54 protein-coding genes, 1 tRNA gene, 1 rRNA gene, 1 other RNA gene and 1 other annotated feature are annotated in these 56,377 nt (G+C 33.7%); of the genes, 2 read left to right on the top strand and 55 right to left on the bottom strand.

The features are described 5' to 3' along the window. The 23 genes from T335_RS0114070 to T335_RS0113965 form a co-directional block, all read right to left on the bottom strand. A partial coding sequence (locus T335_RS0114070; protein ID WP_026478112.1) for a hypothetical protein occupies positions 1 to 377 on the bottom strand: 377 nt, incomplete at its 3' end. Between the two features lie 17 nt (positions 378 to 394). Next, positions 395 to 1,642 carry a hypothetical protein gene (locus T335_RS0114065; protein WP_026478111.1) on the bottom strand — a complete coding sequence of 416 codons (1,248 nt, stop codon included), beginning with the start codon at positions 1,640 to 1,642 and terminating at the stop codon, positions 395 to 397. Positions 1,643 to 1,682: 40 nt separating this feature from the next. Beyond that, positions 1,683 to 3,041, bottom strand: a complete 1,359-nt coding sequence (locus T335_RS21725; protein ID WP_051569333.1) for a hypothetical protein — start codon at positions 3,039 to 3,041, stop codon at positions 1,683 to 1,685. A 2-nt stretch (positions 3,042 to 3,043) separates the two neighbouring features. Continuing rightward, positions 3,044 to 3,361, bottom strand: coding sequence for a WXG100 family type VII secretion target (locus T335_RS0114055; RefSeq protein ID WP_026478110.1), 318 nt, complete (start codon positions 3,359 to 3,361; stop codon positions 3,044 to 3,046). Positions 3,362 to 3,377: 16 nt separating this feature from the next. Beyond that, a complete protein-coding gene (locus T335_RS0114050; RefSeq protein ID WP_026478109.1) occupies positions 3,378 to 4,139 on the bottom strand; it encodes a hypothetical protein in 762 nt (253 codons plus the stop codon). Positions 4,140 to 4,151: 12 nt separating this feature from the next. After that, the gene (gene essC, locus T335_RS20840) at positions 4,152 to 8,084 is read right to left on the bottom strand and encodes a type VII secretion protein EssC (protein ID WP_051569332.1); all 3,933 of its coding nucleotides are present in this window, start codon (positions 8,082 to 8,084) and stop codon (positions 4,152 to 4,154) included. Between the two features lie 15 nt (positions 8,085 to 8,099). Continuing rightward, entirely contained in the window at positions 8,100 to 8,924 is an 825-nt protein-coding gene (locus T335_RS21720; protein ID WP_051569331.1) for a DUF5050 domain-containing protein, read from the bottom strand. A gap of 11 nt (positions 8,925 to 8,935) precedes the next feature. Continuing rightward, a complete protein-coding gene (locus T335_RS0114040; protein ID WP_026478108.1) occupies positions 8,936 to 9,166 on the bottom strand; it encodes an EsaB/YukD family protein in 231 nt (76 codons plus the stop codon). 14 nt (positions 9,167 to 9,180) lie between these two features. Continuing rightward, positions 9,181 to 9,681: a hypothetical protein gene (locus T335_RS0114035; RefSeq protein WP_026478107.1), complete on the bottom strand. Its 501-nt coding sequence runs from the start codon at positions 9,679 to 9,681 to the stop codon at positions 9,181 to 9,183. Between the two features lie 12 nt (positions 9,682 to 9,693). Beyond that, positions 9,694 to 10,170, bottom strand: a complete 477-nt coding sequence (locus T335_RS0114030; RefSeq protein WP_026478106.1) for a hypothetical protein — start codon at positions 10,168 to 10,170, stop codon at positions 9,694 to 9,696. A gap of 11 nt (positions 10,171 to 10,181) precedes the next feature. After that, complete coding sequence (locus T335_RS0114025) at positions 10,182 to 10,385, bottom strand: hypothetical protein (protein ID WP_026478105.1); 204 nt, start codon at positions 10,383 to 10,385, stop codon at positions 10,182 to 10,184. Between the two features lie 43 nt (positions 10,386 to 10,428). Beyond that, the gene (locus T335_RS0114020) at positions 10,429 to 11,310 is read right to left on the bottom strand and encodes a hypothetical protein (protein WP_026478104.1); all 882 of its coding nucleotides are present in this window, start codon (positions 11,308 to 11,310) and stop codon (positions 10,429 to 10,431) included. Then, entirely contained in the window at positions 11,307 to 12,290 is a 984-nt protein-coding gene (locus tag T335_RS0114015) for a hypothetical protein (protein WP_026478103.1), read from the bottom strand. The genes T335_RS0114020 and T335_RS0114015 overlap by 4 nt, the downstream gene beginning before the upstream one ends. Next, positions 12,268 to 13,737 carry an ATPase, T2SS/T4P/T4SS family gene (locus tag T335_RS0114010; protein WP_026478102.1) on the bottom strand — a complete coding sequence of 490 codons (1,470 nt, stop codon included), beginning with the start codon at positions 13,735 to 13,737 and terminating at the stop codon, positions 12,268 to 12,270. Before T335_RS0114010 ends, T335_RS0114015 begins: the two co-directional genes overlap by 23 nt. A gap of 13 nt (positions 13,738 to 13,750) precedes the next feature. Beyond that, positions 13,751 to 14,572 (bottom strand): P-loop NTPase family protein, encoded by an 822-nt coding sequence (locus T335_RS0114005; protein ID WP_026478101.1) that lies wholly within the window; start codon positions 14,570 to 14,572, stop codon positions 13,751 to 13,753. A gap of 12 nt (positions 14,573 to 14,584) precedes the next feature. Continuing rightward, positions 14,585 to 15,451, bottom strand: a complete 867-nt coding sequence (locus T335_RS20835) for a hypothetical protein (protein WP_051569330.1) — start codon at positions 15,449 to 15,451, stop codon at positions 14,585 to 14,587. A 2-nt stretch (positions 15,452 to 15,453) separates the two neighbouring features. Further along, complete coding sequence (locus tag T335_RS0113995; RefSeq protein ID WP_026478100.1) at positions 15,454 to 16,839, bottom strand: nucleotide-binding protein; 1,386 nt, start codon at positions 16,837 to 16,839, stop codon at positions 15,454 to 15,456. 33 nt (positions 16,840 to 16,872) lie between these two features. Further along, positions 16,873 to 17,277, bottom strand: a complete 405-nt coding sequence (locus tag T335_RS21715) for a prepilin peptidase (protein WP_051569329.1) — start codon at positions 17,275 to 17,277, stop codon at positions 16,873 to 16,875. A gap of 449 nt (positions 17,278 to 17,726) precedes the next feature. Further along, on the bottom strand, positions 17,727 to 18,371 hold the full coding sequence (locus T335_RS0113985; protein WP_026478099.1) for a TVP38/TMEM64 family protein: 645 nt from the start codon (positions 18,369 to 18,371) through the stop codon (positions 17,727 to 17,729). Positions 18,372 to 18,388: 17 nt separating this feature from the next. Further along, positions 18,389 to 19,810, bottom strand: a complete 1,422-nt coding sequence (locus T335_RS0113980; RefSeq protein WP_026478098.1) for a sensor histidine kinase — start codon at positions 19,808 to 19,810, stop codon at positions 18,389 to 18,391. Next, on the bottom strand, positions 19,810 to 20,487 hold the full coding sequence (locus T335_RS0113975; RefSeq protein ID WP_026478097.1) for a response regulator transcription factor: 678 nt from the start codon (positions 20,485 to 20,487) through the stop codon (positions 19,810 to 19,812). The genes T335_RS0113980 and T335_RS0113975 overlap by 1 nt, the downstream gene beginning before the upstream one ends. A 111-nt stretch (positions 20,488 to 20,598) precedes the next feature. Further along, positions 20,599 to 21,027 carry a DUF2680 domain-containing protein gene (locus T335_RS0113970; protein ID WP_026478096.1) on the bottom strand — a complete coding sequence of 143 codons (429 nt, stop codon included), beginning with the start codon at positions 21,025 to 21,027 and terminating at the stop codon, positions 20,599 to 20,601. 162 nt (positions 21,028 to 21,189) lie between these two features. Continuing rightward, entirely contained in the window at positions 21,190 to 22,209 is a 1,020-nt protein-coding gene (locus tag T335_RS0113965) for a ThiF family adenylyltransferase (RefSeq protein ID WP_026478095.1), read from the bottom strand. Between the two features lie 283 nt (positions 22,210 to 22,492). Here T335_RS0113965 and mltG point away from each other — a divergent pair, with 283 nt between their 5' ends. Further along, the gene (gene mltG, locus T335_RS0113960; protein WP_026478094.1) at positions 22,493 to 23,509 is read left to right on the top strand and encodes an endolytic transglycosylase MltG; all 1,017 of its coding nucleotides are present in this window, start codon (positions 22,493 to 22,495) and stop codon (positions 23,507 to 23,509) included. A 194-nt stretch (positions 23,510 to 23,703) separates the two neighbouring features. Here the strand turns inward: mltG and T335_RS0113955 are convergent, their stop codons facing one another. From T335_RS0113955 to serS, 25 genes are all read right to left on the bottom strand, one after another. Next, positions 23,704 to 23,919, bottom strand: coding sequence for a heavy-metal-associated domain-containing protein (locus T335_RS0113955; protein WP_026478093.1), 216 nt, complete (start codon positions 23,917 to 23,919; stop codon positions 23,704 to 23,706). A 115-nt stretch (positions 23,920 to 24,034) separates the two neighbouring features. Next, positions 24,035 to 24,346, bottom strand: coding sequence for a metal-sensitive transcriptional regulator (locus tag T335_RS0113950; RefSeq protein ID WP_026478092.1), 312 nt, complete (start codon positions 24,344 to 24,346; stop codon positions 24,035 to 24,037). Positions 24,347 to 24,660: 314 nt separating this feature from the next. After that, positions 24,661 to 25,233, bottom strand: coding sequence for a 50S ribosomal protein L25 (locus T335_RS20825; protein WP_051569328.1), 573 nt, complete (start codon positions 25,231 to 25,233; stop codon positions 24,661 to 24,663). Between the two features lie 105 nt (positions 25,234 to 25,338). Next, complete coding sequence (locus tag T335_RS0113940; protein WP_026478091.1) at positions 25,339 to 25,926, bottom strand: 50S ribosomal protein L25; 588 nt, start codon at positions 25,924 to 25,926, stop codon at positions 25,339 to 25,341. Between the two features lie 74 nt (positions 25,927 to 26,000). Next, on the bottom strand, positions 26,001 to 26,414 hold the full coding sequence (locus T335_RS0113935) for a hypothetical protein (RefSeq protein WP_026478090.1): 414 nt from the start codon (positions 26,412 to 26,414) through the stop codon (positions 26,001 to 26,003). A gap of 13 nt (positions 26,415 to 26,427) precedes the next feature. Next, positions 26,428 to 27,744, bottom strand: a complete 1,317-nt coding sequence (locus T335_RS0113930; protein ID WP_026478089.1) for a metallopeptidase TldD-related protein — start codon at positions 27,742 to 27,744, stop codon at positions 26,428 to 26,430. A gap of 4 nt (positions 27,745 to 27,748) precedes the next feature. After that, positions 27,749 to 29,224, bottom strand: a complete 1,476-nt coding sequence (locus T335_RS0113925) for a TldD/PmbA family protein (RefSeq protein WP_026478088.1) — start codon at positions 29,222 to 29,224, stop codon at positions 27,749 to 27,751. An 86-nt stretch (positions 29,225 to 29,310) separates the two neighbouring features. Then, entirely contained in the window at positions 29,311 to 30,378 is a 1,068-nt protein-coding gene (locus T335_RS0113920) for a YibE/F family protein (RefSeq protein ID WP_026478087.1), read from the bottom strand. A gap of 239 nt (positions 30,379 to 30,617) precedes the next feature. After that, complete coding sequence (rpsR, locus tag T335_RS0113915) at positions 30,618 to 30,848, bottom strand: 30S ribosomal protein S18 (protein WP_026478086.1); 231 nt, start codon at positions 30,846 to 30,848, stop codon at positions 30,618 to 30,620. Positions 30,849 to 30,865: 17 nt separating this feature from the next. Next, on the bottom strand, positions 30,866 to 31,288 hold the full coding sequence (locus T335_RS0113910) for a single-stranded DNA-binding protein (protein ID WP_026478085.1): 423 nt from the start codon (positions 31,286 to 31,288) through the stop codon (positions 30,866 to 30,868). A 17-nt stretch (positions 31,289 to 31,305) separates the two neighbouring features. After that, positions 31,306 to 31,590 carry a 30S ribosomal protein S6 gene (gene rpsF / locus T335_RS0113905; protein WP_026478084.1) on the bottom strand — a complete coding sequence of 95 codons (285 nt, stop codon included), beginning with the start codon at positions 31,588 to 31,590 and terminating at the stop codon, positions 31,306 to 31,308. A gap of 136 nt (positions 31,591 to 31,726) precedes the next feature. Then, on the bottom strand, positions 31,727 to 33,247 hold the full coding sequence (gene ppx, locus T335_RS0113900) for an exopolyphosphatase (protein WP_026478083.1): 1,521 nt from the start codon (positions 33,245 to 33,247) through the stop codon (positions 31,727 to 31,729). Between the two features lie 62 nt (positions 33,248 to 33,309). Next, positions 33,310 to 35,361 carry an RNA degradosome polyphosphate kinase gene (locus tag T335_RS20820; protein ID WP_084281362.1) on the bottom strand — a complete coding sequence of 684 codons (2,052 nt, stop codon included), beginning with the start codon at positions 35,359 to 35,361 and terminating at the stop codon, positions 33,310 to 33,312. 462 nt (positions 35,362 to 35,823) lie between these two features. After that, positions 35,824 to 36,015 (bottom strand): DUF951 domain-containing protein, encoded by a 192-nt coding sequence (locus T335_RS0113890; protein ID WP_026478082.1) that lies wholly within the window; start codon positions 36,013 to 36,015, stop codon positions 35,824 to 35,826. Between the two features lie 327 nt (positions 36,016 to 36,342). After that, positions 36,343 to 37,209: a mechanosensitive ion channel family protein gene (locus T335_RS0113885; protein WP_051569327.1), complete on the bottom strand. Its 867-nt coding sequence runs from the start codon at positions 37,207 to 37,209 to the stop codon at positions 36,343 to 36,345. A gap of 11 nt (positions 37,210 to 37,220) precedes the next feature. After that, complete coding sequence (locus tag T335_RS0113880; RefSeq protein ID WP_026478080.1) at positions 37,221 to 37,487, bottom strand: DUF3343 domain-containing protein; 267 nt, start codon at positions 37,485 to 37,487, stop codon at positions 37,221 to 37,223. 21 nt (positions 37,488 to 37,508) lie between these two features. Next, positions 37,509 to 38,111 (bottom strand): sulfurtransferase-like selenium metabolism protein YedF, encoded by a 603-nt coding sequence (gene yedF / locus T335_RS0113875; RefSeq protein ID WP_026478079.1) that lies wholly within the window; start codon positions 38,109 to 38,111, stop codon positions 37,509 to 37,511. 287 nt (positions 38,112 to 38,398) lie between these two features. Next, positions 38,399 to 38,663, bottom strand: an RNA gene (ffs, locus tag T335_RS22040) — signal recognition particle sRNA large type. A gap of 19 nt (positions 38,664 to 38,682) precedes the next feature. Next, positions 38,683 to 38,771 (bottom strand) — tRNA-Ser (locus tag T335_RS0113870). 6 nt (positions 38,772 to 38,777) lie between these two features. Further along, positions 38,778 to 39,230 (bottom strand): tRNA adenosine(34) deaminase TadA, encoded by a 453-nt coding sequence (gene tadA, locus T335_RS0113865; protein WP_026478078.1) that lies wholly within the window; start codon positions 39,228 to 39,230, stop codon positions 38,778 to 38,780. A 135-nt stretch (positions 39,231 to 39,365) separates the two neighbouring features. Beyond that, positions 39,366 to 40,886, bottom strand: coding sequence for a M1 family metallopeptidase (locus T335_RS20815; RefSeq protein ID WP_051569326.1), 1,521 nt, complete (start codon positions 40,884 to 40,886; stop codon positions 39,366 to 39,368). A 520-nt stretch (positions 40,887 to 41,406) separates the two neighbouring features. Then, positions 41,407 to 42,156: a phosphonate ABC transporter ATP-binding protein gene (gene phnC, locus T335_RS0113850; protein ID WP_026478077.1), complete on the bottom strand. Its 750-nt coding sequence runs from the start codon at positions 42,154 to 42,156 to the stop codon at positions 41,407 to 41,409. 1 nt (position 42,157) lies between these two features. Next, positions 42,158 to 42,961 carry a phosphonate ABC transporter, permease protein PhnE gene (gene phnE, locus T335_RS0113845; RefSeq protein ID WP_051569325.1) on the bottom strand — a complete coding sequence of 268 codons (804 nt, stop codon included), beginning with the start codon at positions 42,959 to 42,961 and terminating at the stop codon, positions 42,158 to 42,160. 6 nt (positions 42,962 to 42,967) lie between these two features. Next, entirely contained in the window at positions 42,968 to 43,876 is a 909-nt protein-coding gene (gene phnD / locus T335_RS0113840) for a phosphate/phosphite/phosphonate ABC transporter substrate-binding protein (RefSeq protein WP_026478075.1), read from the bottom strand. A 427-nt stretch (positions 43,877 to 44,303) separates the two neighbouring features. Continuing rightward, positions 44,304 to 45,575 carry a serine--tRNA ligase gene (serS, locus tag T335_RS0113835; RefSeq protein ID WP_026478074.1) on the bottom strand — a complete coding sequence of 424 codons (1,272 nt, stop codon included), beginning with the start codon at positions 45,573 to 45,575 and terminating at the stop codon, positions 44,304 to 44,306. 55 nt (positions 45,576 to 45,630) lie between these two features. Continuing rightward, positions 45,631 to 45,842: a binding site (T-box leader), on the bottom strand. A gap of 168 nt (positions 45,843 to 46,010) precedes the next feature. On the opposite strand from serS, the gene T335_RS0113830 reads away from it, so the two are divergent. Continuing rightward, positions 46,011 to 46,208, top strand: coding sequence for a hypothetical protein (locus tag T335_RS0113830; protein WP_026478073.1), 198 nt, complete (start codon positions 46,011 to 46,013; stop codon positions 46,206 to 46,208). A 298-nt stretch (positions 46,209 to 46,506) separates the two neighbouring features. Here the strand turns inward: T335_RS0113830 and T335_RS0113825 are convergent, their stop codons facing one another. The 7 genes from T335_RS0113825 to rrf form a co-directional block, all read right to left on the bottom strand. Then, positions 46,507 to 49,275 carry a UPF0182 family membrane protein gene (locus T335_RS0113825; RefSeq protein WP_026478072.1) on the bottom strand — a complete coding sequence of 923 codons (2,769 nt, stop codon included), beginning with the start codon at positions 49,273 to 49,275 and terminating at the stop codon, positions 46,507 to 46,509. A gap of 649 nt (positions 49,276 to 49,924) precedes the next feature. Continuing rightward, positions 49,925 to 50,965 carry a PTS transporter subunit IIC gene (locus tag T335_RS0113815; protein ID WP_026478071.1) on the bottom strand — a complete coding sequence of 347 codons (1,041 nt, stop codon included), beginning with the start codon at positions 50,963 to 50,965 and terminating at the stop codon, positions 49,925 to 49,927. A gap of 112 nt (positions 50,966 to 51,077) precedes the next feature. Further along, positions 51,078 to 51,596: a transcription repressor NadR gene (locus T335_RS0113810; RefSeq protein WP_026478070.1), complete on the bottom strand. Its 519-nt coding sequence runs from the start codon at positions 51,594 to 51,596 to the stop codon at positions 51,078 to 51,080. Positions 51,597 to 51,859: 263 nt separating this feature from the next. Beyond that, a complete protein-coding gene (gene nadC, locus T335_RS0113805; protein ID WP_026478069.1) occupies positions 51,860 to 52,693 on the bottom strand; it encodes a carboxylating nicotinate-nucleotide diphosphorylase in 834 nt (277 codons plus the stop codon). 1 nt (position 52,694) lies between these two features. Then, complete coding sequence (gene nadB / locus T335_RS20810) at positions 52,695 to 54,386, bottom strand: L-aspartate oxidase (protein ID WP_051569324.1); 1,692 nt, start codon at positions 54,384 to 54,386, stop codon at positions 52,695 to 52,697. A gap of 10 nt (positions 54,387 to 54,396) precedes the next feature. Next, positions 54,397 to 55,308 carry a quinolinate synthase NadA gene (gene nadA, locus T335_RS0113795; protein ID WP_026478068.1) on the bottom strand — a complete coding sequence of 304 codons (912 nt, stop codon included), beginning with the start codon at positions 55,306 to 55,308 and terminating at the stop codon, positions 54,397 to 54,399. A gap of 945 nt (positions 55,309 to 56,253) precedes the next feature. After that, a 5S ribosomal RNA gene (gene rrf / locus T335_RS0113790) occupies positions 56,254 to 56,370 on the bottom strand. Between the last annotated feature and the right edge of the window lie 7 nt (positions 56,371 to 56,377).

The following is a 56,377-nucleotide window of genomic DNA, read 5'->3' as shown; positions in this document are numbered from 1 at the left end:
AAATTAGTTTCGTAGGGATAAACCCGTTCAATCTCATCCCAAGAAATATGGCCCAATCTAACGTAGGAGATATTGTCATAGATACCTTTTTCATTAATAATGAGTGCTGGTTTTTTTAATATGTACTCTATAATTATGGTTCTCATTAAAATGTAAGCGTAATGTAACCATATAATTGATAATAATAATTGCAGTAATATTCTTATTAATGTAATTAAAGGGTTTGAGGTAAGGCCAAAGGTAAATTCTTCTGGCCATAGAATTGACAGTGTTAAAATTGCACTCATAAAACCCACAATAATAAAAGACATCACTACTGCATAAAGCTTACTATTTTCTCTCCTGTAATATACAATTTCATTTACACCCTCAGACAATGAAGTCCCTCCTTATTTTAGAACTGAGTATTTGTGTACTTCTTATGCATAGCTTTAATAACTTCTAACAGTTCTTCTAATGGGATATTTACCATCATCTGTAATATTTCTATTTCTTGATAGGTCTGCTCTTTTATCGTTTCTTCAATATCTTCTAGTTCTGCTTGGGTAAGGGTTTTATCTATTTCTTGTACCTCACTTATAATTACATCAGTATTATCCTTCCTAACAATATTATTGAGTTTAGAAAGTCTAATAATAATCTTTTTTGACATACCAGCAAAATCATTTCGCTCACTATCTAGGCTTTCATGTATATATATTTTTTGAATATCCTGCCACCTAACCTTCTTTTCTCTTGCAAACCACCTACCCACGGTTATTCCTGAAGGGTCCATAATGACATTGGGTTTTCTTTTTCTTGTTAATAACATAAAAATTAAAGTGACTGCTGCCATCATAGAAATTATCATAAAAAATATACCTACCCGTGGAGAATCACTATATAAAAACCGTCCACCGAACAGGAACAATAAAGTTCCCCCAAATGCAATCAACCATTTTTCAGTGTTATAATAGTATTGTAGTTCTTTATCATTAGCAACATAGCTTTTGCTTCCTTCATAATATCTTTTTACATAGGAAGTATTCATTTTGTTTTTGTTATATTTTGAGAATATTTCTATTAGACTTTCTTCCTTTAACTTTGTTCTTGAATAAATCCGTTCTACAGGAATTGCAGTAATTCTACCCTTTGTAAATTTAGATATTTTAAATTGAATTTGCTTTATAATGCTTAGTTTCTTTACGAAGGCTTCCTCTTCTTTTAAAATAATATTTACAAACCTTTCACTTCTATATAGCTTCCAACTGCCATAGGAGTATTTCGTATCATACTCAAATACACGATCAATTTCTTCCCATGGAATAAAACCTAATCTTACAAAGGATGCATTATCGTAGATGCCCAGTTCATTTATTATTAAAGCTGGTTTTCTTTTATTATTTATTAAATCAATCCATATGGTCCTTAAAAATATCAGTAGAACATATAGTCCCATAAGAAGAAGGGCTATTTGCATTGAAGTTCTCAAGAACATAATTAATAGTTTATGGGTGTATCCAAAGGTAAATTCTTCTGGTGTTAGCAAAGTAATCGTAAGAAAGCCAAAGCTAATACCACCAAAAATCAAACAATGTATTAAGTTATGGGCAATAATACCGTCCTTTCTGTAAAATATAGTTTCCGTTCTATCCTTAACCAAGACAATTCCTCCATCCTATAATTGCCTACATTTTTATTCTTCACCATCTCAAGTTTGGTATTGGAACACCCCTTATAGGTATAGAGTTTTTTATCAATTGGGATAATACTTTCCCCATATTGGCATCCTTTACGTTTTGTATTCCATCAGAGATATTATTATATAGATTTGTGGCCATATTGGCCCCCGCTTTTGAAGCATCACCTACTTGATTTGAAATAAAATCAACAGAAGATTTAACTCCAAGTTGTATCCACTCTTTTACTGATTTATCATTATAGTTATAGTTAAAAATCTTATCATAAACACTCCCAGTGATCAATCCCCCTCCTATAGCACCCACCGCAGCTCCAATTGCAGTACCAATGCCTGGACAAAAGAAAGTTCCAATTGCTGCCCCAAAACTACTGCCTGTAGCAATTCCTCCCTTTACGGTATAAATTCTAGCTGCCCCCACAGCCACATCCACTGATGCATCACCAAAATATTTTGACCATCTTGTTTCTCCATTTTGAATATTAGAAGAAATTCCCTGTAAAGTTTCAAATGCCACCCCTGCATAGGCTATGCCATCTGCTAATTTACCAATTTTTTGTGCGTGTTGATAAGTTTTATATCCCTTAAAAATTGTGTTCATATTATTATATTTGGGGACATTATCTATATTGTATCTTGTTGCAAGCTTTAAGGGACGTGTTATCCCCTGACTACCATGTATTCTGTATTGGTGACCCTGTTGCACAATACTAAATCCCATATTTTTGACGGCATGTTCCATTCCTTTATTTGTCTCAACTATAGTTTTTAATGATTTTGGTATACTTCTATAAGAGTAATTTTGTAATAATACCTTACTAACAGAATAGTTGGAATATGATTTTATTATTTCCTCCACGGCACTAAATCCTGTGGCAGTACCATTAACAAAACCACTAAACCGTCCTAAGCTTTGAGGATTAACAAATTTATTAGTTAGGGCATTTGATCTTCCAGTTGCTAATGTAGGGTTAATCATTGAAATAGTAAAAAGCTTATTAGGAATGCTTATAGGGGAAGCAAATAACATCGATAAGAATCTTTTATTATTAATATTTACTGATATTTTGTTCCCCTTGGTTTTCTCTTCGGAGGCTTTATAGATTCCGATGGCTTTATCTAACCCCTTAGCCTTGCCTTGTAAAAGCTGAGTAAGACTTTGACAGCTTCTTTTCACTTCATTACTTGTTTGAAGGACTCCACAACTGGCGCTTCTAACGTAGGATTCATGATATTTTGAGTTGGTGGTATTAGCGATTGAATTGACTTCACTAGTTGCACCAGCAATATAGTCTCCATAGGTTTTTTCTAAACGTGAAAGCTTATTCTTTAAATCAGTAAGCTTGTTTATATTCACCTTCATAGTTATAGGCTCCTTAATCTAAGTTGTTCTTCCTGCAATCTCTTTCTTAGTGCCTCCTGTCTTCGTTCCTCATCGGCTCGACTTACTGCACTAGCTAAAGACTTCAGTCTACTTTCTAAGCTTTCAACTTGTCTTGTTAGCTTATTGATCTCAGAACTAATCTGATTATATTCTGATATAAAGGTTTTGCTTGCTTCCCCCTGCCACCATCCCCCCACACCATTTACGTCCTGTGTTAACTTATTATGGGATGTTTTAATATTATAGGCTGTATCATTTACTCTCTTTGCAACTCTATTGATGCTACTTGGTGAAGACATGTTATCCCTCCTTTACCTAAAAGGCAAATAATGAATTAATCATTTCTTTAGGATTAGATTTATAGATACTGACTCTTTCATAGTCTTCTGTCCCTTTGGTCTTAACCATCCATGCTTTTCCATTTAATTTAGATATATTTAACATTGCCTGAATTGTTTGCTCCTCTTCATTTTTAAAGGCGGTAATTTTAATAGATTCCTCATCCTTAACAAGGGCATCAAACATTAAAGTCAGTTCCTCTTGGGGAATACCTTCAACAGCCACTACTTCGCCAGCCTTTGGGCTATCTCCCTTCATTGCAAACTCCAGGGCTTTATCAAAATCTTTAGAAGCTATAGAGACCATATATTTCATGTCAGACTCTTCTAACTCAGCAAGTCCATAAAAGTCTATAAGGTAAGTATTAAAATCTTCTACCTCTTCAAAGGTATCAATAATGCATTCTCCATTATTTTTCATTGATATTGCCAAATAACTTTTAATAAATAAATATTGGATTTCTTCATCATTATTGATTGATATCGTGTTGACAAGGGCCACATCGGGAAAGGCAATGACACTTAATATTTTTTCCATTTCTTCTACGATGTGTATTTGTCCCTCTTCATCATTTACTAGATATCCTCTTTCCAAAAGATTTTTAGATACAACTTCCCAGTGTTTTGCAATTTCATCTTCATTAGCATCCTCTAAGGGATTATCTACTCCTATTATTTCTTCTGCTCCTGCCAAAACACATAGAAATAGCAATTCGTTATTGTTTAATATATACTGCATCTTAACATCTCCTTAATCGTTCTCGATAAAGCTTGGTACATGGGCTACCCGTAAACTCTTATATTTATTCTTAGTGATTAGGTATCCGTCCCCCATCTCTAGTTCTCTTTCGGTAGTGCCATAGGGAAGCCTTACATTAAATAAACCTTGATCCTTTATACTTCCTAATAGAATACCTGTCTGGGTCTCTCTTACTGATTTACCGAAGTTATCCCAATTAGCCTCAAAATCTGATGTGGTTCCTACCGCTAAAACTGCCACCTTTAAGCCATGATCCTTCTTAACGACTCTTTCTAAAAGATCCTTTAATGAGAAGTTGTCTCCGTCAGTAAATTCTAATAGGTTATCAAAAACAAAGACTATTTGTTGCCACTTCTCATAAATTTCTTCCAAATTACCACCATTCATTTTACATTCTTTTAGTTGTTCTCTTCTATTATCTAACTCTAAAGTTAATGATTCAATTAACCCATACATATCTTCCACTTGACTTAAATCAACTACATTTGGCATACTCATCATTGGGTAAATTCCCATTGCATTTGAATCTTGGGCATAGATTTTGATGTTATCTACACCTACTTGATCAGTTAATAATTTTGTCCATGAAAGCAACAATGTACTTTTTCCTGTTTGAGAATCCCCAGCAATCATAATTGTAGGAGTTGTCCTTAAATCTACACAAACTGGTTGTAGATCTTCTGCGCTTAATCCTATGGCTAACTTTCCAGTAGAGCCTTGGTTTATTTCTGTAATATCTATATTGGTCGGCATTTCTGGTATTGGTCTTGCCTTTGGTATAACACCCTTAGCTGCAAATTCCTCGAAGATACTAATTAACTTTTCAGTATCTCTTTCTTTAAAAGCTGGTAGGGCAGTATGAAACTCTAATGGTGGTTGATTTCTCACTAGTCCTCGTCCAACAACTGATGCAGGTTCTAGTCCCTCAGTTCTACCTACAATACTGTCATACTCAGATTTATCAGTAAGTTGTAGAGTAACTGCCATTTTGAAATTAACCGCAAATTTATATTTTACTAAGGTAGCATTTGTTGCCGATGCAATTAGATATATCCCGTATTTAGTCCCTTCCCTTGCTAAAATAATCATTTCATCATCTACTTTTTCATATGTTTCAGATAAAGCAAAGTAGTTATCTATTAGTATGAAAATAGCAGGCAATGGCTCCTTATTTTTAGCCTTATAGTTAATAAAGCTATCGGAACGAGTTCTTTCAAAAATTCGTTTTCTTTCTTCTATGCACCTAAATATATATAACATAAATTGATTGATTCTACTTTCTTGTTCGATAGTCATCACGCCACCACAATGGGGTAATCCTTCAAATTGCTTAAAAGCAGTTCCTCCAAAGTCCATGATATACATATTTACTTCTTCTGGTGAATGTAAATGAGCCAACGATAAACATAGGGTTTCCATTAAGAAGGTTTTACCAGTACCAGGGGACCCATAAATAAACAGATGTCCTTCCTTAGCAAAATCTAATGCTAATGGAATCTGATGTTGGGCTCTCGGATCATCTAATATTCCTATATTAGGACTTAGATATGGTGCTTCTCCTGCCCAAGCCCCCAGTTCATAGTTAAAGCCGACTTCCTTGTCATTGTATAGATCATCCAAATATAGCTCTTCTGCTAATGGTGGCAGCCATGGACCTTTTAATGCTTCTATATTATTATTTTCAGCTGATTCACTAATATATTCCACCATCGCCTTAAGCTGAGAATCTAACTCTACATTTGCAATTTTTTCTTCTTCTATTGGATAAATTTGCTCCTGTTTTCCATTTAATGAAACGCTATAAATCCGCTTTTTAATATTTTGATCCTGCTTTAATATACCGCTTGGATCATAATCTGCCCCAGAATAGGTTGATTGGAACATTTCAAAGATTTCATCATTTCCAACCTGTATGTAGGCCCTTCCTGGTTCCTTAATCATAGCTGCATCTGGCCGTTTAATTACATCCTTACTATCAGCTTCATCCTGTACCTTAAGACAAATTTTAAATTTAGAGTTACTCCAAATCTGATCATCTACTACACCCGCCGGTTTTTGTGTTGCTAATATTAAGTGGACCCCTAAACTACGTCCTACTCTGGCAGTACTTACTAGCTCCTTCATAAAGTCTGGTTGTTCTTGTTTTAGTTCTGCAAACTCGTCGGCGATCATTACAAGATGAGGAATTGGTGGCATATTTTCATCTCTATTAATGTTGTGATATAGTTTTTGATACTTATCAATGTTATTAACGCCGTATTGAGAAAAAATTCTTTGTCTTCTTTGAAGCTCACTTTTGATTGATAATAATGCCCTTGTAGTTTGATTTCCACCTAAGTTTGTAATGGTCCCTACAAGGTGGGGCATTCCTTTAAATACGTCTGCCATTCCGCCGCCCTTATAGTCTATTAATACAAACACTACGTCATGGGGGTGATAATTAATTGCAAGGGATATAATAATGGATTGCAATAGCTCACTCTTACCAGAACCTGTTGTTCCTGCGACTAAACCATGGGGTCCAAAGCCTGTTTCGTGTAAATCTAAGTGAAACAGTTCGCCACCGGCCCTTGCTCCAATTGGTACCTTCATTCCCATATAGGTCCTATTTTTCTCCCATTTGTCTACTACATTTACTTCTTCAACTTTATTTGCCTTCATCATCTCTAATAGCGTAATTGACTTAGGAAGCGAAAAGCTTGCTTCTGAACTTTTTATTCTGACAGGAGATAGATGCATAACAGCCCTTTCTAGGGAAAAAAGTTCTAACTTGTCGGGGGTAAAGGTGTTCTTTTCACCAGTTTCTCTATTAATGTATTCTCCATTTTTACCCTGTAGGTCGATAATAGTGTTACAGTTCATTGGTAAAAAAGCTCTGTTTTCTGCAATGAAAATTGTAGAAATACCAATACTTCTATTTTTATTGAAGATGTATTTATTAATCCCTTCATTTTCTAACAGCGTAGTATCTTCAACTATAAAAACATAGTGGGGCAGATTACTATCCATCTGTCCTGTTCCCTTAGATTTTAGTTCTCTTGCCTTAAAGAGATCATTTAATTCGCCTAAGGTCTGATGGGCTATTGCTTTACCGCATAACATGTATCTAGTCTTATAGTCTTGATCCCATAGATGGGGTAAATGTCGTGCCCATTGCCATTTTTCAAAATTATCTCCCTTAAGTAGTAAAACTACCTTTACATCATCATATCCATGATGGGTAATGATTTGTAGCATTACGACTCTTAATAAGTCTAGGGTTCTATCATAGGCTCCAGCAATACCTGCAATTTCTGAAGAAAGTATTTCTAAAGAGATAGGTACCCCGCTGATACTTCCATACTCTAGTGCCACTTTTTCTGGTTCTAGGGCCAGTGGATCATTATCTAAAACCATTTGTTGCTTTGAATATTTTACCTTTACTGCAGCAGGAGCAGTACCTATACCTATTCTTACTGATAAAAAGTCACTATAGGCAGGTGTTCTTTCCCAAAGCTTGTTATCGGTATTTACAATTCGTTGCAAACAAATGGCAGGCTCTGGGTTAGCCTCGTTCATAGATTTATTTTGTTGCTCCTTTGATAGGGTAAGCTCACTTCTAATATCAGCAATCAGTTGCAGGTATTTCTTTTCTCTATTTTCTTTTTGAGCTTTATATTTTTTTATTTGTGTTGTCGCTCCTACTAGCGAAGCAATTACCGTCATAATTGTAGTGGCAATTCCAATCATCATATAGACTGACTGGGTACTTAAGGCTAGCATCACTGTAATAATTAACATAACCGCTGGTGGTACCAATAGGGCAAACCAAGATATCTCTGGTTTTTGATATTGACTAGGGGGGTTAGGTACTTCGACTTCCCCCACAGGCATTTCTGGTAAGAACCTTGGTTGGCGACTAAATTCATATTTTCTATTCTTCATTCTCAACACCCCTACCTATAACATAACCATCTTAGCATGGCCGCCTGATACAGAAATCTTGTACCAGCTATTATTTTTATCCTCATTTATAAAGAAGATTTCATCCTCTATCACATGAAGATTTGAAGCTTTATCACCACATATTCTAATGCTACTTCCGTCCTCAATACTTATCCTATAAATGGTCTTTCCATCATTACTATTTGAGCAGTAAATATATCTTTCATCTACATTGAAATCAGTGGTCATCATACCGTCAAATGTGTGTTTATTTTTGCTTGGTAAATCATACAAGGTGAGATAATAATTGTTGTTTTTATCAACTAAAATAATCTGTTCTTCCTTAACTAATAATCTTATAGCCTCAACATCTGTAACAACAGTCTCTTTATTACCATTTATCAAATAAACTTGCTTAATGGCATTTGAAGTAGCATAGAATAGACTATCGTTATTAATGGTAAAACAAACTACCTCTTCATTTACTTCCTTCATTAATTCACTACCATTTGATCTGCATTTATAAAGCCTTCTGTCGATCTCATCAATAAAGTAAATATAGTTATTAAATAAGATCAGGTTGCTACAAGACTTCTTTAATACCACTTCTTCTTGGTTGGTAATTACATTTAACCGATATAAATAATTATTATCTCTTTCTTCGCTATAATAGATATACTCTCCATGGAAATTCATAAACCAAGCTAACCCATCTGCTACTTTTTTAGGTATATTTCCTTCGTCTACAAGATATGTACCTGAGCAGTCTCCAATATTAGTAAAGTAATGACTAGACTGAATTTTTAAAGCCAGTCCACCATTTATTATGTTATTAATCAAGCCAAACCCTCCTATACAACAGTAAGTAACGCACCATTAGATACTCCCTCTTCTTCTAACGTTAGGTTATTATCTAGAATATGACCTAATGGCTCTGCCTGCAATTTTTTTTCTTTGATCGCCTCAACATTTAAGGTGTCTGCCAACATGGTTAACAATTCCCTAATTGGAACGAAGGTTGGTATCTTTAAATCTATAGAGGTAGAGTTATTTTGTTTAAAGGTAACGATAATGTAATCCATTTACACACCTCCCATTAATTACGTACTGAAATAATATACATCCGTTGCAATACCATTAAATAGTCTACATCGCTTCCAAAGAATTGATGGGCCCTTATAAGGTAGGCTGTTTTGTACTTGTAAAAAGACTCTAGCCTTGCTTCTACCCTTGTTTGTTTTTGATTAAAGTAATTATCACTTACAACAAAATCCAACGTAACTTGTATCGTGTTTCTTCTATCATCTAGTGGAACAAAGGTTAATGTTCGATTATTTTGGTTATTAGTTAGTCGGACATTTAAGGCGTCTTCAAAGGCCTCAGCAAAATAAGCAACAAATCGCCCCTGCTCTATCACAGCATCTATATCCCTAACACCATAATAGTCTAAGCTTCTGTCCTTTGCCGCACGACTGGAATTAATTAATGCTGAACTAAGGGTTACTTTTTCAGTAATTACATGGGCAATTTCCATAAGGGGTTCTGTTAAAACCCCTACTAAAACTACAAATAATATAACGATTGCAAAATTTCTCATGGATATCAGTCCTTAGTAATAATAATCTAGATCCTTATAATGCTTTAAGCCCGTAGTCTTTAGGGAAAAACTAAAGGGAACATCAAACCCTACCTCTTCCCCCCATATTGTTATTTTAAAAGGATAGACTGCTTGTACTCTAACCATTAGAGGCTCTCCCCTTTGGAGATAGGGTTTGTCCCAATCATTGCTAAGATAATACATAGTTTCATCGTCATTCCCTCTTGCTTCTCGTCCATAGGCATTTTCAACATCAATTAATACCATATGGGGGTTTTCCCTAAAAACAGGTTGCTCCTGCATGCGATAAAGGGTATCATAATAATAGGTGTCCTTTAGATAATTATCACTAGCAACAATTTGAGATATATTGAAGGTTTCTACCACTATAGTCATATACCAAGGAAAGAAAAAAACAATATTTGTAAACATTAGGATGGCAGTTACAACAAATAACGCCACCAATATTGATTTTGCAAAACTAGCCATCTACATCACCCTTACAATACTTTAAAAGTAGTTTGAATAAAGTTAATAAACATTGTCCACACTTGCCCAATCCAAGTCTCCATAAAACGCTCGTTTATGAATCCTATGGCTACCCCAATTACAACAATAACTGCCACTGTAAATGCAATTTGCTTTACTCCATATTCTCCTGATTCTTCTTCAATAAATAAGCTCATTTTGTTTTCCTTTTCCATGTTATTTTCCTCCTCTTTATTTATCATTTTTTATTGATCATTTTTATTGAAACATTGTAAATGAATGCATAAGTGTAAATAAATAGTAAAGGGTTATATAGACCCCTAATGCTAGGATTAACACCAGCTGCAATCGACTATTTTCTGCTTGTCTTTTTTCTAGCTCATCTTCTAAAGCTCTAATTCGAAATTCATCTAACTCATTTTTTAAGTAAGCCATTTGGCTAATATTATTAAAACCCCTTAACCTTGTTTCCATGATGTCGCAAAATTTTAGTATATAATGAATTGGCACCCTCTTTTTCAACTGTTTTAGGGCAAATTCCTCTCCATACTCGATATTATCTAGCATAACTCCTAATTCTTCTGCCATATCTGCATGGGCATTAGGGAGATAATCCTTTATTACATCTGCTAAATAGATATTAACCGATTTAGAGTATTGATAATACAGCATACTATAAAAGGCAGGAAAGGCTAAAGCTATGTTTTTATTTTTTCGATCAATGGTTTTTTCTAACTCATCTACTGGATAGAGCCAACCAAGTATAATGAATATCGCTGAAACATAACCTAAAAGGGGGTTTGCTTTATACATTACCCATGTAACAATTATTGCAATTAAGGCATAACCCATTTGCTCAATTCTAACTTCCTCTGGCTGTATATTTAAATCTAGTCTCTCTATTATTTTTTTCAGCCTTATTCTTTCTGCATTTGTAATTAAGCCTTTACCATATTCCCTAGCAAGGTACTTCTTTATCCTTTGGAACCTTTCCTTAAGCTTATCGTCCTTTTTCTGATTTAAATAGTGCCTAGATCTTTTTTTCAATTTATTGCTGACAGGTCTATAAAAGGGATATAAGAAGACTTTTACTAAATAAAAGACCGATGCCAGGGCAAACAATTTGGCTAAAACTGTCATTTCTTATCCCCTCCAATTCCAAGGTCACCCTGGAGCATTTGGCAACGGGCAAAACTAATACAAACAACACTGATAATAATTGTATTGATAAATTTCCCAAGATCGTTATAGAGCATAAATTCTCGAAATTCTTGAACAGTAGATGCGTATAAGAAGAATAAAAGTATAATAATTGTTTTGAGTAAAAAATCCCTATTCATCTTTCTAAAGATCCTATCTTTTCGAGTATTGATTTCTCTTAAAACTGCATTTTCATCAATGATATCTAAGAAAATATCTGCCATCCCTTTTCTTTCGTTATACTCAAAAATAATTGCTTTTTTAGTGAAGTTATCAAACTTTGGTCCCAATTGTTTGTTAAGTAAAGTTATCGCCTGCTTAAAGGTATAACCATTGTTTTCACAGTTATCTATAAACTGTTGGAAGTAGGGCCTTATGTTAGGGCTAATGTATTCTTCACTTTCCATTACCTTTTTTATCGCCACTAAAACGCCATGGCGGGCCAAGGGACATAAAACCTCTTCTGCCGTCATAATATTTTCTACCCGTTCCGCCTTAATCGCCTTCGACTGCATTACAAATAGCGTCAGAATTGCTATAAAGACTGATAGGGTTACGACAAAAGAAAGGGTTATATTTTTCATAAATAGAACAATTATCATCATACTGATGGAAAAAAGTATGCAAAGCAAGGAAGTAAAACTTTCTAAAGTTAGGGGCAGTTTAAAGTCAATGATTAACCCCTCTACTAGTCGATTATACTTAGCAAATACATTCTCTTTTTGTCGTACAATTTTCTCTTTTTTAACCCTTTCTAGGTATCGTTTTGTGTTATAATCACCAATAAAATCTGTAATGGTATCAAAAAGATCTAAAAAGAATTTTGATATTCCTTGAAAGAACCTAATCTCGAAAAATACATTTATAAAGATAAAGGCCACCACACCTAAAGATAAACTAATTTTCGTTATTGTATTCATTGAACATATACACCTCTTCTTCGTCCTCTGTAGGTGGTTTTGTCAAAAACTCGAATCGGCTTTTCTTTATTCCAGCCTTTAGCATCGATTGTTGTAGCTTTTCCGATAATGCACCTACTCTTTTATGCCTTCCTTGAATTTTCAGTACCTTATGGGTTTCAGGATCCTCTAAAACATCTTCACAAATAAACTTATAGATGGGATTTACGATTGGTTCTAACCCATTAGATCCTGTTATTTCAGAAATTGATGTAACCTTTCTAGTTCCATCTGCTAACTTTTCTTGATAAATTACAAATTTTACAGCACTACAGATATTTCTAAGGGCCAGCTCTGCTGGTTCATTGGATACCATTAAATAAGCTGTTAAGAATCTATATATTGCATCTCGATCTCCCTCGGCGTGAAGGGTCGTAAAGAAATAATGGCCTGTTTGGGCAGCCCTGAGGGCTGTTGCGAACTCCCCTGGGGTTCTAAGTTCTCCCGGTCCAAGCCAATGGGGAGATTGTCTCATGGCATTAATCAAAAGATTTTCCATGGTAGCAGGACTTGAATCATCATCATCGGATACAGACTCATATTGAAGAACATCGTTAATGATTCTTCCATACTGTTGGTCTCCTTCTCTTCTTAAGAGTCTCATTTCAGAAGGATTCTCTATTGTAATGATCCTTGATAAAGGATCTATTTCTTTTACTAGAATTTCATTTAGCGTGGTCTTCCCGCTCCCTGTTGGTCCTACTGTAATCCATGATGAATCTGATTTAGGTATAAGGGATAATAACTTATACATGTTTTTAGTAAAGGATTCATTCTGCATCATTGACTCAGCTGTAATTGATTTTTTACTAAACTTACGGATTACAAAGGCAGGTACATCATAGGGAGAAATTTCTGCATGGGTTGCATTTACACGATAACCTTCTATTGTTCTAGCATTTACCATTGGAATCTTTGGTGTTAACCTCGCTTTAGATACTCCTATTAGCTTGGATATAATCCTCTCCATATGCTCTTTATCAGTAAATCCTTGCTCCCACTTTAATGTTCGTCCTCCACTTTCTACAAAAATCTGTTGAGGTCCATTGGCTCTAATCTCATCAATTTGGGGGTCTTCCATTGCCTTAGTTATGGGCCCATAGTGGGTAATTTCGTTTATTAAAGCTTGTTTTAAGAGAAACAAATCGCTGTAGCCTTCTACAATTGGTCTTTGAGAGTCAACAAATTCATTAATATATGCCTTAGTCATCTCCCTTTTTCTTGCTGGGTCATTCTCCCTCCTAAACGAGTGGTTGGCACTTTTAGTAATATGTTTCTGACATAATTCTAAAGCTTCTTCAAAGGAAATAGTGGTGTATTTATTCTTTAAGTCTTCCATTTCTTCTTTGTTCTGACCTTGCCATAAGGTTTTTTGTTGCATATTACTAACTTTTCCACGAGTAAGCATGCATCCACCTCCTCTATTGATTTATCAGTCTATCTGCCAATTGGTCGATACCTGTTATAAAAAATTTATTAACCAAAGGATTGTCCTTTACATAGAGTTTCCCTACAAAAGAATCTACTAAAGCTGATTTAACCATCGGTAGTTTTGCTGCTACATTAAAATTTAGGTCTTCTAAAACTTTAAAATCGAACTGTAGTTCTTGAAGATTCATTAGGATAACACTGGTAAACTTAGCTGTGCTAACCCCTATAGAGGAAGCAAAATCCAACAGTTTCATCATATTATTAGCTGCTTCTATTCTTTCTGTTGATGTAAAAAACCCTATATGACAATACTTCATTGCCCCTATACACAGCTCCAATGGGGGAATATTAGGAATATCAATTAGTATTAAGTCAAACATATTTTTAAGGGTTGAAATGACTCTTTCTACATTTTCAAAGTCAATATCAAAGTATTCCTCCATTAGATCCTGAGGACTTGGATTTAGCATATATAAGCGTTCATATTTTGTAGCATTAATTTCATCCCTGAAATCAGCCTTATCACTTCTAAGGACTTTAAGTAGTCCGTCGCCCTTTTTATTAGGTTTTACATCTAAAAATTGATATAGATTTGGGTAAAATACTTTAAAGTCTACAACACATACATTTAACCCCTTTTGACTAAGGGTGTATGCAAGATTGCTGATTAATAAGGGATTATCTACACCATCACAGGCGGGCATAAAGCCCACTACGCTGTAAATTAGTTTATCTACGTGTTCTTCAATCCCAATACGCTCTTGGGGTGAGATTTTTTTCATAAGACTTTCTATTCTTTTTTCTATAGACATGGTCACCCTCCCCTAACGATTTCCTGGAAATTGATCTATTAACACACCACTAGTACGCCTACTTAAAATGGTAATTAAAAAAGTGTTGTTAGTATGGGTTATATATGATGCATAAGTGTCTATTTGTTCTCTACTTCCTTTTAGAACTAATGCTCTAGGCTGGGTATTCTTGATAAAATCTTCACTTTGCATAATTTCATGTCTTTCGTCTTCGCTAAGGTTAAGAATGTCTTTATACATCTCATATATTGAGTAGTTATTAGCATTAAGCATGTCTATAATCTCAATACTTTCAAAAAGCATATCCGTCTTGATGTTTCGCTTGTTATTACTTTGATTCCCCAAATTAGGGTTAAAGTCATCAAAGTCATTGGCAGTATCGGTATCTTCTTCATCGGATTCATAGGATACCCTGATCCTTACTTGGTCGCCTGGCTTTAATATACTTCCTCCCAGCTCAACGTTATTGAAGGGAAGAATTAAAATTTCGTATTCATCATCTAATTCATATAACCATTCATTTATTTTAGGTCTTACATCAGTAATTTGATCCTTATGTATAATACTTTTATCTCTTAAGAAATATTGGTTATATTTATTTAATGCATCTTCTATATCCTCGGCTAATATCATATCCTTGTTGTATTCTTTTCTAATGATGCTATACTTTTCAATATTGTCCTCAGTTATCATAGAATAAGCAGGTAACCCTTCACTTGCCTTTATTCTAATAACCGACACTGTGTCTTTAGCAGCTTTATCGGCATTAGTAAGTACAATAAAAGAAATAATGATTACTGTAATACTGATTAATAGTGTTGCAATTTTTTTAAATAGATTTTTATTTGGGGCTATATTTTTTACCGTATTTAGTTTCACTTTTACTTAACTCCTTCCATCAATCTTAAAAGTATATTGGCATAGGCACTTGTGTACTCACCAGTACTATTTACAATAGGAATATCACTCTCTATTTGCTCATCAAAGTTAGGGCTATAGGGTACAAAACCGGCTAAAGGTGTATCTATATTGAAGTTTTCAGATAGATCTGAAGTAAGGACTTCACAAACTTTTTCTGCTGTGAAAATCTCTCCTTGGAATTTAGCCCTGTCATTATACTTAGTTACAATAACCTTTGTTTTAGCATTTAAATAAGTAATTTGTTGATCATCTAATACATTCTCAATATTTTTTAGAGTATTAAATATTCCATGTAAGTTATTAGGCACACATAAGCCAAAAACATCTATATGGATTAAGGCCTCTTGAAATTCCTTCAGTAGGTCCATAGGTAAATCTACAATCACAAGATTAAATTTTTGCCTTAATACAGAAATTAGCCCAATCAATCTATTACAAGAATAAAGTTGTTGAATTAATCTTTTATCATCAAATTGGTAGGACAGCGAAGTTAACCACAAGTCATCCTTAACTTGATAAGCAGTGGTTTGGTAGTCTTGAGGTTTTGCTAATGTTCTTATTAGTGATGCACTAATATCTTCGTCCTCTTGGGAAAACTCGTAAAACCCATTAAAATACATATTAGTACTACGATAATCTATATCTAGATCAACTATAATTGTACTTAACCCTCTTTTATTTGCTTCATATGCCACATTCACTACAGTGCTGGTTAAACCCATTCCTCTATGTCCAGTAATCGCCACTACTCTACTTATTCCTTTACTTATCTTTTCTATTTCCTTTGATAGACTATCTCTGGCTTCAACTGAAGTGTCATCCTTAGCTTTCTTTCTAAAACGATCAAAAAATGATGATTTCTTTTCTTTATCTATTGATTCATTATTTGGTGCCTTTTTTAGATTTTTTTGTTGGCTACTTCCCTTTTGCCTATCGTTTATTACTTCTAAGGCTTTATGATAGGCAATACTAGGTAGCCTCGTCTCATCATAAATTAATAAATGAAACATTGAATATCTTTTGCTGATATTATTTATTTTTTTCCCTTGAATAGGATCATTACTAAGAAATACTATTGTTGGTAGTCCATTATACTTTGTTTCTAATAAAGTAAATAATTCTGTAAAAGTATCTATCATATTATAATCTTGGTTTGGTACTGCGTCCTTTAAAACCAATATGTTATCGAAGACTATACCAGTCTCAAGTATAAAGTCTGCCGCAGAATTAAGGGAGAGCTCCTTTGTATTGACTACATCAACCTTTTTATTTAAATAATTTTTAACAATTTCATGTTTTACACCTGCAATTAGAAGGGTTCTCATATCATCACCTACCGTTTTCATTTTTTACCTATCTTTTAAAGTACATCTTGTATCTTATATCATAGCCACTGTAATAGCCACAGCAACTGTTATAAATGGAGCAAAGGGTACGGTTTTTATTTGTTTTTTTAGTGTTATATGAAGAAGGGCCCAAACCAGAGCTAAAGTACAGGCCAAGATATATACTAAAATATTACTTTTATAACCTACCCATACACCAATAGCCATAAGTAATTTAATATCACCTGCTCCAATATATTTTGGATTAAAAAACTTTACAACTAAAAGAGGAAAGGCTGGTATAAAAAATCCCCATAATGAACCAATGTCCATAGCACTAACTATCAGTCTGAATAATCCTAACATTAAAATTCCAAGGATTATGTTATTTGGGATAATTCTTTTCCTAATATCGTATATGGAACATAAGAGTAGTAAACTAAAGAAGGCTAATTCCATAGTAATTCCTCCTAGTTTTGATTTATTGTAATTTAAATGTATATGCAATGCATAAACAAATTGTTATCTGTATATAGGCCTTTGTTTGCACTAGTCTATACATTTTTATCTATTTATCCACTTAAATACTCTTTTAACCATATTTTTGAACTTTGTGTTTTTTATGTTATAATTTCCTAACTTCGTCAAATTTTTTTATTATCCTTCCATAATTGGTATTTATTACCCTCAAAATTCGACATGTTCTGACATTTTGCTTTTTTCATATTGAAATTACTAGCTTTCAGGCCATCAGGACTAAAGTCCCATTTTGAAGGGTTATAAATTCCTAAGCAAAAATAGCATAATTAGTAATAAAACCCCTACTAGTTGTAGAGGTTATTTTTTACTTCATCATTATTTATTTTACTTCTATTGGCTCCACATGTTTATGAAAATACCTTTTTAGCCTATTCTAACTTACTCTTCTTAACAAAAATAGGTAACAGGGCAAACAAAAATAAAACAATAAAGACCCCTATTGTCCGAATAGATACTAGGTCTTCTATTCCGTCCCCTAAAAATGTATAAAGGAAAACCTTTGGTCCGATACCCAATAGGGTACCTAAGAAAAAGTCATAATAATTTATTCCAGTTAAACCCGCACCATAACTAACAGGATCGATGGGAAACCCAGGGGTTACCCTCATCATAAATAATGTCTTTATTGCATCTTTTTCTTTGATTTTCTCTAACTTTGCAATATATTTATCCCCAACAAACTTTGAAAAAACCCCTTGAAACTTACTTGCTAATAGATAACATAAACTAGAACCCGCTAAAAGTCCTATAAGACTAACTAGACTTCCAAGTAAAGTTCCAAAAATAACGCCCCCCAAAACAAATGTTATGGCACTAGGAATGAATAGGAAGGGTCTTAGAGCTGCAAATATTATAAATACCAATACCCCCCATATGCCAAAAGATTCAACAAAGGCCTGTATTTTATCAATATCTACTCGGTGTTGTATTGCCCCACCATATCGTAATAATAGGGTTATTACTATTAAAACAATTGCTATCTTGGTTATTCTTTTTATTAAATCGACCTTCATTGTTTTGCCTCCTAATACTAAGTATTACTTTTCTTTATATCAAAGAAAAATAGAACCCCTCCTTCAACATTTTCTACCCCATATTGACTTCCGTGCAGCTCGAGAACACTTCTTACAATAGCAAGACCTAACCCAGTACCTATTTTTTTATCCTTCTCTTTATAAAAGCTCTCCCAAATATAACTTAAGTCATCTTCTTTTATTGCAGGCCCTTCATTGAAGACTCCGATCCAAATTCTTTCTCCTAAATCCTTTAAGGATATTTCTATTTTTCCTTCATTTCCTGTATGACTAATTGCATTTTGAATTAGATTACTTAACACTTGCTCTATTCTGTACTCATCTCCTAGAACAGTGGTTTCTCCCAAATCACCTTTTATTTGCAAGTGAATTGATTTCTCCTTCACTAATACATCAAATTTAAATAAAAGTCGATCTATTAAAATGGCTATTTCAAATAGCTCTACATCCACCTTAAAGTTTCCCGATTCTAATTGACTTAAATCTAATAAATCCTTTACCATTGTACTCATTCTATCTATTTCTTCTTCTATAATATGATAGTACTCTTCTTTTTCTTCCTCATTTGTTGCTACACCATCCTGTAACGCTTCTGTATAACCTTGAATTAGTGCGATGGGAGTCTGTAATTCGTGGGATACACGGGCTACAAACTGCTTTCTCATCTTATCTAAATTCTTTTCTTTATTTAATTCTTCTTGGAGCTCATTAAAGGTTATTTTTAGCTCATTTGATAAAAAATTGAAGGTTTCACCTAGCTGTCCAATTTCATCCTGCCGTGGGTCGTCCCACTGGCTATCAAAATTAAGATCTCCCATCTCCCTTACTACCTTATTTAATTTAATTAAAGGACTTGTTATGGTTTTAGAAAAAACCAATGATAAAATCATTGCTAAAATTAATCCGCCCATTAGAATATAAAGATTAAACTGTTGTGCTATTGAGATAGCTTCCTCAATAGGCTGTATAGGTGTTTGTAGTATGATATAGTAGTTGTGGTTGTCAATAGGTCTAATTAAGGCTAATGTATCTAACCTTCTCATATCACCCGGTAGTTTATAAATTATACCTTCTCCTCGATATACCCGCTCCCATATTTCTCCTGGAACAGCTTGAACTCTTGTGATTCCCATAATTGTACCCGTTTGGTAAACTAAGCGTCCTCTAGCATCCATAATTCTTATACTACCATTTAAAATAGATGCAACGTCATTAATATTTTCTTGGGTTCCATAGGAAAAACCCTCTTTCTTTATTTGATCCTCGATTTCCTCGACATAAAGCTTCATTTGATTAATTTTTTGCCCTTCATAAAAGTCTGTAAAGAAATTAGCTTGTAAAAACCAAAGCAACCCCACTATTGCAAAGGAAAACGCAATAAATAATATAAATAGCTTTGAAAAAATTGTTTTTTTCATTATTCCTTCACCTCAAAACGGTATCCCACACCCCTAACGGTTACAATTCTCTTTCCACTTTCTTTAAGCTTCTGTCTTAATCTTTTTACGTGGGTATCTACCGTTCTTAAGTCTCCATAATAATCATATCCCCATACGCCATCTAAAAGCAATTCTCTTGTAAGGGCTTTGTTTTGATTGTGGATAAAATAAAGTAGTAGATCATATTCTTTAGGACTCAATTGAAGTAGCTCATTATTTAAAAAGGCTTGATGGGATTTTTTGTCTACTTTAATATCATCAATAAAGACCATCTCTGTAGATACCTGCTGCTGACTACGCTTTAAAAGGGCTTTAACTCTAGCTACTAACTCCTTTACACTAAAGGGCTTTGTCATATAGTCGTCGGCTCCCAATTCAAATCCAAAAAGCTTGTCGCTCTCTTCTCCACGGGCAGTTAGCATTAAAATTGGTACATTACTGGTTTCTCGAATCCGCTTACATATTGCCCACCCATCATAGTGGGGTAACATAACATCTAAAATAACCATATTAATTGATTTTTCATTCCATAACCGTAGGGCTTCTTCACCGTCTGCCGCTTCATAGACATTAACCATTTCCCTTTTTAAATAGGTTGAAACCAACTTTCTCAGTTTCTCTTCATCTTCCACTAGCAATATATTTGCACCTACCATATTTGTCACCTCTATTCAAAATAAATAAAAACACCAAAGATATGGTGTTTTTATTATATCCAATTAGTCTACCCTAAGGCAAATTGATTCTTTCTTTTCTAGGTCCTTTATCTAAATTTCTTTACCACTTTCGTCTAAATCCCTTATACAATTTTCATTTATCCTTCTATTTCCTTGTATTTTTCTAAACCCTCTACCCCTACCTTCAAAGTTTTCCATTCTTTCTTGTATCTTTTCTTTTAGAGCCGCTGCCTCTTCTTCTGTCATATCTCCAGCTTTTACTTTTTCATCAATTAATTGAAACTTATGTTCCAACATTTCTTCTCTTTTATTTTCAAAATCTATTTTCTTTTCCTCTAACCACTCTTCTTTTGTAAGGTCTGTGTTCTGTATCTTTCTTTCAAAAGATGCTATTCTTTCTCGAAAACCCAAAAATCTTTCTCTCACAGTAACTTCTTCTGAAGATGCAAAGCTTGCAGACCCCATAAGGGCAATTAATCCCAAAGCGATAACTGCAACTCTAGTATTTCTTCTTATCATAGTATCCCTCCAATTAGATTATTTTTTAAAGCTTACTCTTAAAGATTTGAAATACATAAGCTATCATCCTATGTATTTTAAAATCTTTACAAGCTTATCATATCCATTTATTGTGTCGGTACTGTGACAAGTTTAGTAATCTTCTATGTTGAATTTCAGCCATTAATAGCCTATATATTTTGCATAAAGACCTTTAGCTTCTTCAATGGTTTTTGCATTTTTTATTATGGCTCTACCATCATCAAAAAGTTTTATTTCGTATCCTTCAACTTTTGCAGTTAATAAAAAGGGAGAAAGTTTCACCTCAACACCTGCGTTCTCTAACCTATCATATATAATTTTAAGGGATATTGTCCCTTTACTATTATTTGGGTCAACCTGAACGCTATTATTTCCACATATGTGAACAGCTTCTGGCATTTTATTATTAAGATACTGATATTCTTTTTTTCCACAGCAGCTACAATTTTCTCTTTTCGTTAACTTCATCGTCTGAAACTCATTGTCCCACAAATCTAAGTAGATCATACGATTTTCTACTTCTTGATAGTTTTCCGTTAAATATTTAATTGCTTCATTAGATTGATACATTCCTACAATCCCCGTAGCTGTATTGATTACTCCTGCAACATCACAAGTTGTTATACTGCCGGCTGATGGTGGGGTATCCATCATGCATCTTAAACAACCAGTTTCATTTGGAATAAAAACCTTTATTGCTCCTGTACTACCCACCGCACCACCATAGATCCATGGAATACCATGGTTAAATGCCACATCATTAATGAGGTATCTTGTTTTAAAGTTGTCGGTACAATCTATGATCAAATCAATTCCATCAATCATTTTTTCTATCGTGATACTATTAACATCTTTAACGATGGCTTCAATTTTAATGTCAGAATTTATTTTTTCCAATTTGTCCTTTGCTGCTTCTGCCTTTGGTATACTATTTTCTGCATCAGCCTCATCAAACAAAATTTGTCTATGAAGGTTACTTAACTCTACAAAATCACGATCGACGATGCGTAAGGTACCTACGCCTGTCCTAGCAAGGCTGTTGGCTACAACCGTACCTAAAGCCCCGCATCCCACTATTAGAACCTTCGATTGATTTAATTTCTCTTGTCCTTCTATCCCTATCCCTTTAAAATTTACCTGTTTCATATATCTATCCTTCATAACCTTCACTCCTTTTTATCGCCTTCTTTTATCTTCTATATCTTTATTAAAATCCCTTGTTAATGATAATACTAATTTTATTCTAATTGTAGAAAATTACAATTACATTAATGAGCTAAACTAATCTGTGATATTATTTATTTCTCAATTTCAACAGCCAAGTTACTATTTATGAAGACTATTTTCCTAAGTAATTATTTCCTTAAATGAATATTAGCATTTTTTCTACTCTAATGGTAAAATAAATAGAAGATAAATATGTTCGACTAACGGGGGATTTATTATGAAGAAAACCATTTACATGCTTATATGTTTAATTATAGTAACTTCTATTGCCGCCTTTTTTTTACTTCCATCCTACCTTTCAGTAGCTTCAGTAGATGAACCATTAGAGATTGTTATTCCAAGAGGGGCTACTATGAATTATGTTACGGACTTGTTGTATGATAACGGCGTCATAAGAAGTAAACTATGGTTTAAACATCAAGCAAAAAATGCTCAAGTGGACCGCCACATCAAACCTGGCACATATGTTTTATCACCAAATATTACTATGGATGAAATTTTTGATTTACTTATTAAGGGTAACGCAGAGGCCCCAATCGTACTAACTATACCTGAGGGCTTTACCCTTTATCAAATAGCCGAAAGAGTTGAGTCTACTGGTATTTCAACAATTGAAGAGTTTTTAGAAGTAGCTGATGCTTACTTTGATGAACAAGATTTCTCTTTTGATACAGCTGATTTATATTTTAATCTTGAAGGTTATTTATATCCTGACACTTACCACTTTACTGAAAGCAGTACCCCTCAAGATGTTATAAGACGTTTAGCTAAGACAATGGAGGACTTATTTACACCAGAGTATCACGCAAGGGCTGAAGAACTAGGGCTTTCAGTTCACGAAATTTTGACGTTAGCCTCATTAATTGAAAGGGAAGCCTATCACAATGATGAAAAGGCCACCATCAGCGGAGTTATTTATAATCGAATGAAGATTAATATGTTATTACAAATTGATGCCACTGTTATCTACGGTATAGGTGAAGGAAAAGAGCACATAACCCGAGTACTTTATGCTCATCTTGAAGAGCAAAATCCTTTTAATACCTATTTAGTAGGAGGCCTTCCACCAGGCCCTATAGCAGCACCAAGCAAGTCATCGATTCATGCTGCTTTATACCCAGAAGAACATGACTATCTTTATTATGTGTTAGGTGAGAATGGACATGTATTTGGTAAAACCTATCAGGAGCATTTAAAGAATGTTGAGAATTATAGAAGAATGATGAATCGATAAGATTATTTTAAAGGATATTATATTTTACTAAGGTTAATATATTTTTACTCAGTCGTTGATATCATTAAACACTATATCTGTTGAATTATTATTCCTTTAATCAAAATGGAGACCCCAAAGGATCTCCATTTTGTTATATCTATTGTAAATATCTATCATAAATAAATTACAACTCTACAAAACCCAACTATTATCTATAAACCTGCTACCCCTTGAAAATCATAACCCGCTTCTTCAATAACTTCCTTTAAAACTTCATCGGTTACTTCTTGAGATAATTCTACTACTGCATTTTTCCCAGCTAGATCTACAGTAACTTCCTTTACTTCTTCAAGTTCCATTAGTGCATCTTTTACATGATTTGAACAATGTCCGCAAGACATCCCTTCTATCATTATTTTCTTTTTCATAAAATTCCCTCCTTAATTTTTATTTAAACCTATATTAACCGAGATCACTGTATGCCTTAGCATTTTACTTAGGTAAACTTAGATAAAGCAATAATCTCAATTGTTTTAAATTTAATTATTTCATCAACTTCTTTACAGTTTTCATTACTTCTTCAATTGCACTCTCATCACCTTTTTTAATCTGATCTGCTATACAATTTTTTAGATGCCCTTCCATTAAGATTAAAGCAATGGAACTAAGGGCTGAACGAGAGGCCTCAATCTGATTAATAACATCATTACAGTAGCTACCATTTTCTATCATGTTTTTGATGCCTCTAACCTGACCTTCTACCCTGCTTAAACGATCTATAATAGATTTTTGAATCTTTATTGATTCTTCCGATGCTACCTTATAATTATTTCGTCCTAGCTTACCGTCTTCCATCAATTATCGCCTCCTTTATTATAATATACTATACCCCCCTATCGTATGTAAAGAACCTTTTCATTTTAATTAGTTAGAAGGTCATTAATCCCAATAGTAACATTATCCTTTATACCACTTTAACATTATGGTTGTCTACATATTCTATATTTTATCTAAATAAATATTACTCATACATTCTAAAGAGGACTTTTAGTAATTTATTTGAATCTAGGAAAAGTTCTAGGGGTCTTAGTATAAGTCTTAGAAGCCATTAAAGGCATCACCCATAATTGTAGGTGATGCCCTTTGTGATGCCCTTTATTACAAATAGCCTATTCTTCTACCACTTCATCAACTGTCTTCTCCGCCGTTGCCACTGATGCTATAACAGATTGGGGGTCTGCAATTATTGAAAATTCTTCACTAAATTCCATATCTGCTACCTTTAAAGTGTCTCCGATTGTAAAATTAGATATATCAAATTCTAATTTTTTTGGAATACTGCCAGCAAAGCATTCTACTTCTACATCCTTGAGCTGCTGTTGTAAAATGATTCCACTTTTCTCTACATTCCGCTTACCCACTAATACGATTGGTACTTTCACATGGATTCTTTGGTCGTAACTTACTTTTTGCATATCTACATGAATAATTTCTTTTGTTACAGGGTCTCTTTGAACTTCCTTGATTAGTACGGTATGCTCTTCTCCACCAATATTAATTTGAATAATTCCGTTAGAGCCATAATTTCTTACTAATGTATCCATTTCTCTTTTATCAATTTTTACAGGTAATGTGTTCATACCTTTTCCATAGATTACTGATGGGATATAGCCATCAAATCTTAAACGATGACTATCATTCTTTCCAACGTTATTCCGTAATTCGCTTGTAATTGATTGCATCAAAAAACACCTCTCCTCTTCAATTTATTAATGGATTATTTCCAGTTCCAAGTTTTTTATACTTAACTTGGTATAAATTGGTTTTAGGAGAGGTGCTTTGATTTTTTATATTTCTTCTTCTAGTGGTTCTTCTTTCTTGCCTACATATACTAAATTGGCAATAGCGGTACTTAAGTCTAGACCCAGCTCAATATTATCATTTTTTGCTATATTTAAATCTCCTACTGTAATTGAGCTTTTACTTTTTAACAATTTAGCATCTGCTTCTATTCTGTCGGGAATATATTTGGGGTAAGTATTAATGTCGATTTCGTTATAATGACTCTGGATGATTTCGCTGTTGCTCTCAACAGACTCTTTATTGATTAGATGAATTGGAAGAGTAAGCTTTATCTTTTGATTTTCATTTAAGGTTTGTAGATCTACATGAAGTAGGTTATGCTTTAGGGTATCTCTTTGTATTTCTTTAATAACTGCGAAGGTTTTATTGCCTTCTAAATTTAATGCTAATCGGGTGCTACTTCCATACTTAGACAATATTTTTTCAAATTCCCTTTCTGGTAAAAAAACTAGCTTTGTTTCATTTCCCTTGCTATAAACAATAGCTGGAACCTTTCCTTGTCTTCTTTCCTTCGCAACACAGTTTTTACCTACAGTTTCTCTTTCATAGATTTCCAATAGTGGTGTTGCCATAAAAAAATTCCCCCTTTTAAATTTTAATTTTAGTAAACATCCCTGCGCTTTTAGGGATGTTTACCAAACTTTATTTAATCAATGGATCTTAAAATTCTATCTGCTATATCAGATAGTCTTAAGTCTCCAACTGATTGATCAACAGCAATAAATAGACTTTTTATTTCCTCTTGATCTGCATCATAATGATAAGAATATCCATAGCTTTTGAAAACCTCTGGTATCACTTCTTCTATTAATGAGATTTTCTCATCAGCAAGATTCATTAGTTCATCTACTAAGTCCTCTTGTTCTATTGGTTCAACGGAGTCTATTAATATTTCCTCCTTTAAGTTTCCTACATCTTGTATTACTTGATAAACAAGAGTATCATCCCTTTTTGATCCTCCTGAAATATCCTTTATCATTTTAAAGGTATATTTTTCTTTTATTTTATTTAAGATTTCTTGACTATCAAACATCTTATTGCCTGCCAATACATAACTCATGAATTGAGCCTCCTTATTTCTCTCCTGTTATTTTTGATCTCATTAAAATACATGGTTGGTCTTCATAGGGTAAAAGACCCAGCTCTGTAGTTGGTTGTTTTATATTTTCAAAAAAATTGCCAGAAATAACGGCTTTACATGCGCCTATTATTTCTCCTTTTCTAACTCGAATACAATTAGGTGCGGTTAAAGAATAGTTGCCGCTTGTAGGGTCTTGTGTATGCATTCCCAACAGGTCACATACGATAATCCCGTCCTCTATCTGCTCTATCAATTCTTCAAATGTTTTCATATTAACAGAATACAGTCTACTACTTCCCCTTCCTGCTGGTAGGGGCGTTGGTTTTAAATCCATTAAATTACTGTATTTTAGATCTAGAATAGGAGACTGTATCTTGCCCTTTTCCACTAAATTAACTACTCCTCCTGGTACTCCCTCGTAGGTAGATATATAGGAGCCTTGTCCAAAATCCTTAGTTGTATCAAGGGTAAGATAGAAATCTTCCTTCATGATGGATTTATTGTTTTGAAAGTCGTCCTTTGAGAATGCTGAACGATTGTTATAAATCTGACTTCCTTTAAAATTATTTAATAAATAATTTCCTATAAAAGCCTCTGCAACATGGGGAAGTAAAAGTACTTCCTTTTCTCCATCTTCAATAACCCCTCTATCCCTCAACTGATTAACGTTAGATGCAGTATAATTGATCAAATGTTCTAATTCTCTTTGATTAATTAACCTTCTACGGAGATATGAACTACCAAAGGTCTCATCTCCATAAACATATGTTGAAAAGGATGTCGCTTTATTAGAAATTTCTAACCCCAGGGAATTTCGAATATGGTGATGATAGGAACTAGCACTTACTGAAGCATTGACATGCTTAATCCCTTTGTCTACTAGTTCTTTAACATATTGTTCCAACGTATCAAAAATGAAAGACTTATCTTCATGTACGAGCTTATATATCTCTTCATCAAATAAATTAACCTCTGGGTAGTCATCTGCTTTATAGATCATTGCTGCCTGCTCATCCCTATAGGATGATCTTCTCCAAGTATCTATTAGCCCTTTAAACTGTTGTGGAGTCGTACTATCTAAAGAAACAATACTTCTACGATTATCCTGCCATATTATTGATAGTTTACCCCGCATAGCTTCTTCTGCCTTTGGACTACTATAGACTCCTCCCAAATGATTGTTCTTAACTCCTGCTTTAATGGAAACACTTTCGTTTATTCCAAAATACCATCCTTTTATCTGTAGGTTTTCCCGCTCCTTACACATGTATTCCTTCAACTGGTTTTCTAGCTGTCTTACATAATCCATACTGCTATTCGCCCCCTATTATTACGTCTTTATTGGATTCTAACAGGATAAAATAGTGGGACCCTCCACTAGAAGGTACATTTTGACCTGCTTTTCCACAAGAACCCTGAGCATCTAATAATAAAGGGCCTACTCCTGCTTTAATTGACTTAAGAGCTGAAAGAACTTTCCCACTAAAGATTGCTGGTTGATACAGGGTACATTCTTCACCTAATCGATAGATTCCACTACAATTAAAAACAAACTCTCCTTGGCTTGATTTGACCTGCCCACCTTTATAGCCAACTAAATAAAGAACTTCTTCTTCTGGTTTAATATAGTTATTTTTTAGAAGGATTTGATACAGTTCTTGAGGTGTTACATCCTCAAAGTCTTTATCTAAAGGGATTGCCCCCTCCACTTCTATCCTAATATTAGACATCCTTGGTAGCGGTAAATGTCTATAACTTTCAACTCTTCCTGCTCCTGTAACTTGTACGCCTGCTTCCTTTGCAGAAAAGATATCTGCAAGGGCTTCCTTTAAAATTCCACCCTTAATAATTTCTGTTCTTTCTCGCTTACTTCCATTAGCACTATAGGGCTGATAGGCATAGTCACCTTCTATAGATTCATCTATTATTGAAACACTAGGACTAGCAACTAATTCACCTTCTCGAAAATGTCCCTTCTCATCAGCTAAAATAGATAACTTCATTCCATCACTTTCTGCCGCATGTCCAAAGGCTTCATGGGCCAATCCCTTAGCTAATGCATAATCTAACACAATTTTATAATTTCCACTTTTTATCTTTGGAGCACTTAATAGTGCTACAGCTAAATTACATGATTGCTGGATACGCTTATAGAGCTTCTGTTTTTTCTCTTCATCTAGTAGGATAGAGATATCACTCCCACTTAATGCCCCTCTTGTTGAAGCTGTACGATTTCCCTTTGCGGTGATGGTATTGGCTACAATCGTACGGGGAATCTCATAATAAACATCTGTCCCATCACTTCTTACAATCCTCCAATGATCCATCACATTTCGATAGAGGCTCTCTATTGCTACATTACCATAACTATTTAAAATTTCCCTATTAAACTCCACCAAAAGGCGTTCTTCTTCTTCTAAGGTCAAATAATCGAAGGGATACTTAGTGTTGCTGTAACGGGACTCTACTACTGGTTCTTGTTGAAAAATTTCGGTATTAGGCTTTCCACCTCTCTTTTCCATTTCTTCGGCTATTTCAGTGGCAATCTTCACCATTTTTAAACTGCTATCTTCATCAATTTTTTCTGAAGTTGCAAAACCGCATCCACCAGCCTTAGTAAAAGCTTGAAAGCTAATTCCTCCACCTTCATTATAGTACATTTCTTCAGTTTTTCCATTATTAACTACAATGTGCTTTGATTTTGTATTTTGGATTCTGACTATTAGGTATACTCCTAGCTCTTTTGCAAGGGTTAATACCCTCTGAATTAAAAGGTCGTATTTCTTCATTTTGTCACCTCTTTCACCTAATATTACTATTCTAGTAATAGGTGGAAAATCCCTTCTTAAATTTAATACTTATCTTTAGAAGGAATTTAGCTATTGATGGATGCAATAAAGGATGTAATAGGGATTGTTAAAATTAGGCCTATACTCCCACTTAGGGAGCGAAGAATTTCTGTAGCTATATACTGAGAGTTAATAATTTCAATTAATGGCATATCCGATAGGGAAAATAAAAATAGCAATGGTAAAGATGTCCCTGCATAAGCTAATATTAGCGTATTTGTCATTGTAGCCATAATATCTCTACCTACCGATAGTCCAGAAAAAAATAAAGAGGAGATGGATACTTTTTTATTATTTTTCTTTATTTCACAGATAACTGAAGTGATGGTCATGCTAACATCCATTACAGCTCCAAGCACACCAATGGTGATTCCACTATATAGTAACCCTCTATAATCAATATTTAGATCTGTATAGGCTACAAGCATTTGTATTGTTTCATCTGATACCCCCGTAAGTTGAATTAAATTACCAAAAAATAAAGCCAGTACCCCCGATAATACAGTCCCTCCTATTGTACCTATAATTGCACTTAAGCTTTTACGGCTAAAGCCACTAATTAAGACAAAACTTGCAATAATAATTAGAGTACACACTAAAACTGTTGAGGTTATAAAGCTGTATCCTTTTATAATCATGGGCATATACACTTTAAAAATACCAAAGGCTGTAATTAAAAGAGCAATAAAAGACCTAAACCCAGTCTTTCCACCAAAAATGATGAGTAAAAAGAAAAATAATCCAAATAGAATATAGATATACCCTTCCCTAGAAATATCCATAAACCTTGCATTAACCAATTTACCTTCTAATAAGGTTAACTGTACATATACCTTCATATTCTCCTTTAAAGGTATGTTATATTGTGATCCTGCAATTAACTCGTGGGAAAACGCTAAAGTGTTTCCTTTATATTTCCCCTCAAGTAGTTTAACCTCGATCTGCTGTACAATTATTCCCTCTTGTAGGTCTTGTCTTTCTTCAACTACTACTGCTTTAACCTTCAAGTATTCTCTGTCTTCTAGTCCAAAAGCTATTGTTGTTGTAAGTAATAAAACTGCTATTAACAATAATACACACCTTTTTATCCCCATTTTCTATTCCTCCTAAGTAAATAATAAAACTGGTCTACTGAATATATATTAAACTTAGGAAGCGGATATTATATTTTTTTCAAGCTGAAATGATGCCTTTAGTTTCCTATGGATCAGAAAAAAGCCTATCTAATTGATTAAAGATAGACTACAAAATATGAAGTATTATACTGGAGTGTATCTTTTATCAAAAAATCAAAAAGAGAAGTAGTGATCACTACTTCTCTGAATATATTATACTATTCTACTGTATATGGTAGTAAAGCCATATGTCTAGCTCTCTTAATAGTTTGAGTTAATTCTCTTTGATGAATTGCACAGTTTCCTGAAATTCTTCTTGGTAAAATTTTACCACGCTCAGTAATGTACTTCTTTAACTTTTGAACTTCTTTATAGTCCATTGAAGTTACTTTATCGGCACAGAAAGTACAAATCTTCTTTTTGCTTCTACGCTTTCTCTTGTTGATCATTAGTTTCCCTCCTTTTCTTAGAATGGAATATCTTCGTCGTCATCAACCGCTTCAAAATCATTTAGATCTATATCAGCTGAATTAAAGTCATTAAAAGAACCACCGGATTGTTGTTGTGACTGATTTTCACGATTTCCCCATTCAAGGAATTCTACTTGGTCTGCAACCACTTCAGTTACATATCTTTTTTCACCGGTTTGAGTTTCGTAGGATCGGCTTTGTAGTCTACCTTGGATACCCACTAGGCGACCTTTGGATAAGTAGTTGGCACTATGTTCAGCACTTTTCCCCCACACTACGATATTGAAAAAATCTGCTTCTTTTGTCTTTGAAAAAGTTCTATTTACAGCAACACTAAAAGTGGCAACAGCTTTTCCGCTGGTAGTAAAACGTAACTCTGGATCTCTAGCTAAACGCCCGATTAATACAACACTGTTCATCGTTACACCACCTTTAATTACGCTTCAACTCTTGTAATCATATGTCTGATTACTTCATCAGCAATCTTTAAATTTCTGTCTAATTCTTTAGGAATATCTGCAGAAGCATTGAAGTTTACTAATACGTAGTAACCTTCATTTGTTTTGCTAATTTCGTAAGCTAACCTTCTGTTACCCCACTCATCAACATTCTCAACTTGACCATCTGTTTCAATGATTCCTTTAAACTTTTCTAAAAGTTGAGTTCTTTTTTCTTCTTCTGCACTAGTCTTAAGAATGTACATTAATTCGTACTTGTTCATCTTTTCCACCTCCCTTTGGACTTAACGGCCCTGCTTTACGCAGGACAGAGAGAATTGTTTTCTCACATTAAAAAATTATATCACTTTAGCCTCTAAATTGCAAACCTTTTATCATTATTTAAAATAATTTATTTTTTTATACACTTAAGATTAATTTTTTTCCAAATATTTTCTTAAAGTCCTTTTGAGTACTTTGGACTGCAGCAATTTCTAAGTCGGCTAGACTTCGAACCTTTACCTTCATATTTACATGATCTTCTTCTATTCCACACTGAATGTCATTAACAGCCCCATATTCACCTCGGTCTAACTTCTCAGCAATATTGACAAATAGACTTAGCTTTTTAATTACTTCAAAATCATTTTTATTAATTAGCATCTTATAAGGACTCCAATCCTTACTAAGATCAACTTCTCGATGCATTAAAACAATAAAGGCACAAATGACTAATTCTCTATTTCTAAGGCCGTTTAGTCTAGCATTCAAAACAATATAAAATCCATGTTTATGATGATTATAGTGATCAACATAGTTACCAATATCATGAAGTAATGCTGCTACAGATAGGAGCTTTCTTTCAGATTCCCCTAATCCGTGAAGTTCTGTAGTTTGGTCAAACATAGATAGGGCTAATTTTTTTATATGATAACAATGTTTTATATTTGCATCATAATTTCTTAAGGTATTATACACACTATGATTAAGTACGCTACTGAATAGCTTTTTGCCTGGATAACATTCTTTAATATATTTTTCAAAAAATACGCCTTCCCTTAAGCCATTTCCACTAATAATAATTTTGTCTGTCTTAAGGTAGTGACATAAGCTCTTGACTGGAACCAAGCCCCCCACAATGATGTCTGACCTTTCTTTATTAACCCCTTTAATGTTTTTTCTTTCATGGGACTTAGCTTCTACAACCTTTTTGTAGGCCCTCAACATCTCATGGTAGGTAATTTGATAATTATGGAGACTTACGAGGGGGAAGTTAATTTCATTTTTATTGATTTTTGCTAGGGTTCTAACCGTTCCACCTAACCCTACTACTGGTAACCCTATTGCTTTTTTTAACCATTCTACCTGACTAAGCTGCTTCTTAATATACTTCTCCAATTGCTGTATTTTTAAATGGGGGATCTCTGTTTTGCCTAGAAATCTCTCAGTTAAAATAACCGCTCCAAAGGGGAAACTAATCCCATGCTTTATTCTACGATTTTCCACTAAAGCTATTTCTGTACTGCCACCACCTACATCTATAATAACACAGTTATCTATATCTATTGTGTTAATCACCCCTAGATAAGCATAGTAGGCTTCTTTTTTTCCCGATATCACTTCAAATTCTAAGTTGGTTTCCATTCTAACCTTCTCTAGAAAACGATCTTGATTAACTGCATTTCTAACAGCAGCCGTAGCAACTAAGAATGTCTCATCTACTTGATGAACTTCTATTAACTTTTTAAATAGATTTAGTGCTTTAATTGTTCTTTTCATGGCAGCTGCCTTTAGGGTCATTTCTTCCCCCATACCTTCACTAAGTCTAACCATTTCCTTAACTTCATCTAGCATTTTATAAGAATAATCATCAAAAATTTTCATTATTATCATTCTTACAGAGTTAGACCCTAAATCAATGATGGCAAATTTCTTCTCCATCGAAATCTTCTCCTTTTTTTCTGACTTACTAACCATTTCTATATTTCTAAGTTTTTTAGTTTTTAGTCAATTTCAACAAAGTAATCCTGCGAATTAATTAATTTCTTTCCTCTTCTATCGATTTTATGATACACACCTTCATGGTCTAAAATCCTTGCCTTAACATTATCCATTAATTCTATGAATAAAATATTAATAATTCTCTTTTTGATCTTAAAATCCTCTATTGGAAAAAGCACTTCTATTCTCCGATCAAGGTTTCTCGGCATCAAGTCAGCACTGGACATATATACTTCCTCTTCACCATTATTATAAAAATAATAGATTCGACTATGTTCTAAAAACCTTCCCACAATGCTTCTAACCTTAATATTCTCACTAATTTGGGGTATACTCGGCCTTAAACAGCAAATGCCCCTTACAATTAAATGAATCTCTACCCCTTCTATTGAGGCTTGATAGAGGGCCTTTATAATTTCTTTATCCACTAATGAATTCATTTTAGCTATAATTTTGCCCCTATTCCCTTCTTTTACATGGGTAATTTCTCTTTTAATAAGTTCTAAAAATTGGGCTCTTAAATTAATTGGTGCAATGGCGGTTTTTTCAAGTTTGGGAGGGTTTAAACACCCAGAAAGCATATTAAAAATTGCTGTAGCATCCCTAACTAAACTTTTATTACTGGTAAATAATCCCATGTCTGTATAAATCTTAGCTGTTATATCATTATAGTTTCCTGTCCCTAAATGAAGATATCTCTTAATCCCTTCAGATTCTTGCCTCACTACCAAGGTCATTTTACAATGGGTTTTTAATCCAACTAACCCATAGATCACATGACAACCTGCTTGCTCTAACTTCTTTGCCCATACAATATTTACTTCTTCATCAAACCGGGCCTTTAGCTCTACTAAGACGGTTACTTGCTTACCTTTTTTTGCAGCATCTGCTAAAGCTTTTATAATAGGTGAATCTCCACTAACACGATATAGCGTCTGTTTAATGGCAAGCACTTTAGGATCTTTAGCGGCTTTTTGCACAAAGGTTATCACAGGTTCAAATGATTCATAGGGATGATGTAGCAGAATATCTTCTTTAGAGATGGCTCGAAATATATCTTTTTTTTCTAATGCTTTAGGGGTGTAGGGACGATATTGTTGATATTTTAAATCTTCAAACCCATTAAGTTGATAAATTTTCCCTAAAAACCGTAAATCTATTGGCCCCCAAATAAAAAATATATCCTTATAATGGATTTCTAAGGCAGATCTTAAAATTTCTACTAATCTTTTATCGCCACGATAGTCTACCTCCAAACGAACGGCAGTACCCCACTTTCTTTTTTGTAATGATTTCTCTATCTCAATTAATAAATCTTCTGCTTCTTCCTCTTCAATGGTTAAGTCAGCATTTCTAGTAATTCGGTAGGAACCCACAGAAATTATTTTATATCCCTCAAACAGTTGATGAATATTAAGTTTAATAACATCCTCTAATAGGATGTACGCTAGCTTTCCTTCCTCTTCAATTAAAGGAATTAATCTTGGTAATACTGACGGAACCTGTACAGTGGCAAATATGACATCTTTAGAACCGTCTTTTTGTAATAATACTCCCAAATTTAAACTTCTATTTAGAATTAATGGGAAGGGCCTTCCCTGTTCTAGGGCTATAGGTGTTAATACAGGATATACTTTTTCTAAAAAGTAGTTACGTAATTGTCCCTTCTGTCCCTCAGATAAAGATTTCGTGTTTAGTAAAATAATTCCCCTTTTTTTAAGCTTTGGTAATATCCCCCTCCTTAAGGCATTATATTGCTCATACACCATTCGATGTACCCTATCAGATATCTTATTTAATTGCTCCTTAGGAGTTAAACCTGATGGGTCTGGTCTGTCGTACCCGGCATTAACTTGATCCTTTAAAGAAGCTATCCTCACCATAAAAAATTCATCTAAATTAGAACTTACAATCATCAAAAACTTTAAGCGCTCAAAAAGAGGATTATTTGTATCTTTTGCTTCTTGTAATACACGATCATTAAACTCTAACCAGCTTAACTCTCTATTGATATAATATTTACTTTCTTCTAATTGCTCCTGTTCTTTAACCATCTCATCTCATCCTCTTTAAAGTCTTTTTTATACCAATTTTTTAAGAGTTTATGTCCCTTTATATATAAAAATTTATTAAGAGTTTATGTCCTCTACCTATCATTGTTTTGAGTTTTTAGTTGTATATAGCATACCCAAACATTAAGAAATCAAAAACTAAATTGTAAAATGCAATATATTTATATACTACAATTATAGGAATTTTCCTGCTTAGGATAAGTGACAAAGATAAGTAGCGTTTTTCCTATTCATCATAAAAAATATAATTTTTCTTTATTTCTTTATTTATCATGTATAACCTTCTAAATTTGTGGTAAAGATACTAATAAGATAGCCCCCACAATATAACATTTATTCATCCCAATCTCCCCCTTACAAAATAAAAGAGAGTAGCCTAAGCCCTCTCTTTTATTTTATTTTTTGATTAAAAACCTACTATAAACCTACATATAAGCAAATCAATTATTCTTCTTTTGAAGTAATTTTTTTAATTCTTCTTTCTAACTCTGGCCGTTCGATCCATACTTGTTTTTCACATTTGAGGCATTTGATTCTAAAGTCCGCTCCTGTTCTTAGAATCTCAAAATGATGATTACCACATGGATGTTGTTTTTTAAGTTCTACCTGATCTCCAACTTCTAGTTTCATCGGCATTAAGTTCCCCACCTTTCCTTAGATTTCTTATGTATTTATTTTAATCTATTTTATAGTTGAGAAAATTGCATATTTAATCTTGAATTTATATTAATGCAAAAAGAAAACTTTATAATTTCCTCAATTAAGTAACAATAGTCTTTAAAGTAAAGTTCAAAGTTCAAAGTTTAAAAAACCCCTTTTTTCAGGGGTATTTTTAGAATTATATTAATTTTTGTGTATTATTTAAATTTTGTGTATTATATTATTTGTTACTATTTATAAACTATCCTTCATTTTCAATATTTACGTCAATTGTAAATTCCTTATTCTTATAGATAGGTTATATTATGGATTTTTATTAATTACAACTCTTCTTGGGTAAGGAATTTCTATTCCCTTTTCATCAAAGGCCTCTTTAAAGGTCTTTCTCATAAGACGTTCAACAGCCCATTGCTCCATAGGTACTGTTTTAGCCATAACAGATATAACTACCTCTGATGCAGCTAAATTACTTACACCCAAAACCGTAGGCCCTTCTAAAATACGTTCATCTGTTTCACGTAGTATGTCAGAGGCTTCATTAAGTACTTTAATTGCATTGTCTATATCCTCTTCATAGGCAATTGAGATCTCAATTAAAGCCCTCATTTTGCCATTACTTCGATTTATAACCTTTTTTATTTCACCGTTAGGAACAATATATAAATCTCCATTAAATCCCCTAATTTTAGTCACCCTTAGGGCCATTTCTTCAACGATTCCACTAACACCATCAATTTCTACATAATTACCTACTCCAAATTGATCTTCAAATAAGATGAAGAAGCCTGTAATGATATCTCTAACAAGATTTTGTGCTCCAAAACCAAAGGCTAATCCCCCAATACCTGCAGCAGTAATTAAAGCTGTTACATCAGTACCAAAAGACTTCATAATCGTGGTAAAGGCAATAAAGTAGATGGTATACTTTACAATACTTTTTAATAGCCCCTTCATGGTTTCTAATCGAGGGATATCAACTTTTATTTTTAAATTCTTTTGACTATCAAAAAAACGATTAATTAAAGAGTGAAGTATTCGAATGCTTGCTTTAGCAACAACAAGAATTATAATAATATTAATTGCTTTTGCCATTAATGCTGTTAACTGTTCAGGATCCGTAATAAACTCCATCGTTTCCATAAATTTAATTTTAATTGTATCTAAAATCATCATCTACCTCCTTATAAAACCGGTTTAAAGCCTCTACCCTCTTCCTTCTTATACATTTGAAAAATACCTTTTATACCAATTTTACCTTCTCTAATTTCTTGTTTTATATCATCTAATCCCTCAGGGTTAAATTTAATGGATAAGCCACAACTGGCAGTTATTTCCCTAGGTGTTGGTATAATTTCAATAGGATAGGCCTTTTCCTTTAGTCGACTTTCCGCCGCTATAGCAAAGTGGGTAGACTCAAATACAATGACACAAAACCCTTTATTCTCCATTTACTGAAATACATCTCCAATCTATAGTTTAATAGTATTTTGCGCTCTATTCATTTTCTCCACAATTGTATACATATTACTGACTCCCCCTACTGCAAGTTTGTCCTTAAGCTTATAGTAGTCTAGACAGGTTCCACACGATAGCACCTCTACTCCGTTTGCTTCTAAGGTCCGTAGATGTTCTAATGAATCAGACCCTTCAACTGGAAGCTTTACTCCATTATTAATAAATATGATGGCTTTAGGATAAGGTTGAACTTCTGTTAGAGCATATATAAACCCCTTCATTAAAGTTCTACCTAACTCTGGGGCACCTTCTCCGAATAAATCATTAGTAATCACAATAACTAGGTCTTTTTTAGGACTATCATCACATTGTATATCCATCATTTCTGCCCCAGCAATACTATGATCTTTGTAGATATCAATATAGTAATTCCCTTTATTTTCTTTTACTTCCGTTTTTAAGGATAAACTGTTGGCAAGTTTTGAAACGTTTTCTTTAGCTACTTCATTGTCAACAATAGCCGTTATTATTCCATTATCGATAGATTCTAAAGCTTTTTTTGTATGAATAACAGGAAGCGGACAGTTCATTCCCCTTGCATCGATTTCTTTTCTCATAGGATAACCTCCAATAGTTAAAATCATAACACTAGTATATCAATTCAAAAGCCACTCTTCAATGTATTGTACCCTTAAATCTATTCTTAATATCAATAATTTTAGCAGATAGGATAGATAATCTCTATTCATCTCGCTGTCATTAGCATTTTACATGTTCTATGTTTTATCTTACTTATTCTACCGTACTTATTCTAGCTTATTTCTATCTGCTAAAAATTTATTCTACCTATTAAAAAAACATGAGTTTTCCTCATGTTTTGTCATTATTAATATATTATGTAATGCTGTGCACCTCACTTTGGCAGGTTGCCATAGGCGATACCTAAGCAGTTAACTCAAGTCAGGCAGCCCCACGGCACACGAAAGGGGTTACTTACCGTTGCTTCCTTCCGGACCTGGCGGGGTTCGTAAGCTTCCATTGCGTGGGACCCAACTCTCATCATCACTTACTTAAGCCGGCCCTACATACAACAAGCCTAAATGAGGAATTCAACCCTACTATAGCGGATTGTAGGTTACAGGGCACCGCTACCTCCCCATCTAGCACAGCAAACTATAAACTTTTTAATGGCGGAGAGAGCGGGACTCGAACCCGCGGGACCTTGCGGTCTTACACGCTTTCCAGGCGTGCCCCTTAGCCAACTCGGACACCTCTCCTTAGTTTTATTTCTTTTTTCTTAGTTCTCGGAAGAAATTTTTCATCAACAAAGATGCTTCTTCCTCTAATACACCTGTTATAATCTCTGTTTGATGATTAAACCTTTCATCATTGAGTAGATTTACAAGGGACCCACAAGCACCAGCCTTGTAGTCCATTGCCCCTATGACTAAACGGTCTATTCTACTTTGAAGAATAGCACCCGCACACATTGGACAGGGTTCTATAGTAACATATATAGTGGAGTTTGTCAACCTCCACCCACCTAAATTCTCACAAGCCTTTTGAATTGCTAAAACCTCGGCATGGGCAGTTGCATTTTTATCTCTTTCCCTTAGATTGTAGGCCTTAGACACTACTTCCCCATTACGGACAATAACTGCCCCAATAGGAACCTCACCTATTTTATAGGCTTTTTCAGCCTCTTCTAGCGCCAGCCGCATATAGTATTCATCCATAGGGCTTTTCTCCTCCAAGGTATAATAAACTAGCTCTTTGTAATTGCTACAAGAAATAGTTTAACATATCTCCAGCTAAAAATCAATTTACTTTATCTAGCAGACTTTCTATATTATTACCTGAAAATTTTATTTTTATAAACCCAACAACCAACTTTTAAAAAAGATTTGTTTGTCAACCCCCAATACACGTTCACAAACTTCAATGAAGTCCTCGGTGGTGGTTACTTTAAATTGATTTTCTATATAGTAGGTAGTTAAAATCTTATAAAGGGCTTCCTTTCCATAATCCTTTTCTAGATTGTAAAGCATTCTAGCCCCTTGACTGTAGACTAAATTACCATAGTCAAACCAGCCATCAAACTCTGCTAATGACTTTAGTATTCTTTGGTCTTTGACTAGATCCTTTATAACTTCATAACTTGATTCATTTCGACTAATATGATGGTTTAATCCCTTTGCATCATCATAGACTTCTCGATAATAGATTACTTCGGAATAGGTTGCCAAACTTTCATCTAGCCACGCTTCGTTAATTTGATCGTTTCCTATTACCCCATACCACCATTGATGGGCTGTTTCATGGACTATAATCAATTCTAGTGACTCTAGGTTATTTTTATTATAATACTGTTTGCCAATGAAGACCAATCCAGGATATTCCATACCACTAGGGAAGTTAGTTTCCACTACAGAATATTGACCATAGGGGTAGGAACCAAACACGCTGTTGAAGGTTTCTAGGGAATTGATAGTGTATTCCTTCGCTTTCTTTCTTACTGTAGCATCCTTTGTTAAAAAGTACATTTTAACAACTGTATCCTCCACCATTACTTCTTCTAACTGAAATGAGCTACTACTACCCCAAGCAAAATCTCTCATTAATTTTGCTTCAATTTCCCATATACCTTTATTGTCAATTATGGTGTGACTTAAAATGTTTCCCGAAGACGCTACAATCATATCTTCTGGAAGTGTTATTGTAACCCTATAATTAGAAACTTCACTATAAAAAGGGTCTCCCACAGAATAGTAGGGCTCTAAATTCCATCCCTTGTGGTCGAAAACTGCAGCTACAGGATACCAGTTTCCTAAATTATAAACGCCATCCCATACCCCAAACCGCTCCCTTAAGTTAGGGATTTGAACGGTATATATCATATCGATTGTCATACGATCACCAATCTCTAAAGGAACTTCAAGAGGAATTTTTAATATCGTCTCTCCGATTCCTAAAATCTCATAGGATACGCTTTGATCTTCTATTAAAATAGAGTTAAAATCTAAAAATCCCCCGACATAATTATTAGAATCAACACTATTGTTGAATAGCATTGGTGCAGTATTAGGGGTTTTAAAAGCATTTGGATATAAATTAAAGTAAACTTCATTTAATACCTGTTGGGTGTTGTTTATGTAGTCAACTTGTTGTGCACAAAATAATTGATCCTTTTCTGTATCTACCTCTACTTTAATATCATAATTGTGTACGTCTTCTATACTTACATCAATCTTCTCAGCATCTATTAACAATGTATCCTGTCTTAAATTACCTATAGGGCTAACCTCAGTGATCCTTTGTTCTCCTATTCTACATCCAGTGGCTAATATTATTACAATTATTAATATTGAACTATATAATCTTATCCTTTTCATCATGCTCTCCCTTCTTCTCTACCTCTACCTCTACCTCTACCTCTACCTCTACCTCTACCTCTACCTCTACCTCTACCTCTACCTCTACCAATTATTTTCCTAGCTTTATCTAACTTTATCTAGCTTTCTTTATTTATTTTCTTTTATTTATTTCCTTTTATTGTTTATTGTTTTATTGTTTTATTGTTTTATTATTTTTTGATTTTATCTTACCTATATGCTACGCCTATACCTTAAGTCTTATGTCATTTTTATTAAATGATCTATTGAACTGATCTATTGAACTACTTCCTTTTAGTATGTTCATAAGTTATCTATTTTAACGAAAAAGAAAATAAATAACAAAGTCTTCCTTCGAAACTCATTACGTAAAGTTCTCTTATTTTAATAATAATTAAAGTCGAACTTTCCTATTCGTTATAAAAAAACCACCTAAATCTGTAATTTAAGCAGTTTTAAAGATTAAGATATTTTATTTAAGCGTATATAATTCATAGTTATTGTGGTATTATGCAATTTGCTAAATATTAGTCCCTTTATATATTTGAGTAATTTCCTTTTCTCCTAATTTTTCTGGGGGGCCATCGAAAACAACACTACCTTGGTTAATTCCTATAACTCTTTTAGCATATAACTTAGCTAATTCTACTGAATGAAGGTTAATGATCATTGTAATTTGATCCCTCAAATTAATTTCTTTTAAAAGTGACATTACTTCTTGAGCAGTTACAGGATCAAGACTTGAAACAGGTTCGTCACCTAATATCATCTTAGGCTGTTGTATCAGTGCTCTAGCTATCCCTACCCGTTGCTGTTGTCCGCCACTTAAAGTTTTAATATGTCTTTTGGCATAATGAGTAAGTCCAACTTTTTCTAAAGCTTCCTCTGCCAATAGGAGATCTTTTTTAGGAAATTTTTTAAAGATGATTTGGCTTAGAGACAAGTTACCAAACCGACCTACTAACACATTAGTTAATACGTTCATTCTGGGAATAAGATTGTTTTGTTGAAAGATCATGCCAATATTTCGCCGGTAGATTCTTAAATGTTCTCCTTTAAGTTTTGTAATTTCCCTATTCTCAAAGATTACCTCCCCTGAAGTAGGGTTGATAAGCTTATTAATACAACGAATTAAAGTAGACTTTCCTGATCCGCTTAAGCCTAAAACTGCAATAAATTCTCCTTCTTCCACTTTCAAATTTATGTTATTTAAGGCAAAGGCTTCATTTTTATCATATTGTTTACTCAACTCTCTTAGTTGTAATTGCATATTATATCACCCTTCTTCGAATCCTTCCACCGATATAATCAATGATCATAACCATAGCCATAATCACTAAACAGTCTACTACCACTTTGTCATACTGAAACATTCTAAAATGGATGCTCAAAAGCTGACCTACTCCACCCGCTCCTACTAAACCTAGTACCAACGAAGCCCTCACGCTTACCTCTAGCCTATAGAAGGCATTTGAAAGGATATGGGGAATGACCTGAGGCAAGATGCCATATAAAATAACAATATTTCTTTTAGCACCTGTAGCTGTAACTGCCTCTTGGGGCCCTACTTCAGCAGACTCAATTATTTCTGAAAATAGCTTACCCATTACCCCAATATTATGAATGGTTAGAGCCAGTACCCCTGCCAATGGACCTAAACTTACTGTAGGCACAAAAATAAGGGCGAAGACGATTTCTGGCACAGATCTTAAAAAACTGAGAAAGCCTCTTAATAGACCGCTTATACTCCAATGGGGAGAAGTATTCTTTGCCGATAAAAAACTTAAGGGTACTGCAAGAATTAGAGCTAGTGCTGTTCCCATTATGGCAATTTGTATTGTGATCACTGACTGGTTAATAGCAGTTGGCAAAACACTCCAATCTGGGTTTAAAAAACTCTTCTTAACAAAATTAATTGTATTCCCAAAATCCCTAAATAGCAGAGGGTTAAAGTTCGTTCCATTTGCACTCCATATAAATAGTAGAAGAAGGGCTATCCAAAGATAGACCCTTTTTTGATTTTCGTTTATTTTAAATTGAAGACTTTTGCTTTTTTGACCTACTACTTTATTCATTTTAATCTACAACCTTCCATCTGCCTTTGCTGCTTGTCTTACAGGCTCATAATCTTTATCTTCAGCTGTAATAAAGCCACTGGCACCAAATACATCTAATATTTCTTGGTCTGTAACAGATAAAAACGCTTCTTGCAATGCCACCTTTAGCTCTTCAGATGTTCCTTTTTTCACTGCCCAAGGGTATTGAAATAAAGGTTCTGATTCCCAAATTATTTTAAATTTACTTCCATCAACTACACCATTACGCTTCATTACTTCAAATATAGCACTATCTACTGCCCCTACATCAACTTTCTTTTCTTGTACAGCCAATGCAGCGGCATCATGTCCACCTGTATAAAAAATTTCTTTAAAGTCTGTGTCTAATTGGTCTCTAAAAATTTCCTTTTCCTTCAATGCTAAAGTCGGGATTAATGAGCCCGAAGTTGAATTAACATCTCCAAATGCAAATTGGAGGTCTCCTACGTTTTCTACTACATCTTCTAGGCTATTAATTGTTGAGTCTACATGGGTGATCATATAAGAGTAATAGTAGGGAGCCCCATCAACTAATAATGTTAAGATAGCTTCTGCACCACCACGATCATTGGCGATCACATAGGTAAGGGGCCCAAAGTACGCCATATCTACTTGTCCGTAATTCATAGCTTCTACAACCCCATTATAGTCGGGATACACTTCTATGATGACTTCCGTCCCCAATTCATTAGAAACATGCTGGGCTAACTTATCCATTGCCCCCTTCATATCCCCTTGATTTTGTGTAGGAATTGCACCTATGATAATCTTTTCTGGTACAATGGATTCATCTAAATTATGATCTACTTCTAGAGGGTTATCCTCAGTTTTAGAGCAGGCTGCTAAAGTAAATATTAATAAAAATATTATTGCTAGAGATAAAACTTTTTTCAATGTAAATCCTCCTCGTTAATCTTTTGTCATTTTCAATATACTTGTATTTTATCTAATGATTACCCCAACTTCAATGAATAATTCCTTTGTATTATAACTCTTAATATTAGATGAGAAATCTATTTAAATATTTTATATAACAAATGATAACTTAGAACTTTTCATTTCTATTCAAATGCTGATTTGTATTAGCTCAAAATAAAATCTTCCTTGCTTTAAGATCGAAGTCTTCCTTCGGAAGATTTATAGGATGACTTTAGGTGAAAAAACTAAGCGACTTACACAATTTAATCCATTAAATTGGTTATCTGCTTATCTTGTAACTCATTACGTAAAGTTCTCTTATTTTAATAATAATTAAAGTCAAACTTTCCTATTCGTTACAAAAAATAAAATCGGCTAGTTGCCGATTTTACAATTCCTCTTACTATTTAATTAAATCTGTTCCCATTAAACCCTTTAAAGCCGTTGGAACTGTTATACTCCCATCTTCATTCTGGAAATTTTCTAATATAGCTGCTAATGTTCTACCTACTGCTAGCCCAGAGCCATTTAAGGTATGAACAAATTCCACCTTCCCTTTTTGTTCTGGACGGTAACGAATATTTGCTCTTCTTGCTTGGAAATCTTCAAAATTACTACAAGAAGATATCTCAACATACTTGTTATAGCTTGGCATCCAAACCTCTATATCATACTTAAAGGCAGCTGTAAAACCTAAATCACCTGTGCATATTTTTACAACTCTATAGGGTAGCTCTAAAAGTTGTAATACCTTCTCTGCATGACTAACTAACTTTTCTAGTTCTTGATAAGACTCCTCTGGTTTAACAAACTTTACTAATTCTACTTTGTTAAATTGATGCTGTCTTATTAACCCTCTAGTATCTCTACCTGCTGATCCTGCCTCTGATCTGAAACATGGCGTATACGCTACATAATTGGTTGGTAGATTAGTTTCTTCTAATATCTCATCCCTATGGATATTTGTAACAGGAACTTCTGCTGTTGGTATTAAGAAGTAATCTTTCTGAGGAATTTTGAAGGCATCTTCTTCAAATTTTGGTAACTGACCTGTCCCCGTCATACTGTCTCTATTTACCATAAAGGGTGGCATAATTTCAGTATACCCATGCTCGATTGTGTGGAGATCTAACATAAAGTTTATTAATGTTCTTTCTAACTTTGCTCCAAACCCTTTATAGGTTGTAAATCTTGATCCAGTTACCTTTGAAGCCCTTTCAAAGTCAAGAATACCTAAATTAACACCTAGATCCCAATGGGGCTTTAACTCAAAATTAAAGATTCTTGGTTCTCCCCACTTTCTAATTTCTACATTATCATCATCTGTATCACCTATTGGTACTTGCGGATTAGGTACATTTGGGATTCTAAGCATTAGGTCGTATATTTTTTCTTCTACTCCCTTAACGTCTCCGTCTAATTCTTTAATTTTCCCTGAAAGTTCTTTCATGCGCTCCATAATTTCAGTAACGTCTTTACCTTCTTTTTTAAGCTTTGGAATTTCTTTAGATACAGTGTTTTGCTCATTTTTCATTTGTTCAACTTCTTGTAATAGTCTTTTTCTTTCATCATCTAATGCGATTACTTCATCTAAACTAAAGTCCTTTTCACCTCTTATGGCCATTGATGCTTTTATTTCTTCTAAGTTAGCTCTTATTCTTCTAATATCTAACATTTTTTACCCTCCTTATCCTCTTTAATTTACAAAAATAAAAAAACTCCTGTCCCGTAAAAGGGACGGAGTTATATCCGCGTTGCCACCCTAGTTGATTAACAAATCGTTAATCCTCTCTGAGCACGATAACGGGTGCTAACCGAATTTTCCTACTAAGCTTCAGTCATTAGTTCCAAGACGGATTCAATAGTTGACTTTATCGGTTTACACCTACCACCGACTCTCTATAAAAGCTACCTATTTACTACTTCTCTTCATCACTTTTTTATTTATTTAAACTGTATTTTAACATAAATATTTTTAATATTCAAGCATAAAATTATTTTTTCTTTATTATTATATATTATGCGCAAATATATGTCCTTTTATTTTGTAAAGGTATAAAATTTGGAGGCTGGTCAATAATTAAAATAACGAAAAAAAGGGGGTTTTTTTATGAAGGAAGTAGATATTATTGCTCAGCTTAGTAATTTAAAGGATACCGATTATCGTAATACTTTAGCTATTGCTACAATGATTGAGCTATTAATTGAAAAAAATATTATTACCCGTCAAGAATTTGCTCGTAAATCCTATTACTTAGACAATTTAACTTTAGAAGAATTGAAGAATAATAAATCAAACTCTGTTTAACATACTCATTTCACAATGGGTGTCCCAGCTTTTATATTTGCATAAATTGTTTATAAATTAGTAGCTATAGGATTATGAATTTCCTCACCGATAAGAGTTAAGAAATAAAAATAAAGAAAACCAAAACCTATCGGAAGTTAATCCAATAGGTTTTGGTGCTTTTCATTATCAACCAAATACATTTTATTAATTAAGGGGAAGAACTTTAAGGGAGATTTTTATATATAATATAATTTAATATTAAATAAAACTTTTCCCTAGGTAGATCCTTCACTTTTTAATTAATAAAACTTCTTATCTAATCTTCTATTTTCTGACTTTCATTATTGAGCCTATTTAATAGTCTTTCTAGTTCTTCTAAATACCTACCATAACCAGCCCAATCTCCCCTTTGGGAAGCTTCCTTTGCCTTGCTGTAGGTATCTGTTGTCTGCTGTATCAGTTCTTTTAATGGCTGTATTATTTCAATAATGTCTTCATCTTCATTTTCATCTAACTCGGGAATTTGCTCTTCTCCTATTGATTTTCCTTCTCCAAATATTCTAACCAAGGCTAAATCTAAGGTATCCTCCATCACAATTTGATCTTTATATGCAACAATCACCTTTTTAACTTCTGGTATGGTGTTTCCTGTGGATGCAGCAATATATAAGGGTTCAACATAAAGTAATGAGTTTTCAACTGGTATAACCAATAGGTTACCTCTTATAACCTCAGAACCACCTTCACCCCATAGGGATAGATTTTGAGAAATAGTGGTATCGGAATCTATCCTAGCCTCTATTTGTGCTGGTCCTGCTATGTTTTGTCCCTTTGGTAATCTATAAACCACTAGTTCTCCATAATGTTCCCCATCATTTCTAGCCATGAATAAAGCTGTCATATTAGGCAGATTTCTAGGAGTATAGGGTACAGATAATACATATTCTACCTCTTCTTCCCCTGGTAGTTTCATCATCATATATTGAGACTCTACCTGTTGCTGTCTATTATGATACTTTTCCTCTGCTAAATACCAAACATCTTCTTGATTATAAAATACATTTGGATTAGTCATATGATAAATTGCAAAAACCTCAGATTGCAAGTCGAATAAGTCTTGAGGGTATCTTAAATGCTTAATTAACCCTTCTGGCATTTCTTCTAATGATTTAAAAAGCTGGGGAAATATCTTGTTATAGGTATTTATAACTGGGTCTGTGTCATCTGAAACATAATAATCCACTTCACCATTATAAGCATCAATTACTATCTTGACAGAGTTTCGAATATAATTGACCCCATCCCTTCTAAAGGGTGTTGCATAGGGATAACTATTTGAAGTTGTATACCCATCGATGATCCAGAATAACTTCCCATCATTAATAACTATATAAGGATCTTCATCATACTCAATAAAGGGTGCTATCTTTTCTACTCTTTCTAGGATATTTCGATGTAAAATGATTCTACTTTCAGATGTAACGCTTCCTGATAAAAATAACTTAGTTGTTCCCTGTTTATAGCTGTGCAAAAGCCTATTAAGACCACCTAAAGAGATTCCTGCTGTTCCTTCATACATGGTTTCAGCATTATCCACATCTAAGGGATAATCAAATTCCATTTCTTTAGTATTCACTATTATGTATTGATTGGTTAGTTCTCCAAAATATATTTCTGGACGGGTAATTTCAATATCTATATTACTAACTGGTGGGATATCCCTTATTGCTAAATGGGGCTGTCCATCTCTAGTCACTTTGTTGACTGGTGACAATGTTAATCCATAACCATGGGTATACTTTAAGTGTTGATTAATCCAATTTTTAGCATTACTATCTAATTGCTCTATATCTAATTCTCTTGCTGCCAAGAAAACCTGTGTGTATTCTCCATTTATATAGTAGCGATCTATATCTACATCATTAAAAAGATAGTAAAACCTTGTAGCCTGGGTTTGATTATAGGCCTGTAGGGTTGGTCGATAGTCATTAATACGGATATTGTTGATTACTTCTCTATTTTCATTAATATCTTCTATCGTTAAAGAACCACTAACATTCAGTTCCTTTGTAGTTACCGTATCTAATCCGTAGGCCATACGGGTATAGGTGATATTGTTTTCGATATAGGGTAATTGTCTCGCCCTTTGGTTAGGTACAACTATAAAGTTTTCAACCGATGCTCCTACTAAATTACCTATAATACTAATGGCAATGAGTAAAACTGGGGCTAATACAGCCACCTTAACTTTTTTTCTGTTATAGGCATATATTATACTGCCTATTGCTAATATAGAAATAATCAGTTGTATCCTCAATACTTTAAGGGAAACTGCAATATCTGTGTAGCTTGCTCCAAAGAGTACCCCTCGATCTGCCCCTCTATAATAGAGGATATTATAGGCACTTAGATAGTAGTTTACTGCTAGAACTAAAAAGAACACCGCTCCTACCATTGTCAATTGCTTTAGTGCCATTTTTATAACATTATTTATTAATTCATTTTTAAATACAAACCTACCTTCAACCTCATATAATGTAGGTCTTCTGAGGGTAAACATTAATATATAAAAAATAAAGGTTGTAATAATTACTAGAAATAGTAGCCCCATGATTAAAGCTAATATTTCTCTGAATAAAGGTAAGTTAAACAGATAAAAAGAGATATCCTTATTAAAGATAGGGTCAACTACATTAAAGGCTTCTCCATTACGAAAGATTAGGATGTCAAACCAAAGTCTACTGGCAGTTGTAATGGCCACAATAAAACCTAGTGTAAGGGCTGGAAGTAAAATAATCTTATTTAGACTTTTTTCTGAAATCCCCATATGATAGGATTCTACTTTATTATAGTAGCTTTTCTTAAGGGATTGGAAGTACCCATACAATAATAGGCTCCCTATAACAAATAATGGAATACCTATTTGAGCCTGAGTAACTAGTTTTTTTAAAAACACATCTTCATACCCCAGTTCACTAAACCATTGGTAATCAACTATAAAATTGACTAGTTGATCAAAAAAAACTACAATACCTAAAAATAATGTTATTCCTACTCCAACTAAAACTTTATTTTTTCTCTTCACTTTTGTCCCTCCTATTTAAAAATTTAAACTATACAAAGCATACTTGATCATTACTATTTTGCTATTAAAAAAAGACTATGTTCTGAGGCCCGAATACAAGATAGAAAAATATCCTTTGCATCCCCATCTCTAGTAGCATTAAACCCAAACACTTTAAAACATAAAAAAACTTTCCATCATTTATAAAATGACTTTTGGTAAAGAAACTAAAGCACTAACACAATTTGATCAAATTTAATTGTAAATAAATATGATCTGCTTATTTTGAAACTTATCTAGGTATAGTACTTTTTACTCAGTTTCAAAGTAGCACTTTTCTATTCAATAGAACAAAGTCTTCCTTCGGAAGATTTATAGGATGACTTTAGGTGAAGAAACTAAGCGACTTACACAATTTAATCTATTAAATTGGTTATCTGCTTATGTTGAAAATCATTACGTAAAGTTCTCTTATATTAAAATAATTAAAGAAGAACTTTACTTTCGTTACAAGACCTTTTTTGGAAAGATTGACTGGTAGTATTGTGTTGAAATACATTACAGTAAATTATAACGACTGTAACCTTTAAAAAACCATAATTTCCTATGTATTAGAAAAAAACTCCTAATAGTATTTATATATTATACTATTAGGAGCCTAACATTACAATTATTGACTTAACTTCATATCCCCTAACTTAATCCAACCTCTTCTTCTCATCAATTCAGAGATAATTAAGGTTAAAGCCGCCGGTAATAAGAAGTGTAGCAGTAGTATTTTGACGAAAACAATGGAGGCTGATTCTCCATTTATCGTTACCATTTGAGTATATGTTCCAACTTGACCAACTAATCCACTGGTCCCCATTCCTGCGCCAACACTGTTACTTTCCATCATCAATACCCTTGTGGCAATTGGACCTAAAACTCCACTGGCTAAAGTTGGAGGAATCCAAATAAAGGGGTTTTTAATGATATTCGGTACCTGTAGCATACTTGTTCCTAGTCCCTGGGCGATTAAGCCCCCAAAACCATTTTCCTTATAGCTGGCAACCGCAAAACCCACCATTTGGGTAGCACATCCCACAACAGCTGCACCTGCCGCTAATCCACTTAAACCTAAGGAAATAGCTAATGCAGCACTACTAATAGGTAATGTTAAAATCATCCCCATAATCACTGATACTAAAATACCCATAGGGATTGGGTGTTGTTGGGTTGCATGATTAATCACTTGTCCTAATCCTCCCATTAAAGCAGTAACCACTGGCCCGATATAGAATCCAGCTAAACCTCCAACTATAATGGTAAAGGCAGGTATTAAAACAATGTCTACCTTTGTTTTTCCTGCTATTAATTTTCCTATCTCTGCACCTACTAAAGCTGCAACAAATGCTCCTACTGGTTCTCCTATTCTAATTATAAGACCTGCTTCTCCGGGAATAATTGCATTAGCGCCTAAAGCTCCCGTTACAATTGAGGCAAATATTGCTAGGGAAGGTGCACCTATTGCATAGGCCACCCCTGCACCTATTGCAGGCCCCATTAACACTCTGGCAACGTCACCAATAGTAATTAAAAATTGAATATGAAAGGACTCTCCTATTTGCTTTAGTATTGTACCAATAATTAATGATGCAAATAATCCTAATGCCATACCATTTAAAGCTTTAGTTAAATACTCCTTCACTGAAAGTCTATCTTTATTCATTTTAATCTGACACCCCTTATTATATTTTATTAGTTTGTTCGACAGTATGATAAATGATATATAATTGCTTTTACAGCTGTCTTGTCACCTACTAATAAAATATAACATATGATTAGTCTTCAATCAAGTACCCCTTTTCAAGAAGGGCTTTTCTAATTTTTTTAAAACTATCTTCGTTAGGTACCTCTAAAGTGTGTATATGAATCCCCTCTGTTAAGGATGCCAATGGTTCTGCCTTCTCTGACTGTATTTTAATCATAAAATCCTCTAGTTCTTTTTTATAGCTAATATCTAACATGCTCCTTATTTCTCCGTATAAAGGATGTTCTACAATTACATCTATTACTTTCGCGCCGTAATCTATCATGATCTGAAGCTCTTCTTCCATTTCTGTATAAGTATGATGTTTAGCTACAATTGTTTTTATTATTTTGTTTTTATCATTCTGAAGCATAACATACCCTTGCGGAGTTGCCATGACCTCTATACCCTGTGCTCTAATTAAGGCAATGTCTTGAACGATAACTTGTCGGGAGACCTTAAAGGTACTAGCCAATTCTGTGCCCTTAATTGGTCTGTTTTTTTCTTGTAATAATTTAACGATGCCTTTTCTTCTTTCTTCAGCATTCATATAATCACCCTCTTCTTTTCAATTACTATCATTTTAACATAATACATATGGGGTTTTTCATATTATTTTACTTTTATTACAAGTGTATCCCTCTAGTAATTATTTAAAAGTCTAAACTGTCTAATCTGTGAGGAAATTGATAATATCCTCAATACAAAGCTATATTTGAAGTTATAATTTAATTATAATTGATTTATATTTGAAGTTAAGTTTATTTTATATTTGAAATTTATTTTGAAATAATACTACTGTTTTTGAGTTATTTACTCAATATTTAAGCTTATATCCATAGCTTTAACTGAATGGGTTAAGGCTCCTACAGAAATAATATCTATCCCTATTTTAGCAATTTCAATTAGTTTGTCTTCAGTTATATTCCCCGAAGCTTCTAAAATCGCCTGTCTCTGATTTATCAAAACAGCCTCTTTCATTTGGTCTAAATCCATATTATCTAATAAAATAATGTCTGCTTTGTTCGTCAATGCTTCCTTAAGCTGTTCTATTGATTCAACTTCTATTTCTATCTTCATGGTATGGGGGATTTTTTTTCTACATGCTTTTATGGCCTTCTCTATACCTCCAACAGCTTTTATATGATTTTCTTTAATTAAAATTGAATCCGAGAGATTATATCTATGATTAAAACACCCTCCTATCTTTACAGCGTACTTCTCTAACCCTCTTAAACCTGGTGTGGTTTTACGTGTATCAGTAATTTTTACAGGATAATCTTTAACTAACTTTGAATATGTTCTAGACTTAGTGGCAATTCCAGACATTCGTTGTAATAGATTTAATGCCACCCGTTCACCCATAATTATGTTTTTCATGCTACCCTTAACAAAAGCAATGGGCTGTTCCACTACTACTTGATCACCATCAGCTACTAAAGCCTGAAAACTAATGTTTTCATCTAATATCTTAAAAACTGTTTCCGAAACCATCAGTCCTGCAATTATGCCTTCCTCTTTTGCTGTAATAACTGCCTTTCCTCTTAGATCATTATTTATCAAACAGTCTGTAGTTATATCTCCATAGTTCATGTCTTCTATAAGGGCATTTTCAACAATTTTATTTATGATTAACTTATTTAACATATTAATTTCCCCCTATTTTATCAGTAATATAATGGGCCCCTATACTTGACTTTCGGTTATAGGCGGCATTAATTATTTCATAGGCTACTGTTGCCATATTTAACAGTTGGTAATACTGTTTAGATACATATTGCATCTCTTCTAATTCTATCTTAATGTCACTAACAATCTTTAACGCCTTTATTAACCCAGATTTATTTCTTATTACACCAACATATCGATTCATTGTTGTTTTAAGTATTTCTTCTAAGGATTTTAACCTTTGAATCATATTTAAAAGGTTTATATCGACGTCTTTATTAAATTTAATGGGCTTATTTTCATTAATAGGTTTATCTTCATTAATAGGTCTATTTTCATTATTAAATTTATTATAATCAACAACACAGTAATCTATTTCAGCTTTTCTACGCAGAAAAAAGTCTTCATTTTCCCGAGGTTCACAACTATATCCACTAAAATTAGTAGCTAAATTTTTGTTTAGATCTAAAGCAACACGACTTCCAAATACAATCCCTTCTAAAAGAGAATTACTTGCCAATCGATTAGATCCATGTACACCAGTGTATCCGCATTCTCCACAGGCATATAAGCCATCAATGGTTGTTCTACCCTTCAGATCTGTTGATATTCCTCCCATGATATAATGCTCTGCTGGTGCTACTGGGATCCAGTCCTTTGTGATATCTAAACCTAACGCTAGACACCTATTATAAATCATAGGAAACCTCTTTTTAATATACTTGTCATCCTTATGGGTTATATCTAAATATACACAAGGGTGATCTGTGTTATTAATTTCATTAACAATAGCTTGGGCAACAATATCTCTAGGGGCTAGGTCCTTCATTTCATGGTACTTATCCATGAAGGCTTCTCCTAACTTATTTCTTAGTATACCTCCTTCTCCCCTAACTGCTTCTGATATTAAAAAACACTGTTCTATCCTATCTTGATGGTAGAAAGCAGTGGGATGAAATTGTATAAACTCCATATCTTTAAGCATTGCTCCTGCCCTGTAGGCTATCGCTATGCCATCTCCGTTACTTCCAGTCTCATTTGTTGTATATTGATAGAGACCTCCAATTCCACCTGTTGCTATAACCATTGCTTTGCTTTTATATACTTCTAAATTATTTTCTTGATTAATAGCAATTACACCATCTACCCTCTGGTTATGAGTTATGATGTCCTTAATAAATAAATTTTCCAAAACCTTTATATTACTTCTTCTTCTGACTTCATCTACTAATGTGTTGATAATATGTCGACCGGTTTCATCCTTTACATGTAATACATTTCTCTGATTATGACCGCCCTCTCTAGTATAAATAAGATTTCCTTTCTCATCAGTATCAAAGCTGACCCCATAATCCATCAACTTTTTAATGACTTTACAGGACTCTTTAGTTAAAATTCTAACAGCTTCTACATTGTTATGATTCGTGCCTGCCTTAAGGGTGTCCTCAAAATGAGTCTTAATATCTCTAGAAGTAGCAATCCCCCCTTGGGCTAAACTGCTATTATTCTTTTTTATAGAGTCCTTTGTAACTAAGAGCACCTGCCAGTTTGAATCAATATTTAAAGCTGTAAACAGCCCAGATATCCCAGTACCAATTACAATTACATCAAATTTTTCTTCCACTTTGGCTTTCTTATCAGTAATAGTTGATGAGAACGCTTGACTCCACATACCTATCCTCCTAGCTAATTTCTAGCATTTTATTTAGGGCATTTAAAGCCTTTAGTCTAGTACTTTCATTTACTGTAATCTCATATTTTTCTTCTGCTAATGCATTATATATATCCACTAGTCTAGTTTTCTTCATGTTATTACATATAAGGCCTGTAGAAAGTAGGTAAAATCTCTTATATGGACTATCTTTCTGTAGCTTATGAAGTACACCCATTTCTGTGCCAATGATAAAAACCTTACTGGGAGACTCTTTTGCATAACTTATAATTTGAGAAGTACTACCTATAAAATCCGCTTTCTCAACAACATCTGGAGAACATTCAGGATGTACTAATACTTCAGCATCTGGATACTCACTTCTAATATGATCTACCTCTCTTCCTTGTACTCGATGATGGGTTATACAAAATCCCTTATAGGAAATAATCTCTTTTTCTGGAACTTGCTTAGATACATAATGCCCTAAATTTTTATCTGGTACAAAAAGTATTTTGTCTGCCTCTATACTTTTAATAATTTTTACAGCATTAGATGACGTGCAGCATATATCACTTTCGGCTTTAACTTCCGCCGAGGAATTTACATAACAGACAACAACAGCATCTTTGTGTTCTTCTTTAAAGTCTTTTAATTTCTCTGTATCTATCATATCGGCCATTGGACATCCTGCATCATGGGCAGGCAAAAGTACTTTTTTGTTAGGAGATAGAATCTTGGCGGTCTCTGCCATAAAGTTAACACCACTCAAAACAATAATATCTGCATCTGTTTCAGCTGCTTTTTTACTTAATTTCAATGAATCACCTACTAAATCAGCAATTTCTTGTATTTCTGGGATTTGATAATTATGAGCTAGTATAATTGCGTTTTTTTCTTTCTTTAATCTTTGTATTTCTTTAATCATCTCAATTTCTCTCATATTACACCTCCATCTTAATTTATTGTGTTATTACATGTGTCTTGTCACCTGTAATGAATGATATCACAATTACCTTTCTTCCGCAAGTCGATATTTTGTTTTATGTTCATTCTACCTTTAAGAGCATCAGTCCTTAATAGATCTTATACTAGCTGTATACACCATGTTCTTACAACATTATCTTAATTTTTTATTTCTCATTCTACTATTTTTTTATCTACCAGTTATCCAGTTATGATATTTCTTAATTTATAATACTAATATACATTTAAAAAATTATTTTAAATTTATATTGTATTAAGTTGAAAATTTCTAATTGTTGTAACAAAGGGACTGATATGTAAACCAAAATTTCAGCCCCTTTGCTTTACACGTTAAGGTACAACTTAGTTTTCATATTTGCATTAATATTAAATAAGGAAGTTGTAAATTAATATTAAATTTATGTTTATGGTATTATTCAATTTTCTCGAATATTTGGATGTAAAATTTATAATTATGCTATTCTGCAAATTCTTTATATAAATTAAAATTAGCTGATTTTTATGTTTTGATTGTTAATACTTTTTTTAAAATCTATTTTTTTATCCACATCTTAACATACTTATCCCCTTAAAATTTCATTAAATCAATTTGATGGTGACGGGGCGTAACCTCTTCAAATTGGAAAGCTCTGCATTATTTTAAAAGAATTATGGGCTTCTTGAAATTTGGTCAACCATAAAAAAACTACCTATTTTTACAATAGGTAGTTGATCTTTAAGGCTTGTTACTCATTTATTTCTATTTTATTTATTTTGTTTAATTTATTTTGTTTAATTTATTTTGTTTTATTTAATTCTATTTTTTATCACTTTATTTAGCGTCCTATTCATATACGATGTCAATATATCAGGAATCTCTTGTGTAGATAATTTCTTATATAGATGTTCAAAAAATAAAAAAATACCGCGACGTCCTACTCTCCCAGGAGGCTGCCCTCCAAGTACCATCAGCGCTGAAGAGCTTAACTTCTGTGTTCGGGATGGGAACAGGTGTGACCTCTTCGCTATTGTCACGGCATTTTAAG

It is taken from the genome of Alkaliphilus transvaalensis ATCC 700919 (genome assembly GCF_000621485.1).
GTDB lineage: Bacteria > Bacillota > Clostridia > Peptostreptococcales > Natronincolaceae > Alkaliphilus > Alkaliphilus transvaalensis.
The sequence above is the reverse complement of the archived record's forward strand: the minus strand, read 5'-3'. Positions and strand labels throughout refer to the sequence as shown.

Excerpts from the sequence above, each read along its gene's own strand:
- T335_RS21725 (WP_051569333.1), bottom strand. The coding sequence starts at position 3,041 with ATGAAGGTGAATATAAACAAGCTTACTGATTTAAAGAATAAGCTTTCA.
- T335_RS0114055 (WP_026478110.1), bottom strand. The coding sequence starts at position 3,361 with ATGTCTTCACCAAGTAGCATCAATAGAGTTGCAAAGAGAGTAAATGAT.
- T335_RS0114050 (WP_026478109.1), bottom strand. The coding sequence starts at position 4,139 with ATGCAGTATATATTAAACAATAACGAATTGCTATTTCTATGTGTTTTG.
- essC (WP_051569332.1), bottom strand. The coding sequence starts at position 8,084 with ATGAAGAATAGAAAATATGAATTTAGTCGCCAACCAAGGTTCTTACCA.
- T335_RS0114040 (WP_026478108.1), bottom strand. The coding sequence starts at position 9,166 with ATGGATTACATTATCGTTACCTTTAAACAAAATAACTCTACCTCTATA.
- T335_RS0114035 (WP_026478107.1), bottom strand. The coding sequence starts at position 9,681 with ATGAGAAATTTTGCAATCGTTATATTATTTGTAGTTTTAGTAGGGGTT.
- T335_RS0114030 (WP_026478106.1), bottom strand. The coding sequence starts at position 10,170 with ATGGCTAGTTTTGCAAAATCAATATTGGTGGCGTTATTTGTTGTAACT.
- T335_RS0114025 (WP_026478105.1), bottom strand. The coding sequence starts at position 10,385 with ATGGAAAAGGAAAACAAAATGAGCTTATTTATTGAAGAAGAATCAGGA.
- T335_RS0114020 (WP_026478104.1), bottom strand. The coding sequence starts at position 11,310 with ATGACAGTTTTAGCCAAATTGTTTGCCCTGGCATCGGTCTTTTATTTA.
- T335_RS0114015 (WP_026478103.1), bottom strand. The coding sequence starts at position 12,290 with ATGAATACAATAACGAAAATTAGTTTATCTTTAGGTGTGGTGGCCTTT.
- T335_RS0114010 (WP_026478102.1), bottom strand. The coding sequence starts at position 13,737 with ATGCTTACTCGTGGAAAAGTTAGTAATATGCAACAAAAAACCTTATGG.
- T335_RS0114005 (WP_026478101.1), bottom strand. The coding sequence starts at position 14,572 with ATGTCTATAGAAAAAAGAATAGAAAGTCTTATGAAAAAAATCTCACCC.
- T335_RS0113995 (WP_026478100.1), bottom strand. The coding sequence starts at position 16,839 with ATGAAAACGGTAGGTGATGATATGAGAACCCTTCTAATTGCAGGTGTA.
- T335_RS21715 (WP_051569329.1), bottom strand. The coding sequence starts at position 17,277 with ATGGAATTAGCCTTCTTTAGTTTACTACTCTTATGTTCCATATACGAT.
- T335_RS0113985 (WP_026478099.1), bottom strand. The coding sequence starts at position 18,371 with ATGAAGGTCGATTTAATAAAAAGAATAACCAAGATAGCAATTGTTTTA.
- T335_RS0113980 (WP_026478098.1), bottom strand. The coding sequence starts at position 19,810 with ATGAAAAAAACAATTTTTTCAAAGCTATTTATATTATTTATTGCGTTT.
- T335_RS0113975 (WP_026478097.1), bottom strand. The coding sequence starts at position 20,487 with ATGGTAGGTGCAAATATATTGCTAGTGGAAGATGAAGAGAAACTGAGA.
- T335_RS0113970 (WP_026478096.1), bottom strand. The coding sequence starts at position 21,027 with ATGATAAGAAGAAATACTAGAGTTGCAGTTATCGCTTTGGGATTAATT.
- T335_RS0113965 (WP_026478095.1), bottom strand. The coding sequence starts at position 22,209 with ATGAAGGATAGATATATGAAACAGGTAAATTTTAAAGGGATAGGGATA.
- mltG (WP_026478094.1), top strand. The coding sequence starts at position 22,493 with ATGAAGAAAACCATTTACATGCTTATATGTTTAATTATAGTAACTTCT.
- T335_RS0113955 (WP_026478093.1), bottom strand. The coding sequence starts at position 23,919 with ATGAAAAAGAAAATAATGATAGAAGGGATGTCTTGCGGACATTGTTCA.
- T335_RS0113950 (WP_026478092.1), bottom strand. The coding sequence starts at position 24,346 with ATGGAAGACGGTAAGCTAGGACGAAATAATTATAAGGTAGCATCGGAA.
- T335_RS20825 (WP_051569328.1), bottom strand. The coding sequence starts at position 25,233 with ATGCAATCAATTACAAGCGAATTACGGAATAACGTTGGAAAGAATGAT.
- T335_RS0113940 (WP_026478091.1), bottom strand. The coding sequence starts at position 25,926 with ATGGCAACACCACTATTGGAAATCTATGAAAGAGAAACTGTAGGTAAA.
- T335_RS0113935 (WP_026478090.1), bottom strand. The coding sequence starts at position 26,414 with ATGAGTTATGTATTGGCAGGCAATAAGATGTTTGATAGTCAAGAAATC.
- T335_RS0113930 (WP_026478089.1), bottom strand. The coding sequence starts at position 27,744 with ATGGATTATGTAAGACAGCTAGAAAACCAGTTGAAGGAATACATGTGT.
- T335_RS0113925 (WP_026478088.1), bottom strand. The coding sequence starts at position 29,224 with ATGAAGAAATACGACCTTTTAATTCAGAGGGTATTAACCCTTGCAAAA.
- T335_RS0113920 (WP_026478087.1), bottom strand. The coding sequence starts at position 30,378 with ATGGGGATAAAAAGGTGTGTATTATTGTTAATAGCAGTTTTATTACTT.
- rpsR (WP_026478086.1), bottom strand. The coding sequence starts at position 30,848 with ATGATCAACAAGAGAAAGCGTAGAAGCAAAAAGAAGATTTGTACTTTC.
- T335_RS0113910 (WP_026478085.1), bottom strand. The coding sequence starts at position 31,288 with ATGAACAGTGTTGTATTAATCGGGCGTTTAGCTAGAGATCCAGAGTTA.
- rpsF (WP_026478084.1), bottom strand. The coding sequence starts at position 31,590 with ATGAACAAGTACGAATTAATGTACATTCTTAAGACTAGTGCAGAAGAA.
- ppx (WP_026478083.1), bottom strand. The coding sequence starts at position 33,247 with ATGGAGAAGAAATTTGCCATCATTGATTTAGGGTCTAACTCTGTAAGA.
- T335_RS20820 (WP_084281362.1), bottom strand. The coding sequence starts at position 35,361 with ATGGTTAAAGAACAGGAGCAATTAGAAGAAAGTAAATATTATATCAAT.
- T335_RS0113890 (WP_026478082.1), bottom strand. The coding sequence starts at position 36,015 with ATGCCGATGAAACTAGAAGTTGGAGATCAGGTAGAACTTAAAAAACAA.
- T335_RS0113885 (WP_051569327.1), bottom strand. The coding sequence starts at position 37,209 with ATGATTTTAGATACAATTAAAATTAAATTTATGGAAACGATGGAGTTT.
- T335_RS0113880 (WP_026478080.1), bottom strand. The coding sequence starts at position 37,487 with ATGGAGAATAAAGGGTTTTGTGTCATTGTATTTGAGTCTACCCACTTT.
- yedF (WP_026478079.1), bottom strand. The coding sequence starts at position 38,111 with ATGAGAAAAGAAATCGATGCAAGGGGAATGAACTGTCCGCTTCCTGTT.
- tadA (WP_026478078.1), bottom strand. The coding sequence starts at position 39,230 with ATGGATGAATACTATATGCGGCTGGCGCTAGAAGAGGCTGAAAAAGCC.
- T335_RS20815 (WP_051569326.1), bottom strand. The coding sequence starts at position 40,886 with ATGAAAAGGATAAGATTATATAGTTCAATATTAATAATTGTAATAATA.
- phnC (WP_026478077.1), bottom strand. The coding sequence starts at position 42,156 with ATGCAATTACAACTAAGAGAGTTGAGTAAACAATATGATAAAAATGAA.
- phnE (WP_051569325.1), bottom strand. The coding sequence starts at position 42,961 with ATGAATAAAGTAGTAGGTCAAAAAAGCAAAAGTCTTCAATTTAAAATA.
- serS (WP_026478074.1), bottom strand. The coding sequence starts at position 45,575 with ATGTTAGATATTAGAAGAATAAGAGCTAACTTAGAAGAAATAAAAGCA.
- T335_RS0113830 (WP_026478073.1), top strand. The coding sequence starts at position 46,011 with ATGAAGGAAGTAGATATTATTGCTCAGCTTAGTAATTTAAAGGATACC.
- T335_RS0113815 (WP_026478071.1), bottom strand. The coding sequence starts at position 50,965 with ATGAATAAAGATAGACTTTCAGTGAAGGAGTATTTAACTAAAGCTTTA.
- T335_RS0113810 (WP_026478070.1), bottom strand. The coding sequence starts at position 51,596 with ATGAATGCTGAAGAAAGAAGAAAAGGCATCGTTAAATTATTACAAGAA.
- nadC (WP_026478069.1), bottom strand. The coding sequence starts at position 52,693 with ATGTTAAATAAGTTAATCATAAATAAAATTGTTGAAAATGCCCTTATA.
- nadB (WP_051569324.1), bottom strand. The coding sequence starts at position 54,386 with ATGTGGAGTCAAGCGTTCTCATCAACTATTACTGATAAGAAAGCCAAA.
- nadA (WP_026478068.1), bottom strand. The coding sequence starts at position 55,308 with ATGAGAGAAATTGAGATGATTAAAGAAATACAAAGATTAAAGAAAGAA.